The following is a 56,741-nucleotide window of genomic DNA, read 5'->3' on the forward strand; positions in this document are numbered from 1 at the left end:
CTGTCGGCGATAGCTACGATAACGCCCTCGCTGAGACGATCAACGGGCTGTATAAAACCGAGCTGATCAAACCGGGCAAGCCCTGGCGAAACCTCGAAGAGATCGAGATCGCGACGGCTGAATGGGTTGATTGGTACAACCACCATCGCCTCTACGAGCACTGCGGAGACATCCCACCGGCAGAACTCGAAGCAGACCCCTACGCTAAAACCACAGCCCAACAACCCGTTGAGCTGACCGTTTGAGAAACCCTCCGGACACACCGGGGCGATTCATGAAGCTCACACGGTTTTCGTTGGGCATCGTCAAAGGAGTGCTGGTAGGAGTGTCTGCAGAACTGTGGGCCGGTGTGTTCATACGAGCATTTGCCGCCAGGCTAACACCAAGGGTCAGCGCCGCTGCCACTCCAACAACAATCGCCCCCACTTCGATTTCTTCACTCTTGTATTTTACCAAGCAGTTCGGCCTGATCTGGATGCCGCTGAGTGCCCCTTGCTGCCAGGGGTTCTTCAGACCCCAGTCGCAGGAACCGTTGGTTCCCGGTGAGGAGACGCATCAGCTTTACGGGCACGAAGCGCGGGGGTAGATTGAGATCATGATGATGTTACTCGCTAGTAACATCGCCCGGAACTCAAGATCAACCCAAGATAAGAGGTCATGATGGCCGCGACGGTCGATGCGAATAACCTTCCTTATGCGGATGGCGATTTCTACGCCTTCGAGCAGTTGCTCAGCGATGCTGAGCGCGAACGGTTGCAAGAGGTGCGGGATTTCCTGGCGAAGGAAGTCAAGCCGATCGCCGCGGATTACTGGAACCGGGCGGAGTTCCCGATGGAGCTCATTCCGAAGATCGCCGAGCTGGACGTGATGAGCCCGGTCCGCAGGCAGGGTCACAGCAATCTTTTCGCGGGGCTCCTGCACGCTGAGTTCACCCGTGCAGACACTTCTTTCGCCACTTTCATGGGCGTCCACGACGGGCTTTTCACCGGCTCGCTCGAGCTGTTGGCCTCCGACGAGCAGAAAGAGCGCTGGCTTCCGGATGTCTATGCGATGAAGAAGATCGGAGCTTTCGGGCTCACCGAGCCCCTGGGTGGCTCGGACGTTGCCGGCGGCACTCGTACGACGGCGACCCGCGATGGCGACCACTGGGTGCTCAACGGTGCCAAGCGCTGGATCGGCAATGCGACGTTCTCCGACTGGGTAGTGATTTACGCCCGGGATGTCGCCGATAACCAGGTGAAGGCCTTCCTCGTGGATACCGCGACGGAGGGTTATCGGGCCAGCAAGATCGAGAATAAGATTTCCCTGCGCTCGGTCCAGAATGCGGATATCACTCTGGAGAACGTGATGGTTCCCGACGAGTTCAAGCTGGCGCATGGAAACAGTTTCAAGGACACGAACCGGGTGCTCAAGGTCACTCGCCTCGCGGTCGCCTGGCAGGCTGTGGGTCAGCAGCTGGCAGCTTTCGACATTGCTCGCCGCTATGCTGTGGAGCGCATGCAGTTCGGCCGCCCGCTGGCCTCTTTCCAGCTGGTTCAAGAGCAGCTCACCCAGATCCTGGGCAACGCTGTCGCGTCAACCGGAATGATGGTTCGGCTCGCCCAGCTCGAAGATGCAGGGCAGGCCAAGGACGAGCAGTCCGCCTTGGCCAAAGCCTTCACCACAGCACGGATGCGCGAATCGGTGGCCATCGGCAGGAGCCTGCTGGGCGGTAACGGCATCGTCACCGACTATGAGATGGCCAAGGTCTTTGCCGATGCGGAAGCGATCTACTCGTATGAAGGCACCTACGAGATCAACGCACTCGTCACGGGCAGGTCGATCACGGGAATCTCCGCGATCGTCTGAGCGGCGGATGCGAAGAGGTCGGGGCGGCTAGCGGTAAGAGCACCGAACGCCTGAGCTCACCGAGCAAGCCGAGAGGGTCGCGGTAATCTCCGTTGTCTCGCACGCCCCAGTGCAAACAGCTCCGCGGCGAGCAGTGCCCGAACTCGCTGATCCCGATATCGGCGATCCGCTCTTCCTCTCGAACGGAGGTGCCTGCGGGAACCGCCGCGGCGACTGGTTCGAAGCTGCTTAATAGACCATCCTGATGCTCAACCGTGATCACTCCCCGATTCACCACCCAGCCGGAGAAGATCACGAGCCCGTTAGCGGGGGAGCGGATGGTGCTGCCTGGTGCCCCGGCTAAATCGACGCCGCGATGCCCTGGCAACCAGGGTTGGGCCGGTTGTTTAAAGCTCTCGAGCACTTCCGGGCGAGGGCGGAGCGGCCAGCTCCAGCCGGCTCGTGACGTAACAGCAGCGCCATCAGCCCGCCCAGAAGTGTCAGAGCCGGAGGAGATCGAGTAGCTGAGGCCAGCCGCGATCTCGCCATAAGTCGGCCAGGCTAACAGTCCGCTCAGCACCATTGCCGTGAGCGCCAGTACCGGCTGTAAGGAGACTGGCGGTAAGGAGAAAGGCATAGAAGCATCTTGCTATCGGGTTGCCCGCAACGGACCCTTTCTGCCCGCCGATGTGGACAGTGCCCGGCTAGTGCCCGGCTGAGCTCCGAAGCGGCGCCGGGAACTGCGCCGTAGCCGAGGTGAACTAGTTCCTCCGAGCAAGGTATGATGATCTCAGCGACATTATGCGCACATTGCAGTAGGAGCATTGCATTACAGAGCACGGCTCCGGTGCAGAGTGGGCTACGTCGACTACGCGCACTCGTCTCCAGGATCGCAATGCCTGACGCGATGCTGGGCCGAGCCCCTTCGGTGTCCTGACCGATTGCTGAATCCGCACGGAGACAGTCGTCAGCAGGGAGTAAGGGCAAGGCCGGGTGCCAGGAATAACCGTAAACTACAGACACTAAGGAGCGTCGGCATGCCCGTCGTCACCATGCGCCAGCTGCTAGACAGCGGCGTTCATTTCGGTCACCAGACCCGTCGTTGGAACCCGAAGATGAAGCGTTTCATCTTTACCGAGCGCAACGGTATCTACATCATCGATCTGCAGCAGTCGCTGTCCTACATCGACCGCGCTTTCGAGTTCATCAAGGCCACCGTAGCCCACGGCGGAACGGTGCTCTTCGTCGGCACCAAGAAGCAGGCGCAGGAAGCCATCGCGGAGCAGGCCACTCGGGTCGGCCAGCCCTACGTCAACCACCGCTGGCTCGGTGGCATGTTGACGAACTTCCAGACCGTCTCCAAGCGGATCCAGCGCATGAAAGAGCTCGAGGAGATCGACTTTGACGATGTCGCTGGCTCCGGCCACACCAAGAAGGAACTGCTTCTACTCAAGCGCGAGCTCACCAAGCTGGAAGGCAACCTCGGCGGTATCCGGAACTTGAACAAGGTTCCCTCGGCGATCTGGATCGTCGACACCAAGAAAGAGCACCTGGCCATCGATGAGGCCAAGAAGCTCAACATCCCTGTTGTGGCGATCCTGGACACCAACTGCGATCCCGATGAGGTCGATTTCCCGATCCCCGGCAATGACGACGCGATCCGCTCCGTCAACCTGCTGACCCGGGTGATCGCTGATGCCGTGGCAGAAGGCCTGATCGCCCGCAACACCAAGTCCTCAGGTGAGGGCGACGGCGCTGCTGCCGAGCCGATGGCCGAATGGGAGCGAGAGCTGCTCGAAGGCTCCGCCGCCGCAACAGAGGAGAACGCTGCCGAGGCTGCCACTGAAGCCGCTGCTGCTGATGCAACTGCTGAAGCCGCTAGCGAAGTCGCCTCGGAAGAAACTCCGGAAAAAGACAGCTGATTCTGGCCGCGGGCCGGCTCCAGTCTGAGTGCTGGAGCCGGCTCCGGTGACTGGGTTCAGGACGAGATATCCGTGGGCCCGCTGCTATGAGACATAACGATCCGACTAACCCGCGATCTCAATTTACGATCTGAATTCACGATCCGAATCCGATAGGAGTTCACTCATATGGCGAACTACACCGCCGCTGATATCAAGGCTCTGCGCGAGCGCACCGGCGCTGGCATGATGGATGTCAAGAAGGCACTGGACGAGGCTAATGGGGATGCCGAGAAAGCCCTCGAGCTGATCCGCATCAAAGGACTCAAGGGTGCTACCAAGCGCGAAGGCCGCTCCACCGCTGAAGGCCTCGTTGCGGCATCGGTGGAGACCGTCGAAACCGGCCAGGTAGGCGTGATGGTCGAGGTCAACTGTGAGACCGACTTCGTTGCCAAATCCGCTCCGTTCATTGAGTTCGCTCAGGATGTGCTCGATGCCGCAGCGGCTTCTGGCGCTGAGGACACCGAGGCCCTGCTGGCTTACGAGGTTGAGGGCAAGCCGCTCTCCGAGCGCGTTGTCGAAGCCGGTGCGCGACTGGGCGAGAAAGTCATGGTACGGCGCCTGGCCCGGGTCACCGGCCCTGTGGTGGATGCTTACCTGCACAAGACCTCCAAGGATCTGCCCGCTCAGGTGGGCGTGCTGTTCGCGGTAGAGGGCGCTGGGGAGTCGGATGCTGTAGCAGCTGCCGCTCACGATGTAGCCGTCCACATCGCGGCGCTTTCGCCGAACTACCTCAGCCGGGACGAGATCCCCTCCGATGTGGTCGACAGCGAGCGTCGCATCGCCGACGAGACCGCCCGGGCCGAGGGTAAGCCGGAGGCCGCTCTGCCGAAGATCATCGAAGGCCGCCTGACCGGCTTCTTCAAGGAGAACGCGCTGCTGGATCAGCCGTTCGCCAAGGATTCCAAGCAGAGCGTCGCCCAGGTTCTTGAAGCCGCAGGCGCTCAGGGCGTTGCCTTCGCTCGGTTCCGCGTTGGAGCCTGAAACGCATCGCGAGTGAATTGACGTTCCAATAGTGGGGCTGGTACCGGATTGGGTACCAGCCCCACTGTCATCTCACCGCAGCGCGCGTTCAGCCGACGGTATTTCCATCGATCTGCGGACGCGCGATACGCTGGCTCAAGCACCTGCTGCGCCGAGGTACGGTAAGCCGCTCCGGTCACCGGGCCGGGGCCCCGGTGTCATTGGGCAAGCAACCTATCGGGTCATCAACAGAGTGCCCGTCAGAGACAGGATCATTGATGGAGCAGAGCCTCACCAACCCCACCGCCTTCGAGACCGCCATACCAGCGGCTTCTGAGACATCCGGTAAGCGCCGGGTGCTGCTCAAGCTCTCCGGCGAGGTCTTCGGCGGCGGGAAGCTGGGCGTCGACCCCGCGACCGTCCGGGGCATCGCCGAGCAGATCGCGGTCACCGTCGGTGAGGTCGAAGTGGCTATCGTCGTCGGCGGCGGGAACTTCTTCCGGGGAGCGGAGCTCAGCCAGTCTGGTATGGACCGCTCCCGGGCCGATTACATGGGCATGCTCGGCACGGTGATGAACTGCCTGGCCCTCCAGGATTTCCTGGAACAGGCCGGCGTGGACACCCGGGTGCAGAGCGCGATCACCATGGGCCAGGTGGCCGAGGCCTATATTCCACGCCGGGCGATCCGCCACCTGGAGAAGGACCGGGTCGTGATCTTCGGCGCTGGCGTGGGCCTGCCTTATTTCTCCACTGACACGGTGGCCGCACAGCGCGCCCTGGAAGTGCATGCGGATATCGTGCTCATGGCCAAGAGCGGCGTCGATGGCGTTTACACCGCTGATCCGCGGAAAGACGCTCAGGCTGTCAAGCTCGATCACCTCAGCTACGATGAGGCGCTGCAGCGCGATATCCGGGTGCTGGATCAGACTGCTTTCAGTCTCTGCAAGGACAACAAGCTCGACATGTTGGTCTTCGGTATGGAGGGCGAAGGCAATGTCACCGGCGCTATCCGGGGTGAGAATCTTGGCACCATGGTGACCCCGTAAGATTGACTTATACGGTGGTTGCCCGATGGTTGTCCGGCAGCTGCTGAGCGATAGCCGACCAGCATAGACTTGCACCGCAGGTTCAGGAGATAAAAGTGATCGAAGAGACCTTGCTCGAGGCCGAAGAGAAGATGGACAAGGCCGTAGAGGTGGCGAAAGAAGATTTCGGTGCGGTACGCACTGGCCGGGCAAACCCAGGGCTGTTCGCAAAAGTCATGGTGGACTATTACGGCACTCCCACCCCCTTGCAGCAGTTGGCTTCTTTCTCCGTTCCGGAGGCCCGGACCCTGATCATCAGCCCTTACGACAAGAGCGCGATGAGCGATATCGAGAAGGCTCTGAGCAACTCGGAGGTGGGGGCGAATCCTTCGAACGACGGGCAGGTCATCCGGATCGTGATGCCCGAGCTCACTGAGGAACGCCGCCGGGATTACGTCAAGATCGTTCGCGGTAAAGCGGAGGAGGCCAAGGTTTCGGTGCGCAGCGTGCGCCGTAAAGCCAAGGAGACCCTGGATCGGTTGGTCAAAGACGGCGAGGTCAGCGAAGACGAAGGCGCTCGCGCCGAAAAAGAACTCGACGGGCAGACCAAAGCGCATACCGAGACCATCGACGAACTGCTCAAGCGTAAAGAAGCAGAGCTGCTCGAAGTCTGATGAATCTCACCCCCGGCTCGGACCCTTCCGCTGCGCAGACCGGGCCAGCTGACACTGCTACTGGCCCGGAGGGCACGTCTATCCCTAGCCGTAGGGCATTACGGGCTGCTGAGCGGGCCGCGGAGCAGCAAGAAGCCCGGCGCGGTTCGCATCGTGCCGTGGTCAGCCCGTCCCAGGCCTCGCCTGAGGGGCGGCGCGTGCCATCGCCCGGCCCATCCACGATTGCCGCTGAGTCGGCACCGGTTCCGGTAAAGACGGTGCTGGCTTCTACAGCGCCGGCAGATATTCCAGTTTCCTATACTGCTGTTTCTGCAGCTGAGGTTTCAGCCCGTCATATGCTCGCCTCCCCGGCGCCGTCCAAAAAGCGGGTGTCCCGGGCTGGGCGCAACCTGCCCGCCGCCATCGGGGTAGGCCTGGGGTTGCTCGCGATAGTACTCGTCGGGTTACTGGTCTATCCGCCGGCGTTCATGCTCATCGTGATCGCGGCTTCGGCTCTGGGCACCTGGGAAGTGCTGCGAGGATTCGCTCAGTACCGCATCACTGTGCCGGTGGCGCCGGTGGCGGTGGCCGTCCTGGGCATGCCGGTAGTGGCGTACTACGTCGGAGCCGAGGGGTTGGTTTTCGCTTTCATGGCCTGCTGCTTGGCTCTCTTCCTCTGGCGTCTGCTGGATGGCCGGCCGGGTGCCGCCCAGGGGGTTATGGCCGGAGTCTTCGTGGTGGCGTGGATTCCTTTTATGATCTGCTTCGTGCTGCTCATGCTGCGCGAGCAAAGCGGGCCCGCAACGTTCTTCTCCTTCAGCTCGGTATGGCCCAGCGAAGGTGCTCTGCGGGTGGTCACGGTGTTGCTCCTGGTGGTCGCGAACGACACCTTCGGGTACCTCATCGGAGTTCTTTTCGGTAAGCACCCCATGGCCCCCAAGGTCAGCCCCAAGAAGTCCTGGGAAGGCTTTGCCGGCTCAGTTGTCGGTGCCATGCTGGTGGGGACGCTCGTGGCGATATTCCTGCTTGATGAACCTTTCTGGTTCGGTATACTGCTCGCGTTCGTCGTCGTCGCCGCCGCGACTGCGGGAGACCTGGCTGAATCCATGGTCAAACGGGAACTGAAGATCAAGGATATGTCCAGCATCCTGCCGGGCCACGGCGGACTAATGGACCGCCTGGATTCCATTCTCTTCGCGGCGCCGGCCTCATATCTGGCTTTCGAGCTCCTGGACCTGCTGCGCCAGGTAGGAGGCATCGGGTAAATCCGCAGCATGTGGCCGGGACTGCCAGCTGAGGCGGGATCCGGCTTAGGATAGATCAAGAAGAAGTGTCCGTCAGCGTGTTCTGGTTCGTTCCAGGCCGAGGCGTACGAGTAATCAGAGAGAATAACCGAGTGACAGATCTGACAGAAACCACCACGCGGCGGTCCCAGGGATCGCCTTTCACCAGGGTGGATCGAAAGACCTACGGGTACAACATCAAGCAGGTGGATCACTTCCTGACGCAGGCCAGGGCTGTCTATACCTCTGGTGACTCGGAGCAGAAGTCGCTCAGCAGTCGGGACGTGCGGGGGACGACCTTTGATGCGGTGCGCGGTGGGTACGATCCGCAGGCCGTCGATGCAGCCCTGGACCGCTTGGAGGATGTCTTCGCTCGCCGCGAGCGGGATCTGTTGATTGCGGAGCGCGGCGAAGAAGCCTGGCTCGCGCAGATCGGCCGTCTTTCCAGTGTGCTTAGGGCGCGTCTGCACCGCCCAGATGGGGATCGGTTTCGGCGGCCGACGAGCAAGAGCGCACGCAGCTATGCCGTCGCTGATGTGGATATGCTCTGCCATGAGCTGCTTGAGTACTTCGAACACGATCAGCCACTCAGCGTTGGCTCCGTGCGCCGCGCCGCATTCGGCGCGGCCAAGGGCGCGGAAGGGTACGAAGAACAGCAGGTAGACGGCTTCCTGGACCGGATCATCGAACTCATGGCCGCGATCGACTGACCGGCTCAGCGCTGGCCTGGTCGGACCTGTGCAAGCCCTCCGGTGTGTGCAACCGGGCCATGATGGCGGATGTTTGTGGGCTGACCCGGTGGCGGCTCAGCCAGGAGACCACGATCATCGTGCCGAAAGCGAACGGCACAGTCAACAGTGCTGGCTGCTCCACCAGATCCGGCAGAGGCGAAGGCAGTAGGGCACCCCAGGGACGCAGGGTGAAAGCCATTGCGCAGAGCCCAGCGCCGGCTGCCATCCCGAAGATCGCGCCGATATCGGTCAACCCGCGCCACCAGATGCCCAGCAGCAGTAAAGGGCAGAGTGTCGAGGCGGTAAAAGCGAAAACCGCGCCGATGCTGCCGGCCAGAGCGAGGGAATCGCTGGAGAGCGCCACCGCCATCGGAACGCTCACGCCGAGAAGCGCTGCCAATCGGAAGCCTCGGATGCTCCCACCGAAGAGATCCTGAGAGACCACGCCGGCGAAAGAAACCACCAGGCCGGAGGAGCTGGAGAGAAAAGCCGCGAAGGCTCCGGCGAGAATCAGCGTTGAAAGCAGCTGACCGGCCGGCCCTGGGAGTACCAGGGCCGGCAGCTCTAAGAGCACGGCGTCAGCTGGTGCTTTCCCGGCCGCTTCCGGCAGAGTGCGGGCGATCACACCGAGCAGGGTGGGGAACAGGTAGAATACGCTGACCAGGACCAGTACGATCAGCGTGGTCCGGCGGGCTGAGCCGCCATCCGGATTGGTGTAGAAGCGCACCAGGACGTGGGGCAGGCCCAGGGTGCCCAGCAATAAACCGATGATGAGAGATACCGTCTGCCAGGGGTTGCCGGAAGGGGCGGCGGAAAGCGCCTGGGCGGTGAGCTGGCTGTAGTCCGGACGCCCGGCGAGGACGATGAGCAGGACAATCGCCGGCACTGCCAGAGCCGTGAATTTGAGCCAGAACTGGAAAGCCTGGACGAAAGTGATGGAGCGCATGCCGCCGGTGATCACCACCGTTCCGACGACCCCCGCCACCAGAAGCGGGCCTATCCAGCCAGGTAACCCGGCGGCAGCGGAAACCGCGAGCGATGCGCCATGGAGCTGCGGCACGATGTAGAGCCAGCAGATCAGGATCACGCAGACTGAAGTGACCCGCCGGACCAACCTGGACTGGAGCCGAAACTCCGCGAAGTCCGGGATCGTATAAGCCCCGGAGCGGCGCAGTGGGGCGGCGACGAAAAGCAGCAGCATCAGATACCCGGCGGTGTAACCCAACGGGAACCAGAGCGCATTGGCCCCGGAGATGAGGATCAGCCCGACGATCCCAAGATAGCTTGCCGCGGAGAGGTACTCACCGCCGATCGCTGAGGCATTCCACCATGGGCTCACGGTGCGAGATGCGACGTAGAAGTCGCTCGTGGTGCGGGAGAACCTTAGCCCGAAGACACCGATCACTACGGTGGCCAGGCACACTGCGAGGATCGTCACCCCGCCCGCGGTGAAGTTCATTTCCCGGAGACCAGATCCCGGAACGTGGCCTCATTGCGTTCTGCTGTGCGCTGGTAGAGCCAGGCCGAGATCCAGGCGAGTGGGTAGAGCCCCGCGCCCAGAACCAGCCAGAGCAAGGGGATTCCACCGAAGCTGATCTGGTTCAGCGCTGGTATGAGCGCGAAGGTCAACGGTACCGCGCAAAGTAGGACGAGGAAGCCGCCACCAACTGTCAGTGCCAGGCGCAGCTGACTGCGGAGCAAGGAGCGCAGCAGCATCCGGCCCAAGGGGCTCTGCTCAGCCAGTTCGGCACTGGCTGGATAGGGGGCGGCAGCAGCTGCTTTGGCCCGTTGCGCGGTGATCCGGCTCCGCCCCGGTGCTGGTTCTGGCAGGTGCTCAGCTGCCGGTTCGGTCATACCTGCCGCGCTCCGCTGAGCCCAGGTCGTTCCTGTTGGGCGCGGGAGACCTGGATAGCCTTGAGTCGTTCTCGCACTGCGGGTAGATATCGCCGGCTCACGGGCAATTCGGCCCCGTCGATCAGCACGGATGCTGCCCCTCGGCCCCAGCGCATCTGGCCGATATGCCGTAAGGAGATCAAAGAGGAACGATGTATACGCAGGAAACCGTGCTCCCGCCACTGCTCCTCCAGCTCGCTCAGCGGGATCCGGACGAGGTAGCTGGCATCCTGTGTATGTAGCCGTGCATAATCGCCTTGGGCCTGCACATAGGAGACATCGGAGCGGCGGATCAGCCGGCTGACGCCGCCTTGTTCCACGGAGATCAGCTCCTCGACGGCACCGGGTGCCGCTCCAGGGCTACCCGGTTTTCCGGCATCGGCGGTGCGCTGTTCGGTGGCTCGGCGCACCGCTTCGCTCAAGCGCTGCAGACGCACCGGCTTGAGCAAATAATCCACCGCAGCGACGTCGAAAGCCTCTAAGGCCCGGTCTTCGTCCGCGGTGACGAAAATGACTGTCGGTTGCCGCTGCCCGCGGCCCGGCGCGCCCTTCTCTTGGGCGCTGAGGAGCCTGGCCAGCTCGATGCCGTTCAGGCCGGGCATATGGATATCGAGAAAAACCGCGTCGATAGCATGCTGCTGCAAGAGATGCAGGGTCTGCGCCGCATTCTGCGCGGTGTGAATCTGGCCGATCCGAGGATCTTTCGCGAGCAGATAGGAGAGTTCGGCCACCGCCGGAGCCTCATCATCAGCCACGGCGACCTGAAGCGGTGCCTGGTTGCTTCCGTCTGCACTGAACATATCTGACAGCATAGCTTCAGCTGTCTGATAACCGAGTCGACAGACACTCAGCTCACTTGATGAGATGCTCAGGTTGATATTTGGGCACCCGCAGAGTGATCAGGGTTCCGGCGCCCGGGCCGGTATCGATGATGAGCCCGTGTTCGTCACCGTAGACCTGACGCAGTCGCGCGTCCACATTCCGCAGCCCGACGTGGTCCCCTTCCGCCTGCCCCGCCAGAACGTCCGCGATCAGTGCCGGATCCATGCCGATGCCGTCGTCTTCGACGGTGATCTGGGCATAGGGCCCCGCGTCATGGGCAGTAACCCTCAGTAGCCCGGGGCTGTTCTTGGCTTCGATCCCATGCCGTACAGCATTTTCCACGAGCGGTTGCAGACTTAGGAAGGGGATCGCAGTGCTGAGTACTTCGGGCCCGATTTCCAGGCTGACGTTAAGGCGCTCGCCGAACCGGGCGCGTTCGAGCAGTAAGTAGCGGTCGATCGATCGCAGCTCCTCGGCGAGCGTGGTGAAGTCTCCATGCTGGCGGAATGAGTATCTGGTGAAGTCCGCGAACTCCACCAGGAGCTCACGCGCCCGTTCGGGGTCGCTGATTACATAGGCGGAGATGGCGTTGAGCGAGTTGTAGATAAAGTGTGGGCTGATCTGGGCTCTCAATGAACGGAGCTCGGCTTCCATGAGCAGGGTGCGGGAATCGGAGAGTTCGGCCAGCAGCAATTGCCCCGCGATCCATTCAGCCGTTTCCTCAACCGCTCTCAGGAAAGCCGCTGAGGGGTGGTTCTTCGTCTCGTCCTGGAATGCTGCGAAGCTGCCGACGATCCTGGCGTCCACTCGGATAGGTGCGATCACTGCGGTCTTGAGTCGGGATGCGGAGGCCTGCTCTCTGCCCTGAAGCCGGAGAACCTGGAGCCGTCCGCTGTCGAGGGTCTTCCGGCAGATCGAGAGCAAGGCCCCGGCGTCGATGCTCTCGGCTCCCGAGCCCCCGGGTTCTTCCCAGGCGAGCACCTGGTCGACATTCGTGATGGCGACCGCCTGGCAGCCCAGCATTGTGCGCAGGTGTTTCGCCGCCCGTGGCGCGCCGGGGGAGCGCAGACCATCACGGAGCTGGCTTCCGGCTAGGGTCGCAGCGTGCAGAGCTCGATAGGCGCCATGCTCGGAGCCGTCACCCAGCTCGCGGTGCGGCCGGGATAGCCGGAAGCCGATGAAGGACCCCGCCCCGATGAACCCTGCCAGGGCGATGACACCCAGGGCGCTGAGCAGCATTGCGGCGAGAGGAGACAGGGGCTCCGATGGCATCTCCGGCATGTTCAACAGCGTAGCGCTGGTCAGGGGCAGCTGCCGCTGGGCGCAGATCCGTCACCGTTCAGCGCTCCATCGTGGCATAGCTATCGCGCTGTCCCTCCGATCGGTCGACAGTGATAGAAGTCACATCGAATCTGGGTGTGTACTGAAGTTTCGAGGTCGAAGGAGACACGATGCCCCAGTCCATTCCGCCAACTCCGGCTCCGGAGGCGGAGCCCGATTTCCTCGCGCTTCAAGGTGATGAGCGTTTCGTGCGGTTGCGCAGGCGGCATCGGCGGTTCGTCTTCTCCCTTTCCGCGGCATTCCTGCTGTGGTACCTCATCTACGTGGTGCTCGCGGACTACGCCCATGAATTCATGTCGATCAAGGTGCTCGGTTCGATCAACCTCGGCCTGGTCCTGGGGCTGCTGCAGTTCGTCACGACCTTCGCCATCACCACGTGGTACGTCAGCTATGCCAATCGCAAGCTCGACCCGATCGGCACGGAGATCCGCGAAGAGATCGAATCCGGTACAGATCCAGCAGCCTCCGCGCAGGCGCAGAACGGAGCCTCAGCATGATCGAGTCGATGCAATCCACCGCCTGGGTCAATATCCTGATCTTCGCCCTCTTCGTCACGGTGACGATGATCATCGTCTTCCGAGCCAGCCGCAACAACCGCACAGCCTCTGATTACTACGCCGCGGGGCGCTCATTCAGCGGGAGCCAGAACGGCACGGCCATCGCGGGGGACTATCTCTCAGCGGCGTCTTTCCTCGGCATCACCGGCGCCATCGCCATCAACGGCTACGACGGCTTCCTCTACTCCATCGGATTCCTGGTCGCCTGGCTCGTCGCCCTGTTGCTGGTCGCGGAGCTGCTGCGCAACACCGGTAAATTCACGATGGCCGATGTGCTCTCCTTCCGGCTGCGGCAGCGCCCGGTGCGGATCGCTGCCGCGATCTCCACGCTCGCCGTGTGCTTCTTCTACCTGCTGGCCCAAATGAACGGTGCGGGCACGCTCGTCTCCCTGCTGCTCGGCATCGGGGATCGGGCCGGGCAGTCCGTGGTGATCGCGGTGGTCGGTTTGCTCATGATTTTCTACGTGCTCATCGGTGGAATGAAGGGCACCACCTGGGTGCAGATCATCAAAGCCGTGCTGCTGATCGCCGGTGCCGGCCTGATGACCATCTGGGTGCTCTCGCTCTACGGCTTCAACCTCTCCGGACTGCTCGACGCCGCGGTGCTCAAAGCAGGGCCCGGCGGTGAGGCGCTGCTCAACCCGGGTAAGCAGTACGGCGCTACCGCGGCGAGTCGCTTGGACTTCATCTCCCTCGGCCTGGCCCTGGTGCTCGGCACCGCGGCGCTACCGCATGTGCTGATGCGCTTCTACACCGTGCCCACGGCGAAAGAAGCCCGCCGCTCGGTGGTCTGGGCGATCTGGCTCATCGGCATCTTCTACCTGTTCACGCTGGTGCTGGGCTACGGTGCGGGTGCGCTGATCGGCCCGGAGGAAATCACCGCCGCCCCCGGCGGGGTGAATTCCGCGGCGCCTCTGCTGGCCTTCGCGCTGGGCGGCCCGGTGCTGTTGGGTCTTATCGCCGCGGTGGCTTTCGCGACCATCCTGGCGGTGGTGGCAGGGTTGACGATCACCGCGGCGGCTTCGTTCTCGCACGATATCTACTCCTCGGTGCTCAAGAAGGGGAAGCCCGCACCCGGTAGCGAGGTCAAAGTCGCCAGGATCACCGTGGTGGTGGTCGGGGTGGTTGCGATCATCGGCGGAATCGGAACCAATGGGCAGAACGTCGCCTTCCTTGTGGCCCTGGCGTTCGCTGTGGCGGCCTCGGCGAATCTGCCGACCATCCTGTATTCGCTGTTCTGGCGGCGCTTCACGACGCAGGGGGCGCTGTGGAGCATCTACGGAGGCCTGGCCTCGGCGATCCTGCTCATCGTGTTCTCGCCGGTGGTCTCCGGCAGTGCTACGGCGATGTTCCCGGATGCCGCGTTCAACTGGTTCCCGCTCTCCAACCCCGGCATCGTCTCGATTCCGGTAGCTTTCCTGCTTGGCTGGCTCGGCACGGTACTGGATCGTGGTTCGGAGGATCCAGTCAAGCAGGCGGAGATGGAAGTGCGCTCGCTGACCGGCCTGGGGGCTGAGAAAGCGACGCCGCACTGAGCGCATTGGTCAGCCGGCTCGGTTCAGGCCGGTTCGGCGCTGCTGCCTTCTAGGAGCGGTTCGATGCGGAACGGAATGAGCTCGTGCATGGCCAGGGAGGTATCGGTCCGTTCCACGCCGGTGCGGGCCAGGATCTTCCCGTTGATGCGGAAGAGATCTTCGGCATCGCGGGAGACGACGCGGGCCAGGAGGTCGGCTTGGCCTGCGAGGCCGTAGGCCTCCAGGACTTCGGGAATGCGGCTCAACTCAGCGGTGACCTCTTGAAGCCGCTGCTGCTGGACGTGGATCGAGATGAAAGCGGTGAGCGGATATCCCAGTGCGACGGGATCGATGCGCTGCCCGAAAGACTTGAAGGCTCCTTTGCGCTCCAGGACCGTCATCCTCGCCTGAACTGTGTTGCGGGATAACCCCAATTCTTGTGCCAGGGCGACGACGGTGGCCCGCGGTTGGCGGGAGAGCGCGGAGAGGATCCGCCGGTCAGTGTTATCCAGAACTGCCATAATGCGCAAGATTAGCACGATGGATTCTGAGAAGTATGAGCACTCTGCTTAGTTTTGAACTGATTGCTTGTGCTTACTGGGTAATGTGAGTATCGTCACGTTTAGCCGGCGAAGATGCCGGAAAGCAGCTTTTCCGGCTGATCCCGGGCAGCTGCTAGCTCGCCGAGACTGGGCCGGCTCCACCGTGCCGCCCTGGGAAGAGGGATCATGAGCGTCACTGCTCCCGGCCCCGTGCAATCAACGCTTGCTGGTTCCACGGAGGCTACGAGTCATCCGGATGAGCAGATCATCCGGCTTCTTACACCGCAGGGGGAGCGGGTCGCATCACCGGAGTTGGAGCCGTGGCTCGGTGGGATCTCAGCCGAGGAGCTTCTGGGCTTCTACCGCGATATGCAGATCATCCGTCGCATCGATATCGAAGCGACAGCTCTGCAGCGGCAAGGAGAGCTCGGCCTCTGGCCGCCGCTGCTCGGGCAAGAAGCGGCGCAGGTGGGCAGCATGCGGGCTCTGCGCGATGACGACTTCATCTTCTCCTCGTACCGGGAGAACGGGGTGGCTCATCTGCGCGGCGTAGCTTTCGATGATCTCCTGAGCGTCTGGCGGGGCAATGCCCACGGCGGCTGGGATCCGTACCAGGTCAATATGGCGACCACTCAGGTCATCATCGGCGCGCAGGCCCTGCATGCCACGGGCTATGCCATGGGCATCCGGAACGACGGTGCGGACTCGGTGGCTATCAGCTACTTCGGGGATGGGGCCACGAGTCAGGGGGATGTCAACAAAGCGATGGTCTTCGCGGCGTCCTTCGGGGCGCCGGTGATCTTCTTCTGCCAGAACAATCACTGGGCCATCTCCGAACCCGTGGGGCTGCAGGCGAGCCGGCCCCTTTCAGAGCGTTCGCCGGGCTTCGGCATCCCCTCGCTGCGCGTGGACGGCAATGACGTGCTCGCGGTGCTCGCTGCTACTCGGCTCGCGGCGGATCGGGCCCGCAAGGGCGCCGGCCCGACGTTCATCGAAGCCGTCACTTACCGGACGGGTCCGCATACCACCGCAGACGATCCGATGCGTTACCGGGATGCCCGGGAACTTGAAGCATGGGCTGAACAGGATCCGATTCTGCGCTTGGAGCGGTATCTGACATCCGCCGGGTTGCTCGATGACACCGTGGAGGCCGATCATCAGCGTGCAGCTGATGACGTGACTCAGGGGCTGCGCCAGGCCTGCCTGGGGATGGTCGAACCGGCGCCGGAAACGCTTTTCGAGCATGTCTACAGTACGCCGCACAGCGCGCTCGCCCGTCAACAGGAGCAATACCGGAGCTACCTCGCGGGCTTCGGGTCGGAGGGGGAGCGATGACCCAGATGACCTTCGGTAAGGCGATCAACGCCGGCCTGCGCAGAGCGCTCGAACAGGATCCCAAGGTTCTGCTGATGGGCGAGGACATCGGCAAGCTCGGCGGTGTCTTCCGGATCACCGACGGACTGCAGCAGGACTTCGGCCCACACCGGGTGATCGACACCCCGCTCGCCGAATCAGGCATCATCGGCACCGCCGTAGGGTTGGCGGTCCGCGGCTACCGGCCGGTCTGCGAGATCCAGTTCGATGGATTCATCTACCCGGCTTTCAATCAGATCGTCTCCCAGGTGGCCAAACTGCATTACCGCACGCGGGGTGCGGTCCGGATGCCGTTGACCATCAGGGTTCCCTTCGGCGGTGGAATCGGCTCCCCGGAGCATCATTCAGAATCTCCCGAGGCGTACTTCACGCACACCTCCGGTCTGCGAGTGATCAGCGTGTCCAATCCGCAGGATGCCTACCTCATGATTCAGCAGGCCATCGCCTGCGATGACCCGGTGCTCTATTTCGAACCCAAGCGCCGGTATCACAGCAAGGGTGATGTCGATGAAGGCCTGGACCCTTTTGACACGAGGGGAAGCGGGACTCAGGAGGTACTGCCGATGGCTCGGGCGCAGGTCATCGCACCCGGCGGGGATGTGACTCTGGTGGCTTACGGCCCGATGGTCGGCCTCGCCCGGGATGCGGCGCTCGCAGCAGCCGACGAGGGGATCTCCGTGGAAGTCATCGATCTGCGCAGTCTCGCGCCGATCGACTTCGGCCCTATCGAGGCTTCAGTGCGCAAAACCGGCCGGTTGGTGGTAGCGCATGAGGCCGGGCAATCTGGCGGCCTCGGCGCGGAGCTGTCCGCCTCGATCACGGAGCGCTGCTTCCATTATCTGGAGGCCGCCCCCGTTCGGGTTACGGGCTTCGATAACCCTTATCCGCCGGCCAAGCTGGAAAAACATCATGTGCCGGATCTGGATCGGATTCTCGATGGTGTGGACCGGGCGATGGGCCGGAGCAGTTCTTTCGACTCAGTGCTGGGAGCGTGATTGAGCCGATGATCAGGATTTTCATGCTGCCGGATCTCGGCGAGGGGCTGACCGAATCCGAGATCCTCTCCTGGAAAGTCGCCGAAGGCGATCATGTGGTGCTCAACCAGGTGATCGCCGAGGTGGAAACCGCTAAGGCCGTGGTCGAACTGCCTTCGCCTTACTCCGGGGTGGTGTCGAAGCTGCACGAACTGCCGGGCACTGTGGCCGAGGTGGGCAAGCCCATTGTGAGCTTCGATGTCGCCGATGGTGTTGCTGGGGAGCAGGCTGCGGAACCGGTGGCTTCGGCGGCACCGGGTGCCGAAGCCGCTCCGCGGCGCGTACCCACTCTGGTCGGCTATGGTGCCGAGCCGGACCAGGAGGGCAGGCCCGCGCGCAGACGAAAGGCCGGTGCTGCCGGGCCCGCGGCAGCTGAAGCGCCTACCTCTGAGGCGGCGCCGCGTCAGCCGGCGGAGCGGCCCCGATCCACTCCGCCGGTGCGCAAACTGGCCCGGGATGCGGGCGTGGATCTGGCGATGGTGCACGGAACCGGCCCGGGCGGGTTGATCACCCGGGACGATGTGCAGCAGGTCGCCCGGATCGCCGACTCTGCCCCGGCTTCTCCTCAGCCGGTGCGCGCCGGGAGGGACGCGCGCGAGGAACGCGTCCCGATCAAAGGCGTCCGCAAGCATACGGCTACGGCTATGGTGACGAGCGCTTTCACAGCCCCTCATGTCACGGAGTTCCTGACTGTCGATATCACTGCCACGATGGAGCTGCTCGCCGGCTTGCGACGGCGAAGGGAGTTCGCGGATCTGAAGCTGACGCCCTTGACGATTCTCGCCAAGGCACTGTGCCTGGCGCTGCGGCGGAATCCTTCGCTCAATTCCCGGTGGGATGAGCAGGCCCAGGAGATCGTGACGATGTCCTATATCCACCTCGGGATCGCCGCGGCCACCCCGAGGGGGCTGCTGGTACCCAACATCAAGGAAGCCCAGTCGATGTCCTTGGCGGAGCTGGCGCAGGCGCTCAGCGAGCTGGCGCAGACCGCTCGTGCGGGGAAGACCGCGCCGGAGCAGCTGAGCGGCGGGACGATCTCGATCACCAATATCGGGGTTTTCGGCATCGATGCGGGCACCCCGATTCTCAATCCGGGTGAGGCGGCTATCGTGGCTATGGGTGCGGTCCGCAAGCAGCCTTGGGAGTATCAGGGCCAGGTGGCGCTTCGGGATGTGGTGACCTTGAGCCTCTCCTTCGATCACCGCTTGGTCGATGGCGAGCAGGGCTCGCGATTCCTCGGCGACATCGGTGCCATCCTGGCGGATCCGGCGTATACGCTCGCCGTGGTCTGAGGTCCGGGCTCTGAGGTTCAGACCGGTACGAGCATTAGGCCAGCACTGCGGCTGCTGTCATCCGCTCCAGAACAGACCGGGCCGATGCCGCAGTCGTATGATCTGATCCGCGAACGGCGCCGCGCGAACCGAGTGAGTGTGAGGTCGAATTGATGAGGCCGAAAGCGGCGTGGACGCGGAGCCTGAGTTCAGCAGGTTCCGAGCCCGGCTGCAGCTCGCCCAGGGCTGTGACCCAGAGCCGCATATAGTCGCGTTGCAGCGCCCGGACTGTCTCGCGGTGTTCCGGGTGCAGATGAGCGAGATCGCGGTCCTGGACCCGGATGATATCCGGATGGCCTAGTGCGAAATTCACGTGGAACCCGATCAGGCTCGTCAGGCCGGAGGCGGCGTCCGGAGCGGCGCTGAGGACTTCGCGGCCGTCCGTGAGCAGCGCTTCGCTGACTTCGGTCAGCAATGCTGCGAGCACCGCGTGTTTGCCTTCGAAGTGCCGGTAGACGGCGGGGCCACTGACTCCTGCTGCGGCACCGAGCTCTTCGATGGACACTCCGTTGAAGCCGCGTTGCGCGAAGAGTTCTGCGGCAGCGTCCAGCAGAGCCTGGCGGCGGTTGGCTTTGGCCACGCTGCGGGCCGTCGGCGCTATTTCACCACGGTCGGCATCAGTCATGGATTCTGCTCCTCGTGACGACCTAGACATCTCAGTTAATAAAGACTAACCTGAATTCCAGTTAACGAAGACTAACCCGAGTGCCTGCGTCGAAGACCCGTCGCAGCGCCGGAACGGCGGGGCGCAGCGGGCCGGAAGGCGAGGCTAATGGAGACTCTGACTACTTCGGTGGTGCCCGGGAGCGATAGCTATGAGGCCGCCGCCGCAGGCCATCGCGAGCTGGTCGCCGAATTGCGGCAGAAACTGGCCACGGCAGCTCTGGGCGGCTCGGAGCGATCCCGGGAACGGCATGTGTCCCGCGGTAAATTATTGCCCCGGGATCGGGTGGAGAAGCTGCTCGATACGGGCAGCCCCTTCCTGGAGATTTCTCCGCTCGCCGCCGACGGCATGGACGGCGGAGCATCCCCTGGAGCCGGTGTCATTGCGGGTATAGGCCTGGTCTGCGGCCGGCAGGTGCTCGTAGTCTGCAACGATGCGACGGTCAAGGGGGAACCTATTCTCCGCTGACCGTCAAGAAGCACCTCCGAGGGCAGGAGGTCGCCTTGGAGAATCACCTGCCGTGCATCTACCTGGTGGATTCTGGCGGAGCCTTCCTGCCCAAGCAAGATGAGGTCTTCCCAGATAAAGACCATTTCGGCCGGATTTTCTACAATCAGGCGCGGCTCTCCGCGGCGAGAATCCCGCAGATTGCTGCGGTGATGGGCTCGTGCACCGCTGGGGGTGCCTACGTTCCGGCGATGAGCGATGAGACCGTCATCGTCCGCAATCAGGGCACGATCTTCCTGGGTGGCCCGCCCCTGGTGAAAGCCGCTATCGGCGAGGTGGTGAGCGCCGAGGAGCTGGGCGGTGGGGAAGTGCACGCCGGGACTTCCGGGGTCGCCGACCATCTGGCGGAGAACGACGAGCATGCGCTGCAGATCATCCGGGATATCGTCAGCACACTGCCCCGCCCGCCCTACACGACGAGCGGAGATCCGGCCTGGGAGATCCTGCCCAGCAGGTCCCCTGCCGTGGACCCGGCCGAACTCTACGGTGCGGTACCGGTCGATGTGCAGGAGCGCTACGACTGCCGAGAGATCATCGCCCGGATCGTCGACGGCAGCGAATTCTCAGAGTTCAAAAAAGAGTACGGGCAGACTCTGGTCACCGGATTCGCCCGGATCCACGGTCATCCGGTGGGGATCGTCGCCAATAACGGCGTGCTCTTCAGTGAATCAGCGCTCAAAGGGGCGCATTTCATCGAGCTCTGCGATCAGCGCGGCATCCCCCTGGTCTTCCTGCAGAACATCAACGGCTTCATGGTCGGCAAGGACTATGAAGCCGGTGGCATTGCGAAGAACGGCGCCAAAATGGTGACCGCAGTAGCCAGCTGCCGGGTGCCCAAGCTCACGGTGGTGGTGGGCGGCTCCTTCGGCGCGGGTAACTATTCGATGTGCGGGCGGGCCTACAGCCCGCGGTTCCTGTGGATGTGGCCCAATGCTCGGATCTCCGTGATGGGCGGCGCGCAGGCGGCTTCAGTGCTGGCCACGGTGCGCCGGGAACAGCTCGAATCCAGCGGTGAGAGCTGGTCCGAAGAAGCCGAGGAGGCCTTCCGGGAGCCGATCCGGCAGCAGTACGAGGAGCAGGGCAGCCCTTACTACTCCACGGCTCGGCTCTGGGATGACGGGATCATCGACCCCGCGGATACCCGTAAGGTCCTCGGCTTAGCGCTGCAGATATGTGCACAGACCCCGTTGCCGGAGCAGACGTCTTTCGGCCTATTCCGGATGTGAGGGAAATGAAGGAAGCGAAGGGAGCGAGCATGGCTGCAACTACCCCCGGTGCGCTTTTCGACACCGTTCTCGTCGCCAACCGCGGTGAGATCGCGTGCCGCGTGATCCGCACCCTGCGCCGCTTGGGAATCCGTTCTGTCGCGGTGTACTCCGAGGCGGATGCCGACGCCCGGCACGTTCGGGAAGCCGATCTCGCCGTATACCTCGGCCCGGCACCGGCGGCGCAGAGCTATCTGGACATATCGGCGGTCATTGAGGCCTGCCGGATCTCCGGGGCGCAGGCCGTGCACCCGGGCTACGGCTTCCTGAGCGAGAACCCGGCCTTCGGCCAGGCTCTCGAAGAAGCCGGGATCATCTTCATCGGCCCCGGGGCGCTGGCGCTGGAAGTCATGGGCGACAAGATCAGGGCCAAGAATCACGTCGCCGCTCATGGTGTGCCGGTGACTCCCGGTATTGCTGAACTCGGCACGGACGGCAAGGGGCTCGACGACGCTGCGCTCATCGCCGCAGCGGAAGACATCGGATTCCCGCTGCTCATCAAACCGTCAGCCGGCGGCGGCGGTAAGGGGATGCAGGCGGTGCACTCCGCGGCCGAGCTGCCGGAAACCCTGCTGACAGCCCGCAGAGTGGCGCGTTCCGCTTTCGGCGACGACACCTTGTTTCTGGAGCGGCTGATCGCCGACCCCCGGCATATCGAAGTGCAGATCCTCGCGGATCAGCACGGAAACGTCGTGCATCTGGGCGAGCGGGAATGCTCTTTGCAGCGCCGGCATCAGAAAGTCATCGAAGAAGCGCCGTCGGCGCTGCTCAACGCGCAGACCAAGGAGAACCAGCGGATCCGGGCCGAACTCGGCCAGGCCGCCTGCGATGCCGCGCGGAGTGTCGGCTACCGCGGCGCGGGAACCATCGAGTTCCTGGTTTCAGACGCGGCTCCCGGGGAGTTCTTCTTCATGGAGATGAACACCCGGCTCCAGGTGGAGCACCCGGTGACCGAGATGGTGACCGGGGTGGACCTGGTGGAATGGCAGATCCGGATCGCCGCCGGAGAACCCCTGACCATGAGCCAGGAAGACATCCGCCTAGACGGCCATGCCGTCGAAGCCAGGGTCTACGCGGAAGATCCGCAACGCGGCTTCATCCCGCAGACCGGCACCGTCCGCGGTCTCAGAGAGCCCTTGGCCGGCCGTCACCCCCAGACCGCAGGCCGAGTCCGGGTGGATTCAGCGCTCATTCCCGGTTTGGAAGTCAGCGGCCATTACGACCCCATGCTCGCCAAAGTCATCGCCTGGGGAACGGATCGCCAGCACGCACTGGATACGCTCGAGGCGGCGCTCGCCGAGACGGTGGTCCTCGGTGTCGGCACCAATATCGAATATCTGCGCCTGCTCTTGGTGGACCCGGAAGTTCAGGAGGGGCGCTTGGATACCTCGCTGATCGAGCGCAAGCTCCCGGATCTCCGATTCGCTGCTCCGGCTGCCCAGGATCTGCGCGCTGCCACCTGGTACCTCACCAGACTCGAGGAGCAGCGACGCACTGCTGTGCTAGCCGGTCAGCGAGCTGACGCCGAATCCCCCTGGGCCCGGGTGGACGGCTGGCGCCTCGGGCAGCCGAGCGCTGTCGCGTTCTCACTGGGCACCGGCGCTGAAGCGCTCTGCGCCTATGCCCAGGAAGGTTCTGCGGCGACGGAAGAGTTCCGTTGGGAAGGCGAATACCTGGTCGCCGAAGGCCAAGGACGCGGGCACCGTACTCGGCAGAGCTGGCTCATCGCCGATGACCTCGAGGCCGCTGCCAGCGCCCTAGGAGAGTCGGCAGCAGAGAGCGACAGCCGGCCGCAACCGACGCTCTGGCTGGCCCCCGCGGTAGCGGGACGCCACGCAGGCGTGGTGTTCACCGTGCATCAGCTCAGCCGGGCGGAAGCCGTCGCCGAACAGGTGGCACGATCCCGGGCTGACCGAAAGGGTGTCACCGCCGATCCAGCCGTGCGCTCGCCGATGCCCGGCACCGTGGTCTCGGTCTCCGTAGCCGATGGCGAACCGGTCCAGGCTGGCCAGAATCTACTAGCCGTTGAAGCCATGAAGATGGAGCACCAGCTGCAGGCCGCCGTGGACGGCGTGGCAAAATTCGCTGTCCGCACCGGTGATCTGGTCAAAGCCGGCCAGATTGTCGCCACTATCGAACCGGCTGACACTATCGAAGAACAGGCCACAGAAGAGCAGGAGAGACCATGACCGATTACGGGTTGACCGAGGAATACCAGGACCTGAGCGACACGGTCCGGGAATTCGCTGACGAAGTGGTCGCTCCGGCCTCTGCGCAACACGACGAGGAGCACAGCTTCCCCTACGAGATCGTTGCGCAGATGGGGGAGCTCGGGCTTTTCGGCTTGCCTTTCCCGGAAGAGTACGGGGGGATGGGCGGCGACTATTTCGCGCTGGCCCTTGCTCTGGAACAGCTGGGCCGGGTGGATCAGTCCGTGGCGATCACGCTGGAAGCCGGGGTCTCCCTCGGGGCGATGCCGGTCTTCCGTTTCGGCACGGAAGCCCAGAAGCAGGAATGGTTGCCGATGTTGGTCTCGGGGCAGGCACTCGCCGGTTTCGGGTTGACCGAACCTGAGGCCGGATCCGATGCCGGGGGAACGAAGACCAAGGCCGCGCTGGTCGACGGACACTGGGTGATCGACGGCCGCAAGGAGTTCATCACGAACTCCGGCACCGAGCTCAGCAAGCTCGTCACGGTCACCGCAGTCACGGGGGAGCAGACCACCCAGGATGGCCGTACCCGGAAAGAGATCTCCACCATCCTGGTTCCACGGATACGCCCGGGTTCACCGCCGAGAAGGCCTATAACAAGGTGGGGTGGAACGCTTCGGACACCCATCCGCTCTCACTCCAGGGCGTGCGCGTGCCCGAGGAGAATCTGTTGGGAGAGCGAGGTCGCGGCTACGCCAACTTCCTCTCGATCCTCGATGAAGGCCGGATCGCCATCGCGGCGCTCTCCACGGGTGCTGCCCAGGGCTGCGTTGATGCTTCGGTGCGCTATGCCAAAGAACGCCAGGCCTTCGGCAGCGCCATCGGAACCTATCAGGCGATTCAGTTCAAGATCGCCAGGATGGCTGCCAGGGCGCATACCGCCCGGCTGGCCTATTACGATGCTGCGGCGCGGATGCTGGCCGGTAAGCCCTTCAAGACTCAGGCAGCGATGGCCAAGCTCATCGCGGGCGAGGCCGCTATGGACAACGCGCGGGACGCCACCCAGGTCTTTGGAGGCTATGGCTTCATCAACGAGTTCGTCGTCGCCCGGCACTATCGGGATTCCAAGATTCTGGAGATCGGTGAAGGCACCACTGAGGTGCAGCTCATGCTGATCGCGCGGGAACTGGGTCTCTAGTAGTCTCGAGCCGTAATAAGGATTGTGAAGGTGAGGATCAACGGTGATCGATAAGACAGTGGCCACCGCGGCTGAAGCCGTCGCCGATATCCCCGATGGCGCGTCCATGGCGGTAGGAGGGTTCGGGCTATGCGGTATTCCGGTGGCTCTGATCGCCGCCCTGCATCGGCAGGGAACCACGGAGCTGGAGACCATCAGCAATAACTGCGGGGTCGATGACTGGGGCCTGGGGATCCTGCTGAGAGATGACCGGATCCGGAAGACCGTCTCCTCCTATGTCGGCGAGAACAAAGAATTCGCCCAGCAGTACTTGGCCGGTGAACTCGAAGTCGTGCTGACGCCCCAAGGCACTCTGGCGGAGAAACTGCGCGCCGGGGGTGCTGGCATTCCGGCCTTCTACACGCCCGCGGGGGTGGGTACACAGATCTCCGAGGGCGGCTTGCCGCAGAAGTACGGCCCTGATGGCGATGTAATCATTGCCTCCGAGGCCAAGGAAGTGCGTGCTTTCGGCGGGGCGGACTATGTTCTGGAAGAGTCGCTGACCCCGGATTTCGCTCTCGTCCACGCGGCGAAGGGGGACCGGCAGGGCAATCTGGTCTTCCACGCCACCGCGATGAACTTCAATCCGCTCTGCGCTATGGCGGGTAAGGTCACCATCGCCGAGGTCGAAGAACTCGTCGAGCCAGGCGAGCTGGATCCAGGAGAAATTCATCTACCGGGGATTTTCGTGCAGCGGGTGGTGCATGTCCCGGCAGGCAGCCCGGATGCCGAGAAACGCATCGAGAAGCGCACGGTCACAGCAATTTCTAGCAGCGAAGCCAGCGGCCGGGAAGGAAGTGCCTGAGATGGGGCTGACACGCGAAGAGCTCGCCGCCAGGGTGGCCCAGGAGCTCCAGAACGGGCAGTACGTCAATCTCGGCATCGGCATGCCGACGCTCATCCCGAATTACATTCCCGCCGACGTCCAGGTGATCCTGCACTCGGAGAACGGGATCCTGGGCACCGGCCCCTACCCGGCGGAGGATGAGGTCGATCCGGATCTGATCAATGCGGGGAAGGAGACTGTCACCGTGAACCCCGGGGCGGCTTTCTTCGATTCCGCGGCGTCCTTCGGCATGGTTCGCGGCGGCCATGTCGATGTCGCTATCCTGGGCGCGATGGAGGTCGCCGCGAACGGAGACCTGGCGAACTGGATGATCCCCGGGAAGATGGTCAAAGGCATGGGCGGGGCGATGGACCTCGTCTTCGGTGCCAAGCAGCTCATCGTCATGATGGAGCATGTGGACCGGCAGGGCCGGCCCAAGATCGTGCAGGAGTGCAGCCTGCCGTTGACCGGCCGGGGCTGTGTGGATCTGATCGTTACGGATCTGGCGGTGATCGAGGTGCTTCCGGACGCTGGAGGGTTGGTGCTCCGGGAAACGGCCCCCGGGGTCAGTACGGAGGAGGTGCTTGCGGCCACAGCGGCGCCTTTGCGGCTGGGCAGCGAGCTCGGGAACAGTATCGGGGACAGTGAGGAGACATCGTGAATGAGCCGGCTGAGGTCATCGAGCAGCGAGGCCTCTACCTCGATGAACTGCGCACCGACGCCGTCTATCAGCACCGCCCCGGCCGGACCATCACCGAAGCAGATAACGTGCTATTCACCACGCTGACCATGAATACTCAGGCGCTGCACCTGGATGCCGCCTGGAGCGCCGGGCAGACCTTCGGTCAGCGGCTGGTCAATTCGATGCTGACCTTGTCGACGATGGTGGGTCAGTCGGTGGCCCAGTTGACGCAGAGAACCATCATCGGCCAGCTGGGTCTGGATCAGGTCCGCTTCCCGCACCCGCTCTTCCACGGCGATACCCTCTATACCGAAACCGTGGTTGTGCAGAAGCGCTATTCCGAATCCCGCCCTGGGCAGGGCGTTGCGACGATGAAACTCACCGGGCGGAATCAGAACGGCGAGATCGTGGGCGAGGCAGTGCGCAGCTGCCTGATGTGGAACAACGCGCAGGCTGTAGCAGAGGCAGGAAGAGAAAGAGTATGAGCGTCGAGACGTTTACAATGGGCCCGGCGCTCCTTTTTTGCCCGGCGGATCGCCCGGAACGCTTCATCAAAGCCGCCGAACGTGCTGTTGCCGTGATCCTGGACCTGGAAGACGCTGTTGCCCCGGAGAGTAAAGATCAGGCCCGGCGGGAACTCGTGCAGAGCGCTTTGGATCCGGAGCGGATCATCGTGCGGATCAACCCGGCTGGTAGTGACGACGCGGTCCTTGATCTGGAGGCCCTCGCGGAGACGGAGTACCGCACTGTGATGCTGGCCAAGGCCGAATCCGGCGCGCAGATCCGTGAACTGATAGCCGATGCCTCCGAGGCCCTTGACGGCTTGCGGGTCATCGCGCTCTGCGAGACCGCCCTGGGCGTGGTGAACGCCGTCGAGATCGCAAAGGAGCCTGAGGTCATCGCCCTGATGTGGGGCGCGGAGGACCTCATTGCCTCCTTGGGCGGGAGTTCATCACGCGATCACCAGGGGCAGTATCGGTCAGTAGCCAGCCAGGCCCGTGCACAGGTGCTCTTAGCGGCGGGAGCCTATGGAAAGTCCGCTATCGACGCGGTCTATCTGGATATCCCGGATACCGAAGGGCTCGGCCGGGAAGTGGCCGACGCCGTGGCCTCCGGCTTTACCGCCACAGCCTGCATTCATCCCAGCCAGGTTGCGGTGATCCGGGCGGGCTATGCTCCGGACGACGCCGAAGTCGCCGAGGCCAGAGCCTTGCTCCAGGCTGCGGCAGAGGCTGATTCAGGAGTCTTCCAGTACCAGGCAAGATGGTCGACGGCCCGGTGCTCCGGCATGCTGAGCGGGTTCTGCAGCGGGTCGGAACTAGATAAGCATTTGAATTTCAAGACGGTGAACATGCTGTAACTGCCACCGAATCGGCCTAGATGCAGGATAGTGACTGGACTCTTGAGCCCTAGCTTTTCTCTGCACATGGAAAACCTGCCGAACGCGTTCAGGTGATTCAAGCTATGATATCAGTATCTTTCGGCATACCTCTGAAGGGTGTGCTCAGGATTACAAGCCGGATATTTGGTGCATGATCTTCATATGTTTTCGCAGTGCAAGATCTCCGGCTTTAGTAGCAGCGAGCCAAACTCGTCCCGGGGCGAGCGCACGCCTCCTTGAACTCTTCGCAAACCCGGCGCGCTCCAGTACCGTAACTGCTTGCGAAAGCGTCGAATCACTGACGCCCAGTACGTCGCGCGCGCTTCCAAACTCTATTTCGTCAACTGAGCACAGCAAGGAGAGCAGCGAGAACCGAACAGGTGAATGGATGCGCTGATCGAGCTCAAGGCGTGGGTGCGGATTCATCTCAGCCTATGGAAGTAAAGAGCCGCTAGAAAGATCAGCGGCGAGACAGTGAGCAGCGCGGCAAAAACCGATACCAGCGCTGACGCTATGAAAGAAGAGGCAAGCGCTCCAACCAGCGTCCGCAAGACGATGACGGTGAAAACGGCCACGGAGAGATAAGTTCCTGCGCGTCGAGGGGTAACTGAGGCTCGAAGAGCCCAGATCGTCAACGCCAGGAGCAGAATAAACGGTGCTCCAACCGCAATGGGCCAGCCTACGAGTTGTAGGTCTAAATGAACGTACCCACTGGCCATGACGATTGCCGCGACCAGTGTCATCCAAGTAAACCAGCGTTGGCGTTGCTTGAGCGTCTCTTGGTCGATGGTAGTCATATTCCAACTTTAGCATTCATAAAGTAGGTATTGTAGGGTACTCCAAGCGCAGTATGAGTAGGTGCCATCTCGCAATGATGCTTCGCTGAGCCATACTGGAGGTATGTCTTTACCATCCGATGCTGACGTGCGCCGTGTTGTCATCCTGGGCTCCACCGGTTCAGTGGGCAGCCAGGCGCTTGAAGTCATCGAAGGTGCCGCTGCGCGCGGGGAGGCCCTGCGGCTCGAAGTCGTCGGGCTCAGCGCCGGTGGCACACAGCTCGAGACTCTGGCCAAGCAGGCGGTGGCCACTCAGGTCCCGGTACTCGGTATTGCCGAGGGCGACCCCGCCGAGTTGCAACGGCTGATCCATGACCTCGATCCGCAGTACTCGCCGGAAATCCTGAGCGGCCCCGAAGCCGCTGAGAAGGTCGCCGCGCTCAGCGCAGATGTGGTGCTCAATGCCATCACCGGCTCCATCGGGCTGGGCCCGACGCTTGCGGCCTTGCACGCAGGCAGCACGGTGGCCCTGGCCAATAAAGAGTCTTTGATCGTCGGCGGCCAGCTGGTCAAGGACGCCGCCGCTGAAGGGCAGCTCGTCCCGGTCGACTCAGAGCACTCGGCGATCGCGCAATGCCTGCGAGCCGGCCGGGCGCAGGACGTCGACCGTCTGGTTCTGACGGCTTCGGGCGGGCCGTTCCGCGGACTATCCCGAGCCGAACTGGCCGCGAAGACACCCGCTGAGGCCCTGGCGCACCCCACCTGGGATATGGGGCTCATGGTGACGACTAACTCGGCGACCATGGTCAACAAGGCTCTTGAGGTGATCGAAGCGCACCTGCTCTTCGACGTCCCGCTGGATCGTATCGACGTCGTGGTGCACCCCCAATCGGTGGTGCACTCCATGGTCCAGTTCGCGGACGGATCGACGATCGCCCAGGCTTCCCCGCCGGATATGCGCCTGCCCATCGCGCTCGGCCTGGGGTGGCCGGAACGCATTCCCGGGGCCGCGGCTCCCTGCGACTGGACTCGGGCGGCGCAGTGGACTTTCGAACCCCTCGACGACGAAGCTTTCCCGGCGATCAAGATCGCCAAAGACGCAGCCGGCCGAGGCGGGACGTGCCCTGCGGTGTTCAACGCGGCCAATGAAGAAGCGGTCTACGCGTTCCACGCCGGGACGATCGGCTTCCTGGATATCGTCGACACCGTGCAGCAAGTACTCAGTGAGCACATAGCCCGGCTTGATATCCCTGAGGAGAGCAGCTTGACCTTGCCGGCGGTGCTGGCAGCCGAGGTCTGGGCCCGGGGACGCACCCGGGACCGCTTGGCAGCTTTGGAGACGGAGAAGAACTCATGATGACTGTCCTGCTTTTCAGCCTGGGCATATTGTTCATGGTGATCGGCGTAGCAGCGTCGATCGCCCTGCATGAGATCGGCCACCTGGTTCCCGCGAAGCTCTTCAAAGTACGCGTCACGAAATACATGATCGGCTTCGGCCCCACACTGTGGTCCCGGAAGCGCGGCGAGACCGAATACGGCGTGAAAGCTCTGCCAATGGGCGGATACGTCTCAATGATCGGCATGTATCCGCCCAATAAAAAGGACGGCAGTCTGCGGCCCTCCAGCACCGGTATGTTCCAGAATCTTGCGGAGAACTCCAAGGAGAGCCGGGCCGCCCATCGCGCGAGCACCCGCGGCCCGGGGCGGTTCGAGCGCCTTGCCACCGAAGCCCGGAATGTCGCCCATGAGGAAGTGGGCCCCGAGGACGGGAACCGGGTCTTCTACAAGCTCCCGGTGTGGAAGAAAATCATCATCATGCTCGGCGGCCCGGCGATGAACATCGTCATCGGTATCGTCTTGCTGGGCGTCGTCCTCGTCGGCTTCGGAGCTCCGCAGGCGAGCACGACCCTCTCCGTGGTCAATGCGTGCCAGGTGCCCTACGGGCAGAGCGCGCAGGAGGATCCGGCTAATTGCACGCCCACCCCGGCCGCGGCGGCAGGGCTCCAGCCGGGGGATACGATCACTTCTTTCAACGGCCAGGAGGTCACCAGCTGGGATCAGCTCTCCGGTTGGATCAGAGAGTCTGCGGGCAGCAACGTCCCGCTCACCGTTGAGCGTTCGGGACAGAGTCTGGAGCTGAACATCACTCCTGTGCTCACCGCGATTCCGGTGCTCAATGAGCTGGGTAGGCCGGAGATCGACTCCAGCGGTGCCACGGTGACCAGGGAAGCAGGCTTCGCCGGCATCTCGCCCACGATGCCCGTCGTCTCGCAGCCGGTGACCGAAGTCCTGCCCGCTGCGGGCCAGCAGATGTCCGTGATGGCCGGGGTGATCCTGAACCTCCCGCAGCGGATGGTGGCGGTGGCTCAAGCCGCCTTCTCAGATTCCCCGCGCGACCCCAATGGGCCCATATCTGTGGTCGGTGTGGGCAGGGTCGCCGGTGAAGTCACCGCGATGGAGCAGGCACCCTGGCAGGCCAGATTAGCCACCTTGATCTCGTTGCTGGCTGGTCTGAACTTCGCGCTCGCGGTATTCAACCTCGTACCGCTGCTGCCGCTTGACGGCGGCCATGTCGCCGGGGCGCTCTATGAGGGTGCCCGCCGCCGGCTCGCTAAGCTTTTCAAGCGCCCGGACCCGGGGCCCTTCGATATCGCCAAGTTGTTACCGGTCACTTATGTGGTCGCCGGGCTGCTCCTGGTCATGGGTGCGCTGCTGATCTACGCCGATATCGTCAAACCGGTGAACCTCTTCGGATAACGACCAACCTGCTGTCATCAACTGAATATGATTGACTCATGTTCGTTATGGTCACGCTGGCAGGCTCGGTGGTTCCGGACTCTGCCCAGGATGCGGTGTCTTTGCTTCTCGAGGAGCTGCGCCAGCGGACCGGGCCGGTGGCTTTGGGGATCGCAGCCCTGGACGCCCGGGAAGCTGCTGAACGGATTGCCGAACGGACTCTGGTCCGGGCCGGTAAAGCCGGCCAACGAATACCACTTGCGGTGGCCGGAGTGCTGCCCACTCAGCAGGCCGCTGCGGCTGAAGCGGTGTTGCACCTGCTGGGCCATATCGTCATGGGCCGCAGTGAGTCCGAATGGCGAGTTCTGGACCGTCTCACTCCAGGGGTGAGGGGAGAGCAGCGCCGCGTGGCCGACGAGCTGGGTATCACGATTCAGGCGGTAAGTGCTGCGGTGCGCCGCTCGCAGTGGCAGGAAGAGCACGCCGGGCGCGCCGCTGCCGCACTGCTGCTGCAGACTGCGGAGGCCACTATCGCTGAGTGGAGCTGACTGGGAAGCGCTAGCGGAATCGGTGTTACCAAGAGATGCTTAGCCATGGAATTGTTGACTGAGATCGACCGAGAGCCATTCCAAGAGTTTGGTTATCCGCTGCTGGTCTTGAAGGGACAGGAAAGCTTCAAGTTCTACGCTATTAACTGGCTGCGATCTTCCAGAAGGCTCTCGAACCTTGATGCAGCGCGCTCTGAGGCAGAGTTTTTCTTGTGGATCGTGTGGAGGTGAAATACTTCGCCAGGGGGAAGGTTTTGGCGGAGGCCGAAACTACTGTCACTACGACTCTGATCCCCGATTCCTTCGGGGGAAGAAGTCAATTCTGAGTTGGTTGTGCAGATAAGATCTCAAGCTGCTCTGCTGCTCAATCGGGGGAGGGCAGCCGGTGCACCATTGGGGCGATCTGAACTTGAAGCGCTAGATGGGGAAGTTGCGAATCTTCCTCTGGTTTCCGGTGTTGTGCGGGTAGATTCGACTCCTGTGCCATGTCAAGTAATGCACATAGGTGAAGACATTGTGGCTGGCTTGAGTTTTGAGGGTCGCAGCGTAGTGCTTCGCGGGCCGCGTGAACTGCTTGACGAGGAGTATTTGAGCCGTCCTGAACTACCGTAAATAATAATCAACCCAAAAACCTTGCAGAATATGTTTGCAACCTCATAGGCTTGCAAGATGTTCGCGGTGACGATTGACCAGAAGCGCAGCCGCTCCGGTTCGGATCTCGTGCCGGAGCTACTGGACGCTTTCGCCGACCTTTCAGTTGTCCTGGATTTCGAGCGGACTGCGGGGGATGAGCTACAGGGGCTGCTTGAGGATCCCGTTGCGGTAGTGGCGGCTGTTCTCGCCGCTATGCGCCAAGGCGGTTGGTCCATCGGCGTCGGCATCGGGGAGGTCCGCCTACCGCTTCCGGCGAGCACCAGAGCAGCGGCAGGCCCGGCTTTCATCGCGGCCAGAGCGGCGCTCAACAACGCAAAGCGAAGCGGCAGTAATGCGACGGTCTCCATCGTTGCGGCAGAGCAGAACAGGCAGCCCTGGGCGGACCAAGCCGAAGGGGTGCTGGGGCTCCTCGGCCAGTTGGTCCTGCAGCGCACCGAAGCTGAATGGCGAGTTGTCGATGCCTTCGCGGAGAGCCCCCAAGCCACGATGTCGGAGGTTGCTGCCACACTGGGTATCAGCCATCAGGCAGTGAGCCAGACACTCAGCCGGACCAGCTGGCGGCAGCAGCAGGCTGCGGAGCCCGCAGCGGCCACACTGCTGACCCTGGTGGAGCAAGGCACCCTGACCGTTGCGGATGAACCCACGCAGAACTGAAGGAGGCGAGGGCCATCACCATACTGATCATCGTCCTCACCCTTGCGGTAGCCGCGGGGCTCGGCTGGCCGATCACCGTGGGTGTGCTCCGCCTGGCCCGGATGACGGAAGAGTCAGGATCCGAACAGGCCGCGCAACCCGCCGGGGTGCTCCGGGGCGGCTTGCTCATCGGCACACTGGAGCGTCTCGGCGTGGCGCTGTGCCTGCTCTTCGATCAGTCCTTCGCGATCGCCTTCATCGTCGCGATCAAGGGCTTGGGCCGGTACCCGGAACTCAAATCGGCGCAGGCTCCCGCTGTGAGTGAGCGTTTCATCATAGGAACCCTTGCTTCAATGCTCTGGGCTGCGGCCGTCGGTATCACCGGACGCTGGTTGCTGACTCTGCTCTGAGCCGCGTCTCGCGCTCACCAGGAGTAGGCTGGAACTTGTGAGCTTCTACGCTGTCGAATGCAGCTACTCCCCGAGCACTGCCGAACCCCGTGCCAACCAGCGCCCAGAACACCTCGCGTGGCTACAAGAGCATGAAAAAGCGGGCAACCTGCTGGCCTCCGGTCGTTACGCCACGGACTCGGGTGCCCTGCTGATTTGGAAAGCTCAGGACGAGTCGGCGCTGCGTGGGCTCCTGGATCAAGATCCCTATGCGCACAGTCAGTTGATTCATGCCCTCCGAATCGAGGAATGGCTGCCCACCCTCGGGCCCTTTGACAGCTCAGGTTCCGCCTGAAGAGGAAGCGCCGCTTAGCAGCGATCTCGCTTGGGCTCAATCACCGAGACGCCCGAAGGCAACGTAGAATGATTATCAGGTCAGTGACAAGGAGAACGACATCGTGACTTCGGTCAGTCTCGGGATGCCCACGGCACCCCCTCCAGTACTTGCTCCGCGCCGGAAGACCCGGCAGATCAAAGTGGGGTCGGTGGGAGTAGGTTCGGATTCGCCGATCAGCGTTCAATCGATGACGACTACGCCGACAACGGATATCAATGCCACGCTGCAGCAGATCGCCGAGCTGACAGCCACCGGCTGCGATATCGTCCGGGTAGCCTGCCCCACTTCTGACGACGCCGAGGCTCTGCCGATCATCGCAAAGAAATCCCAGATCCCCGTGATCGCGGATATTCATTTCCAGCCGAAATACGTTTTCGCGGCGATCGAAGCCGGTTGCGCCGCAGTACGGGTGAACCCGGGGAACATCCGGAAGTTCGACGACCAGGTCAAAGAGATCGCGCAAGCTGCCAAAGACCACGGGGTTTCCATCCGAATCGGCGTCAACGCTGGCTCCCTCGACCCCCGTTTGCTCAAGAAATACGGTAAAGCCACGCCCGAGGCGCTGGTCGAATCTGCGGTATGGGAAGCCTCCCTTTTCGAAGAGCACGATTTCCACGACTTCAAGATCTCCGTCAAGCACAATGACCCGGTGGTCATGGTGCGCGCCTATGAACTGCTCGCGGAGCAGGGGGACTGGCCGCTGCACCTGGGTGTTACCGAGGCCGGCCCGGCGTTCCAGGGAACCATCAAATCCGCAACCGCTTTCGGTGCGCTGCTCTCCAAGGGCATCGGCGACACCATCCGGGTTTCGCTCTCCGCGCCCCCGGTGGAGGAGATCAAGGTGGGGACTCAGATCCTGCAGTCGCTCAACCTCAGGCCGCGCAAGCTGGAGATCGTCTCTTGCCCCTCCTGCGGCCGAGCCCAGGTGGACGTCTACAAGCTCGCCGATGAAGTCACCGCCGGTCTGGAGGGCATGGAAGTGCCCCTGCGTGTGGCGGTGATGGGCTGCGTGGTCAACGGCCCCGGGGAAGCCCGCGAAGCAGACCTGGGCGTCGCCTCCGGAAACGGCAAAGGGAAGATCTTCGTCAAGGGCGAAGTCATCAAAACCGTGCCGGAAGATCAGATCGTGGAGACACTGATCGACGAGGCGATGCGGATCGCTGAAGAGATGGAGCAGTCCGAGGACGGCGACGGAGATCTTACCACGAGAAGCCCCGTTGTCAGTGTCTCCTGAGCCTGAGAGCACGGCGCCCCGCCAGCCTCTGCAGCTGCTTGAGCACACCGAATAACCGGCCATGCCACGGCTGCGCCGCTTAGAGGACGCTGACACCTGTGCGCTTTCGGCACTGCTGAAAAAGGACCCGGTGGCGAATGTGTTCCTCAGCTCACAACTGGAACGGCTCGGTAGTGCAGGGGCCGTCGGCCCGGACGTTTTGTTGCTCGGCGGCTTCGAGGCAGCGGATCAGCTCGCCTCGGCATGCTGGATCGGATCGAACATCGTGCCGACAGAACTTGCGGAACCCTACGCTCAGATCTTCGCCAGTCACATTGCGCGCCTGCAGCGAAGGCACGCCAGCATTTACGGCCCGGCCGGTGGCGTGCTCGCCTTGGCTCGGGCTCTGCACGGCTTGGGGATCAAGGCTTCTGGGGTCCGTGCGGAGCAGCCGCTGCTGGCCATCGAAACAGAGCCTGCGATCGAGCCTCCGGGGCTGGTCGCGCCCAGCCAAATAGATCATTACGGGAAGATTCTGCCTGCCTCGGTGGCGATGTTCGAAGAAGAAGTTGGGTACTCTCCATATTCCGGGAGCGGGGAGTTCTACCGGCGCAGAGTGGCTTCGCTGATTCGTTCGGGGCATTCTTTCAGTTATCTGGATGCCGACGGAGAAGTTGTCTTCAAAGCCGATCTCGGTGTTCTTTCCCGCCGGGTGGCTCAGATCCAGGGGGTCTGGCTGCGGCCCGAGGACCGCGGGCAAGGACACAGCGCGGGCTATATGGCTGATGTGGTGCACTTGGCCCGTGCTTTTGCCCCTGTGGTGAGTCTCTACGTCAACGGATACAACTCCAGGGCGCGGGCCAGTTACGCGCGGGTGGGGTTTACCCAGGTGGGCACCTTCGCGACGGTACTGTTCTGAATCTGAAGAGGGCTGTGGATTACTAGGGCCTCAACCCTGGCTGTCTCCCCAGACAGGATTATCAGCCGGTGGGCTCCAGAGCGGCGGGTCCCCTGCGAAAGAATACGCGCCCTTCTGGATTCGCTCGATAGCAGATTCGATCCACCGCTGATGCGAGGCCAGGACTTCAGCTCCGAAGTAGAAGTGCTCTGCCACATGCGGCGGAGCCAGTTCCGTATGCTCTGCGAAGTGCTCTTGCTGTTTCCGGAGCTTGTTCAGCTGGTCTTCGAGCAGGCGCTGACGCTGCCCCAGCAGCTCCAGGGCTTCACCCCGGGGTAGGAAGGGCAGAAAAGAGATGGCAGCCATGACAGTGGCAACCGTCGGGGAGGTCACATCGAAGATCGCCTGACGCAGGAGCCGGTCGAACTCGGCGAGCCCCAGATCGGTGATCTGATAGATGGCCTTCGGTTCGAGTTCGGCATGGTCCTGCGGCAGGATCTCTACCAGATCTTCTTTCTGCAGGGTGCGCAGGGAGGAGTAGATCGACCCCGGTTTCACATTGGCCCAGCGGTCCACCTGCCATGAGTTGAGTTCCTGCAGCAGCAGGTAGCCGTGCGCCGGGCCGAAGATACGCACTACGCCGAGCACGATGAGTCGTGTGGTGTAGGGGGCCATAATCAGATTCTAGGCCAGTATCGGATCCCTTAGTTCAGAGTTACGGTTGTCGTCCGCACTCATGCTCTGTGATGCTTCTGCCTGCCGCAGGGCTGTAGATTAGGACGAGTTCGCTTTGTGCCTGTGCAAAGCATATTCGCCGATCCGCCAGAAGGGAGCCACACCGGTGGTTCTTCGTCTTTCCACCCTGTTCCTCCGCACTTTGCGGGAAGATCCTGCTGATGCGGAGGTCGCCAGCCACCGGCTGCTGGTCCGCGCAGGCTACATCCGCCGTGCCGCACCGGGTATCTACACCTGGCTGCCTCTGGGTATCAAGGTGCTGGCCAAGGTAGAGGCCATCGTTCGTGAGGAAATGGCTGCTATCGGGTCCCAGGAGGTCCACTTCCCGGCACTGCTGCCCAGGGAGCCTTATGAGGCGTCCAATCGCTGGACAGAGTACGGTGAGGGGCTCTTCCGCCTTAAAGACCGCAAGCAGAATGATTACCTGCTGGCACCGACGCATGAAGAAGTCTTCACGCTCCTGGTCAAGGATCTGTACTCCTCGTATAAGGATCTTCCGCTCAGCCTGTACCAGATCCAGACAAAATACCGCGATGAAGCCCGACCCAGGGCTGGGCTCATGCGTGGCCGTGAGTTCATCATGAAGGATGCTTACTCCTTCGACATCGATGATGCCGGGTTGGAAGAAAGCTACCAGGCGCATCGCGGAGCGTACTTCCGGATTTTCGAGCGGCTGGGTCTGGAAGTCATCGCGGTCCAGGCCACCGCCGGTGCGATGGGCGGATCCAAGAGCGAGGAGTTCCTGCATCCGAGCCCGGTCGGTGAAGACACCTTCGTGCGCTCGGCGGGCGGCTACGCCGCCAATGTCGAGGCCGTTTCCACCGTGGTTCCCCAGGACATCGACTTCAGCGGCTTCCCATCGGCTGAAGTCCGGGACACTCCCAATAGCCCGACCATCGAGACTCTGGTCGCGGTGGCGAACGACCTCGCGCCGCGTGATGCGGACAGAGGCGAGTGGACTGCGGCGGATACCCTCAAGAACGTCGTCCTCGCGGTGCAGCTGCCCACCGGTGAGCGGGAACTGGTGATCATCGGGGTGCCGGGGGACAGGACCGTGGACCTCAAGCGCCTGGAGGCCACGCTTCCGGAGCATCTGGAAGTCAGTGGTGAGATCAGCGTAGAGGCAGCCAATGATGAAGACCTCCGCAAGCACCCGCTCCTGGTGAAGGGGTACATTGGCCCGGGTCTGACTCTTGAAGACACGCTACTTGGCATTGGAGGTCGTAGTCGCTTGCGCTATCTGGTGGATCCCCGGGTGGTCTCCGGAAGCCAGTGGATCACCGGTGCGAATGCTGCGGGCCAGCACGTCTTCGGCCTGGTAGCAGGCCGGGACTTCGGCTGGGACGGCGTGGTCGAGTCGGTGGAAGTCCGTTCCGGAGATCAGGCGCCCGATGGTTCAGGAGAGCTGGAGATCGCCCGCGGCGTGGAAATGGGGCATGTTTTCCAGCTAGGCCGCCGCTACGCCGAAGTCCTGGACCTGAAAGTCCTGGACCAGAACGGCAAGCAAGTCGTGGTCACCATGGGCTCTTACGGAGTCGGGGTCACCCGTGCCATCGCCGCTATCGCCGAGAAGAACAATGATGACCGCGGCCTGATCTGGCCGCTCGCCGTGGCACCGGCCGAAGTCCATGTAGTGGCCGTGGGCAAGGACGAGGCTGTTTTCGAGGCCGCTGAGAAGATCACGGCTGATCTTGAAGCAGCGGGTGCAGAGGTCATGTTCGATGATCGCCTCAAAGTCTCACCCGGGGTGAAGTTCGGCGATGCCGAACTCATCGGCGTGCCGATCATCGTGGCTGTCGGCCGCGGTCTCGCCGAGGGCGTCGTCGAGCTTAAGGACCGCCGCAGCGGGGAGGCTCAGAACGTTCCCGTGGATGAGGCAGTGGCCCGGATCCTCAAACTGCGCGAACAGCTGAGCTGATGAACCGCTGAAGCCCGACCATGATCACCGGCATCGAGGACCTCTCCACGCTCACACTGTCCCTAGTGCTCGTGGCAGGTTTCGCGGCGGGTTGGATCGATGCGGTGGTGGGCGGCGGGGGTTTGCTGCAGCTGCCGGTGCTGCTCATGGTGCCCGGTATCACCCCGGTGCAAGCTCTGGCCACTAATAAACTCGGTTCGATCTTCGGTACTGCGACGAGCTCGCTCACCTACTACCGGCGGGTCCGACCGGATCTGCGGACAGCACTGCCCATGGCGGCTATCGCCCTATTGGGAAGCGTGGCCGGTGCCATGCTCGCGGTCAGCCTGCCGCAGAGCGTGTTCAAACCGGTCATCGTTCTGGCTTTGCTCGGAGTGGCTTTGTTCACCGCTTTCAGCAGGAATCTCGGGCAGACGACGGTGCTCCGGTTCCAGGGCAGGCGGCACTACCTTTCGGCCTGTGGAATAGGGGCGGTGATCGGTGCTTATGACGGGCTGCTCGGCCCGGGGACCGGATCGTTTCTGGTCATCGCGCTGGTCGCGCTTATGGGTTACCGCTTCCTGGAAGCCAGCGCCCAAGCCAAGATCGTCAACCTGGCCACCAACTTCGGCGCCCTGCTGTTCTTCTCGTTTCAGGGCTCGGTGCTCTGGACGCTGGGGATTCTGCTGGGGCTGGCGAATATGGCCGGCGGCTACTTGGGCGCACGGACTGCCGTGGCTCGGGGCAGCCGTTTCATCCGGATCATCTTCCTGATCGTGGTCACTGCCCTGATCCTGAAGCTGAGCTGGGATATCGCGGGAGATCTTCTTCCACGCTAGTCTGGCCGAGGCTGATATCGAGCAGATGCGGATGCGCCAGCTCCGGGATCGGTGTGCCGGCCAGGGTGCTGGCGACCCAGAGCGAGCGGCCCAGGTCCCGTTCATGCCCCGGCGCGGCCGCGTACCAGAGCGCGTTATCCACCTCGCGGACGATGCTCCAGCGGCGTGCACTGGACTCGTCGAGACCGGCCGCTGCGCACAGTGACTCGAAACGATCCAGGAGCCCCTCCTCGGGGGAATCCGCGGGCAGGTCTCGGAGCCGATTCCAGAGGGCCGGGGCCACCGCGAATTCGGGGACGCCGACGACCGCTTGCGGGTCGATGGCCAGGAAGTCCTCAACGGCCTGGCCGGAGCGCCCCGGAATCGCCAGGATGTTCTCATAGTGCAGATCGGCATGAACCAGCACGTGCTCTGCCTGCGGAAGAGTCTTGAGCTCTGTCTGACAGGCATCGACCGCGGCCTTCAGCAACCAGAAAGGGAAGTCAGAGGCCCCCGGTACTCCTGGCTGCTTCCGCAGCTGCCGCCACTCCTGCTCGAAACTGGCAGCCCAGCGTTCAGCGCGTTCCAGCAGCCGGGGTATCAGCTGCCACTGACTGCGCTGAGCCGCGTTGCGGGAGAGGTTCCTGAGCACTGAGCCCCAGGCCGATACCGCTTGGTGCATCGGCAGTTCTGCGAGGGAGAGGCTGTCGTTGAGACGGTCCAGGAGCAGCACCCGGCGCAGCGGATCCTGGTCGATCAGGGGCACTGCTCCCTGACCGCCCCACAGCTGGAGAGCAGCTGCCTCCTCCGCGGTCTCCGGTTCAGGGAAGCTCGCTTTCAGCACCGCATCGCGTCCGTTTTCCTGCCGTACCGGCAGGGCTAAGGCGGTGTGTCCACTCCATGCGCTACCGCCCGTCGGTAGATCCAGGGTGAGCCGCCAGTGATCCACTGCGGAGGCGACAGTCCCAGGCAGTTCGCTCAGCCAGGCCCGGCGTTGCGGAGTGTTCCGGAAACGCTCTGCCAGGTTCTCCGGAATCAGTGTCCGGATGGTGGCTTCACTGACGCCGGCCATGCTCTGACTACTGGTTTTGCTGGTTCTGGCGAGCGGTTTCGGCTAAGCCCGGAAGCGCACGATCCGGTGTGCCCCATAACAACTGGCTCTGCACGGTGCTCAGCAGCCTGCCGAGAGCCCAGCTGCGGGCCTCGCCTTCGCTCAAACCGATCAGGTCCCCGTAGACCAGGGAGATCTGATCCTCCAGACGGCCCAGGCCGGGGCCCGGCTGATTCAGGAAATCGGTATCCAAAGCGAAACCGGGTTCTCGGGGCGGGACTTGGCCGCAGGCTTCCCGGATCAGCCGTTCGGCGCTTGTCAGAGCATTCTGATGAGTGCCGAGGCTCTGCTGCGCAGAAGCCACTAGCGGCCCTGAGGCGAGCCGGGGCAGAGCCACCTGATAGCTGTAGACGGCCCGTTGCTCCGCCAGGGAAACTGCTGATAACGCCGCTTGCAGGCCTGGCCCCTCTTGCTGCCCGGTATTACCCTGTCCGGTGCAGCTCGTGGCCTGCGGGGTCGGCATAGGGGCGGGCTGGCTGAGCGCGAGAGGTTCGCGCTGCTGCTGGGCGAGCTGCCCCAGATACTGAGCGGCTCCTGCTTGCCCGCTGCCGGCGGCCGCGAGCAGCCTTGCCATACCGGAATCCACCGCGGGATCCGCTGCGCTATCAATAGTGCGCTGCGCAGAAGCGCGGAGTCCATCGATTAACTCCGGAACTGATGAGGCTCTGGGCGCTTCTTTATCTGCTGCAGAGGGCACGCTTACCGATGCTGGATCCTCGGCTAGTGCCGCAGCGGTACCGCTGGGACGCAGAGCCTCAGCGGCCGCCGTGAGAGTTTTCACGCTGTAGTCCAGCCCGGGGACGGTTGCTCCTGGCGCGGCCTGTTGGAGGGATGTCGCTGCGGTCAAAAGCCGCTGTGCGGAGCTGAGTGCTTCTTCCCGTGCCGTTTCGGCTGGGTTCGGAGTCTCGCCGAGCTGATTGCGCTCGGTGATGACCGAGCCGGTGACAAGCACTAAGGCCAGGACGAGGATCAGCAGCAGTACCCGCCTGACCCAGCGCGCAATGCTCCGGTTAGTGCTGGGGGCCGCTGATCCAGTTGTGCTGCGTTGTTTCGGTTGTTCCAGATCCTGCGGCTGGTCCAGAGAATCACTCGCAGGGTTGGCCTGGTGGGCGGCGAGCGCATCACGGCGCTCTCTGCCGCGAGGCCGTAATGTCTGGGCTCCGGCCAATGCGGTGGCTCCAGCAGCTGCTGAGGTCCCTGCCCCGGCGATGGCGATCTCGGTGCCTTGATCTTCTTCCGGGTTTACTGCTTCGTCTTCTGTTTTTTCTGCTTTTGCGCTTTCGGCAGTTGCACTGGTTTCGTGCCCTGGACTGGGTGTGTCTCCAACACTGGTTTCATCGTCAGGGCCGGGCTCATCGTCGCCGGGCACGGTCTCCAGCGGTGCATTGATGTCATTGACTGTGGTGGATTCCGTCACTTGCGGTGCGTCTGGTTCAGCGCTGGTATCAGCCTTGCCAGCTGAATCCTCGGTATCCTCGGCGGCAAACGGCAAGGAATCTTCCTGGGCGGCCGGGCTCAGCGGCTCGGACTCTGAGCGCTCCAGCGCCGGCTCTGCTTCTTGTTCTGTCGCCGGCTCTGCCTCTACCTCAGGCGAGCTGATCTGGGCAGCTGAAGCACTGCCGATTACCTGCTCGGTTCGCTCTGTTCCGGGCTGCGCGGTTTCAGCTGCGCCGAGGACAGCTGTCTGGGAATCCTCCTCGGATTCTTCCGCCCCGGAGTCTTCCGCTTCCGACCCCTCCGCCGCCTGTTCTGATGCCGGGAGCTCGTCGGTTTCCAGAGGAGCGGCTTCGGCTTCTTGCGTCTCTGGCTCCTGTGGGTCCGGCTCCGGTGCTTCCACTTCCTCGAGCTGCTCTGCTTCTGGCTGCTGCGCTTCCAGGACCTCAGCGACGGCCTCAGCTGCAGTAGATTCTTCCGACCGTGCTTCTTCTTGCTCCTCCTGCTCTTCTTCGCTCTCATCGTCAGCATCGGGTGCAGACCGCTCCGAATCTTCCGCAGGCAGGGGGGCCTCAGCCGGTTCTTCGGCGGTCTCAGGGGCTTCAGCTGTGGATGTTTCAGTAACGGATTCAGTTTCGCTGACCGTCGCGGCCGAACGAGTCGAGTGATCGGAGTTGTCTTCGTTGTCTTCGGAGGCATCCCCAAGCTCATCAAGAGCAGGTTCAGCCCAGGCCTGGGCGGTCGGCGGAGCCGCTGTGCTGGACTCTGCGGTTTCGGCTTCCACCTCGGAATCCGTAGTTTCTGATTCGGCCGTTTCGGCAGCAGGGACGGCATCGGCTGGGGGTGCAGGATCCGGCGCCGAGGCAGGTGCCGACGGGATCATCAGGACGGCATCGGGCTGTGCCGCTTGCTTCGGCTTTTCCGGTGCTACCGGCTTTCCCGGGGCACCGGCAGGAGCGCTTGCTCGCCGCGACTTTCCTCGTTTCTTACGGGTGACGCTGACTTGCTGCGCTGCCTGCTGCGACGTGGTAGCCCCCTGCTCCGCAGCTGGGGTATCCGGCGCAGAGGGACGCGGTGCATCATCGGATTCGCCGCTGGGACTCGGGTCATCGGGGCGCGCATCTCCGGTTAGCTTATTCACAAACTATAATTTTGCCACGCCCGGGGCCAATGAAGCACCTCTTCGCGCTTCGTGCCGGTTCCATGACATGTAAGGGTAAGAGGTCGTCGCGAAACCCTGCCGTGAATAGGTAGGCTAGGGGAACAACAGCATCAGTGTTGGTGCTGGCATATGGCTTCAGGAGGGCTGTGATCATGTCCATTTCAGATCGATCGCACGACCCCGTTCCGGAGCCCAGCGCGGACGCAGCCGGCCCGGATTCGGAAATCGTCTCAGATTCCAAGACAGTGCTGGCGGAACGCCTCTTCTCCTTATTGCAGCCAGTGGTTCAGGAGCGTCGCCTGTATCTTGAGGATGTTCAGGTCAAGATCGCCGGAACACGTCGTATCGTGCATGTGATCGTGGACTTGCCGAACGGCGAAGAGGGCAGTGTCAGTTTGGATGTGATTGCTGACCTCTCCCACGCGCTATCGGCTGCTCTGGATGCCGATCCGGAAGATGATGATCGCCCCTATGAGCTCGAAGTCAGCTCACCGGGAGTGGGCAGGCCGCTCAGTGAGTTACGGCATTGGCGCCGCGCCCTGGGTCGGATCGTGACGGTGACGCCCGTCAAGCAAGAGCACACAGGTTCGCAGACTGGCCGGTTGGTCGAGGTGACCGAAGCAGGGGTAACCCTGCAACCCGAAGTTCAAGTGAAGAAGGGGATGAAACCTAAGGTCGGTGAGCCGGTGAGTTTCTCTTTCGATAAGATCCGGCAGGCCAAAGTAGAGGTGGAATTCCACCGCGCTGAGGAAAGCCGCGAAGCGAATCAGGAAGGCCGAGGCTGAGATGGATATCGATATGAGTGCGTTGCGTTTACTGGAACGCGAACGCGAAGTCCCGCTTGATAAGCTCATTCCCGCAATCGAGCAGGCGCTGCTCGTCGCTTACCACAAGACTCCCGGCGCTATCGAGCAATCGCGAGCTGAACTGGACCGCAAGACTGGTCGTGTCACCATCTGGGCCATGGAACTGGGCGCTGAGGGCGAATCCCTCGGCGAGTACGATGACACCCCCGAAGGCTTCGGCCGAATCGCGGCCAGTACCGCTCGGCAGATCATCCTGCAGCGGCTTCGTGACGTTGAGGATGACAACGTCCTTGGGGAGTTCCGGGGTAAAGAAGGCGAGCTGATCTCGGGGCAGATCCAGCAGGGCCGCAACCCGAATATGATCCAGGTGAACTTGGGTTCGGTGGAAGCCCTGCTGCCGCCTACGGAGCAGGTTCCCGGTGAAAGCTATCGGCACGGGAATAGAATCCGTGCTTTCGTTATTGACGTAAGACGTGGGGCTAAAGGCCCTTCGATCACTTTGTCCCGTTCTCACCCCGGGCTGGTACGCAAGCTCTTCGAGCTGGAAGTCCCAGAAATCGCGGACAAGGCGGTGGAAATCGTCGCGCTAGCTCGTGAAGCCGGGCACCGCACCAAGATAGCGGTCAAGGCGCATCAGCCGGGCATCAACGCCAAGGGCGCATGCATCGGTGAGATGGGCTCTCGGGTCCGTGCCGTGATGACAGAGCTGAACGACGAGAAGATCGACATCGTCGACTATCACGAAGACCCCGTTGTTTTCATCGCGAATGCGCTTTCCCCCTCCAGGGTGAAGTCGGTGCAGATTCTCGATGAAGCGACTCGTTCAGCGCGTGTCGTGGTGCCCGATTACCAGCTCTCACTGGCGATCGGAAAAGAAGGCCAGAATGCGAGGCTGGCGGCGAAGCTGACCGGCTGGCGCATCGATATCGTCTCCGATGCGGCTCCCGAGCAGGTGGAGGCACCCGGTCAGAGCAAGGAGCCCGCTGCGGATTAGCCCTATGGGATTCCGGAACGGCCGAAGGGGCGGGTGCCATGATTCGGGCCTGAAATTGGGATACGGCGGAGTGGGAGAGCTAGACTAGAAGACGGTCGGGACGATCGGCCGGTGTTCGATACGAAGGATCTGCGGTGACCTCAGCACGTACGCGTGTTCCTGCAGTACCAATGCGTACTTGTGTCGGGTGCCGCCGTCGGGACTCCCAGTCGAATCTGCTGCGAGTGGTCAGAACATCTTCTGGCCGGCTTCAAGCGGATGTTCGGCATTGTATGCCCGGCAGGGGAGCCTGGCTGCATCCTGATCGTGCCTGCCTGGCTTCGGCACTTCGCCGTGGTGGTTTCAGTCGCTCCTTCCGGGGAGAAGCGGATGCCTCCGGGCTGGAAGATCAGATCATGTTCGACGCCCCAGCTGTTAGCGTGGGAAATAACGCAAGAGAACAACCTGAAAGCAGGTCAGATACCTGATGGAAAACCGATGAGCATCCAGCGATGAGTGCCCGGAAATGAGTAAGAGAAACTGCTCAACAGCCGGCCATTCGCCCTTGTTCACCAGAAAGAACCGGCGAAAGCTATAAACGGTTCGTGCCTGCTCGGTGCGAACCGAGACAGGAGAGAGCGTGGCTAAGGCCCGTGTGCATGAGCTCGCAAAAGAGCTCGGTATTAGTTCTAAAGAAGCGGTCGCGAAGCTTCAGGAGATGGGCGAATTCGTCAAATCCCCTTCGTCGACCATTGAGGCTCCGGTAGCGAAGAAGCTCCGCCAGGCCTTCCCGGATGCCAAGCCTGCTGCACAGGAAGCTGCACCGCAGAAGCCTAAGCAAGCAGCGAAGCCCGGCCCCAAGCCCCCTGCTGCGGCGGAGAGCCCCGTGGAGCCGGTCCCTGCCGAGCCGCAGGCTGAAGCGAAGTCTGAAGTGAAGGCTGAGGCCAAGCCCGCCGAAAGCGGCGAGAGCGCAGCCCGTCCGGGTGCTCCGCGCCCCGGCGGCCCGCGGCCCGGCAATAATCCTTTTGCTTCTTCGCAGGGTATGCCCCGTGGTGGTCAGGGTGGGGCAGGCCGTGATGGTGAGCGCTCCGGTGGTCCCCGTCCGGGTGCTCCGCGCCCCGGCGGCGCCTCGCGTCCGGGTGGTGCGCCGAGGCCCGGTGGCCAGCGTCCCACTCCAGGCATGATGCCCAATCGCACCGAGCGTCCTGCCCCGGCCGGCCGCGGTGCGGGCGGCCCCGGTGGCGGTGGTGGTGCCGGCGGGCCGGGTCGTGGCCGTCCCGGTGGCGGCGCCCCCGCCGGCGGAGGCTTCGGCAAGGGCGGTCGTGGTCGCGGTGGCACCCAGGGTGCTTTCGGCAAAGGCGGCGCCGGTCGTGGCAAGCAGCGCAAGTCGAAGCGGGCCAAGCGGCAAGAGCTGGAGCAGATGAGTGCTCCGTCCCTGGGCGGCGTCAGCGTTCCCCGTGGTGACGGCAGCACTGTGGTCCGGCTCCGCCGGGGCTCCTCGGTGACGGATTTCGCGGAGAAGATCAACGCGAACCCGGCATCGCTGGTCACGGTACTCCTCCATCTGGGCGAGATGGCCACGGCGACTCAGTCGCTCGATGAGGACACCTTCGGTGTGCTCGGCGAAGAGCTCGGCTACAAGATCCAGGTGGTCTCGCCCGAGGATGAAGAGCGGGAGCTGCTGGAGTCCTTCGACATCGACCTTGACGCCGAAGCCGAAGCCGAGAGCGATGATGTGCTCGAACCTCGGCCGCCGGTCGTGACGGTCATGGGCCACGTCGATCACGGTAAGACCCGTTTGCTGGATGCGATCCGGAACTCGGATGTCGTCGCCGGCGAGCACGGCGGTATCACGCAGCACATCGGCGCCTACCAGATCAGCCATGAGCACGAGGGCCAGATGCGGCAGATCACCTTCATCGATACCCCGGGTCACGAGGCGTTCACCGCTATGCGTGCCCGTGGTGCCAAGGTCACCGATATCGCGATCCTGGTGGTCGCTGCCGATGACGGCGTGATGCCGCAGACGGTGGAAGCGCTCAACCACGCTCAGGCGGCAGAGGTGCCGATCGTGGTGGCGATCAACAAGATCGATAAAGAAGGCGCGAACCCGGACAAGGTGAAGGGTCAGCTGACCGAATACGGTCTGGTACCCGAGGAGTACGGTGGCGAAGCGATGTTCGTCGAGGTCTCGGCCCGGCAGAACATGAACATCGACGGGCTAGTCGAGGCGGTGCTGCTTACCGCGGACGCCGCCTTGGATCTGCGTGCGAACCCGGATAAGGACGCGCGCGGTGTGGCCATCGAAGCCAACCTGGATAAGGGCCGCGGCGCGGTTGCTACCGTCCTGGTGCAGTCCGGTACCTTGGCGGTGGGCGATACCATCGTCGCCGGCACGGCGCACGGCAGGGTCCGGGCGATGTTCGACGAAGACGGCGAAGCACTCGATGTCGCGCTGCCTTCCCGTCCGGTTCAGGTACTGGGCCTTTCCAGTGTTCCGGGCGCTGGCGACACCTTCCTGGTCACCTCGGACGAGCGCACGGCTCGTCAGATCGCGGAGAAGCGCGAGGCCGCCGAGCGCAATGCTCAGCTGGCCAAGCGCCGCAAGCGGATCAGCCTGGAAGACTTCGACCAGGCAGTGGCCGAGGGCAAGATTGACACCCTCAACCTCATCCTCAAGGGCGACGTCTCCGGTGCTGTCGAAGCACTCGAGGACGCACTGCTCAAGATCGATGTGGGCGAAGGCGTTCAGCTGCGGGTTATCCACCGCGGTGTGGGTGCTATTACCCAGAACGACGTCAACCTGGCGACCGTGGACAACGCGATCATCATCGGCTTCAACGTCAAGCCGGCCGAGCGCGTCGCCGAACTTGCTGACCGCGAGGGCGTGGACATGCGCTTCTACTCGGTCATCTACGCGGCGATCGATGATATCGAACTCGCGCTCAAGGGCATGCTCAAGCCGGAATATGAAGAAGTCCAGCTGGGCACCGCCGAGATCCGCGAGATTTTCCGCTCCTCGAAATTCGGAAACATCGCCGGTTCCCTGGTGCGCAGCGGGATCATCCGCCGTAACGCCAAGGCCCGAGTGCTCCGCGCCGGTGTCGTGGTCGGGGACAACCTTACGGTCGAATCGCTCAAGCGGTTCAAGGATGATGCCACTGAAGTCCGTGACGGGTTCGAGTGCGGTATCGGCCTCGGGTCGTTCAACGATCTCCAGGTGGAAGACGTCATCGAAACATTCGAAATGCAAGAGAAGCCAAGGGTCTAACCCCCGCGCTTTTGCCTGAAGGCGTGTGCGGTCAGATGATGACCGCACACGCCTTCAGGCAATCAAGGTTCTAGGAAAGTTCTAGGAGGAAAATCATGGCAGATCCGGCACGGGCGGCACGGCTCGCGCAGCGCATCAAGGTGCTTGTCGCTGAAGCTCTGCGGCAGAGTGTCAAAGAACCCGGGGTGGAGAACATCACCATCACCGAGACCCGGGTGACCAATGACCTGCAGCACGCCACGGTCTACTACACGATCATGGGCGATGCCGAGGCCAAAGCCGAAGCCACCGCGTCACTGGAACGCTCTCGCGGCATCTTGCGGCGCGAGGTGGGGCATAACCTCAACATCCGGCTGACCCCGACCCTGGAGTTCATCGCCGATGAGCTCCCGGAGTCGGCGAGCCAGCTGGAGGAGCTCATCCGGCAGACCAAAGAACGCGATCAGCAGCTCGCCGAAGCAGCTGAAGGCGCACAGTTCGCTGGTGGAGAAGATCCGTATAAGAAGCCTGAGGAAGCGGCTGAAGAGCAACAGTAAGGCATGTGCTGCTTCCCGCACATATACTGGAGAGTGTGCTTTCCGGACTGGTGATCGTCGACAAACCCAAGGGTTGGACTAGCCATGATGTGGTGGCCAAGCTGCGCAGGCTGCTGGGAACCCGCAAGGTGGGCCATGCCGGGACTCTTGATCCCATGGCCACCGGGGTTCTAGTGATCGGTGTGAACAAGGCGACTAGACTGCTGACCTACATCGTCGGCACGCAGAAGACCTACACCGCGACGATCCGCTTGGGGCAGACCACGGTAACCGATGATGCCGAGGGCGAGATTCTGGAATCTCGCTCTGCCCGAGACTGCTATGGTTCAGCCGAAGCAGACGCCCGGGTGGACGCCGCGATCGCCGCGCTCACCGGGGATATCGAACAGATCCCTAGTAGCGTCAGTGCGATCAAGGTCAATGGCCAGCGGTCTTATGCTCGGGTGCGCGCCGGTGAGGACGTCGAGTTATCAGCCAGGCCGGTCACCGTCAGCCGCTTCGAGGTACAGCACCGGAATCTCGCGGGTCCGGAAGGTGAATTCCTTGACCTGCAGGTGACCGTGGAATGCTCCTCGGGAACCTACATCCGCGCCCTGGCCCGGGATCTTGGCAGAGCCCTGGGCGTTGGTGGTCATTTGACTGCCCTGCGGCGCACTGTGGTGGGGCCGTATTCGGTGACCGGGGCGAGTAGTCTCGATGAGCTCGCGAGCGCCGAACCCGCTGATGCCGTGGTTCCGATGGCGGAGGCAGCCCGGATGCTCCTACCGGTCCGGGAAGTGACTGCGGCGCAGGCGCGGGAGCTCTCCTTCGGGCGCAAGATCCCGGTGCTGCCGTCGGAGCAAGCGTCCGAAGCGCGCGATGAGCCGCAGCCTACGGCGGCTTTCGCCCCGGACGGTTCATTGATCGCCTTGCTTCAGCCGATAGGGCCCAAGGCCGGTAATGCCCGGGCCCTGATGGTCTTCGCCGAGCAAGCTGAACTGAAGCAGGGCGAATCCGGGAGGGTACAGGGTGCCTGATCTCTGGTTCTGGGCGGGGCTGATTATCGCCCTGGTTTCTACGCTGATCTGCCTCATCGCCGGGCTAGCCAAGAAACCGCCCAATGATGTCACTTTGCTTGCGGTCGCGGCTGTGGAGCTCTTCTTGCTGGTCTACCTGGTAGCTAGTATCGTCCGCGTAGCGGCGGGAGAGCCTATTGTGGGTGCCGCATGGGAATTCTGGGGGTACATGGTTACCGCTTTGGTGATCCCGTTGGGGGCGGCTTACTGGTCGATTCTGGAGCGAAGCAGATGGAGCAACTTCGTGTTGGCCTCAGTAGGCTTGATCATTATCGTCATGATGTTCCGGATGCAGCAGATCTGGTATGGCTTTGCTGGATCCGGAGCCGTCGGCTGAACCGGAGGCAGAGTTCGTGAAAGACGTGAAAGACACCGGAACCAAGGCAGAGCGCGGCACCGGCGCATCTTTGCGCGGCGGACCCCGGGCCACCGGCCCGGGGCGCTTGTTGGTGCTCGTCTACGCAGTTTTCGCTCTTTCCGCCAGCGCCCGGGCTGGGTTCCAGATCGCGACAAAATTCGATGAAGCACCGGTTGCATACTTGCTTTCCGCTTTTGCCGCCGCGGTCTACGTCGTTGCAACGATTTCTCTCGCCCAGCGCGGCCGCCGCTGGTACTGGATCTCGCTGGTGGCCGTCCTGGTGGAACTAGTGGGCGTACTGGTGATCGGAGTGGCGGGTATCCTCGACCCGGCCGCTTTCCCGCATGACACGGTATGGACCGGTTTCGGCCGGGGGTATGGTTTCGTGCCGTTGCTGCTGCCGATCCTGGGGCTGATCTGGCTGTACCGGACCAGGCCCTTGACGGTCCGCTCCGCAGAGTCTTCAGATCACGCCGGATCCTGAGATCTGGGAGGGGCTTGAGATGCCGAAAGTTAGCGAAGTTCCCCGGCTTGATGATGGCACAGTTTTGCTGCGTCAGCCTCGATTGGAGGACTTGCCCGCAGTCTTGCAGCTGGGTCAGGATCCGCAGAGTCAGCAGTGGATCTCCCTGCCTTCGCCCTATACCGAGGAGGACGGGCGGAATTTCCTCACCGGGATGATCGCCGAGGGCTGGAGCCGCGGTGACCGGCACACTTTCGCGGTGACGAGGTCGGCGGCGGAGCAGCAGCTGCTGGGTACTATCGACCTGCATCAGTTCCGCGCCGGGACGGCTGAGCTCGGAATCAGCATGGGTTCTGCAGCTCGGGGGAGCGGTGTCTCGCTCAGGGCGGTCCGGCTCTTGGTCGGATATGCCTTCGAGCAGCTCGAGCTGGAATTTCTTTACTGGTTCTGTTCGGCGCTCAACTGGGCCAGCCGGAAGCTCGCCTGGAAAGCCGGGTTCCGCTTCGAGGCGTTGTTGCGCGGTTACGGCGATTACCACGGCATGAGCACCGATATGTGGCTGCTCTCTTTGCGTCGTGGTGAAAGCACGGGGAGCTGCGAGCCGTGGCTGGGCCCGGACTCTATGGGCAAACAGAAGCTGAAAGAACAGTGAATTTCCACCATTTTTTCAGGTTTCACAGCTTTATTAGCTCTGTGCCCGAAATCCGGACACAGTCACAGGGCCGCGGTCAGGGGGTGGCGAGGCAGCCCTATGAGTGAAAGGTACTGCACGTGATAATTCATGACCTGCCTGTGCGGCGTCGCGCTTTTCGCCTGCTGACCAGCGGAGCTGTAGCCCTCTTGGGCATCACCGGCGTTGCCGGACCGCTGGTGATGGGTATTTTCCTGGCACCCGCAGCTAATGCTGCACTCACGGACACCGATGGCGATGGCCTGCCGGACGTCTGGGAAACCCAAGGTTACGACGCTGATGGAAACGGCGTGATCGATGTCGACCTGCCGGCGATGGGCGCTGACCCCCGGCGTAAGGACCTCTTCGTGGAAATGGAATATATGCAGGGCAGACTTCCTTCTGCTGCTGCACTGGACCGGATGCGGAAAGTCTTCGCCCCCGCTCCCGTGAGCAACCCCGATGGCACATCCGGGATCACCCTCCACCTCGATGCCGGCTCGGCCAGCGGCACAACCTATGACCTCGGTGGTGGCAACCAGGTCCCTTACGATGACGATCTCAACCCGTCTCAAAGCGAGGTCAACGCGATCAAGCGGACCAACTTCGACAGCGACCGGGCGAAGATCTTCCGTTATATGCTCTGGGGGGACTCCTACGACGGCGGCTGCTCCAGTGGGGTGGCTTTCGGTATTCCCGGTGATACTTTCATCGCAACGGTAGGCCCGAAGTGTAATTGGCGAGCCACCGACAACGTGCAAGTAGGCACCTTTGTGCACGAGCTCGGGCACACCCTCGGTCTACGCCATGGCGGTACCGACAACGCCAACTACAAGCCGAACTACCTGAGCGTGATGAATTATTCTTTCCAGCTCGGCGGTGTGCCCAAGGCGGATGGTTCGCTTTATTTCGGTTATTCGAATATCGCTCCGGCTGCTCTGAATGAGTCATCGCTGCGGGAATCCAACGGCTTGGGCAGTATTGCAGCAGCCTGGCGGACCAGTTATTTCTGCCCTGATCGGACGAAGCGGACCACGAGCGCATCGGCGGACCGGCCGATCGATTGGAACTGCGACGGCTCGATCAGCAGCGGCTCGATCAGCGCGGACATCAACAATGACAATAATCGCAGTACTCAGACGGCTCAGAACAACTGGGCTTCGCTGAGTTTCTCCGGAGGCTCGGTAGGCGCTGGGGCCAGCAGCAACAGCTCCTTGCCTGCGCCGGAGCTCGCTCCGGAACCGGAGCTGACCAAGGCTCAATGGGATCTTCTCCAACGGGATATCCGCCCCTGAGCAGTACTGAATGCCCCGAGGGGTGCGCTGTTGACCGTTATCGGGTGCAGCGCGCCTCTCGGGCTATTCCGGGTTCTTCAGGCGCTGCTCCTCGGGTCGTTTCGGCGGGAAGTGCAGAGCGTGAGAACATAGCAAGGTCAGAGTACCTGGTACCCGGAAGGACATGAGAATGACCGAGAGCCGCGATTCGCAGCGGGATCCGCTGGCGGCTGCTGCCGAAACCGCACCTGATGCAGGTGCGCTCGAGGCGCCTGCGCAGACTGAAGCCGAGCAGAAAGTCGCCGACTGGAAGGTCTTCCGCATCGTCGTCGGGGCCATTGGTGTGCTGCTTGCAGGATTCGGCGTCTACGGTGTCGCCTTGGGCACCCAGGCTCTGCCGGACGCCATCGAGGCGGTCAACCCCACCCTGGAGAGCGGTTACCGCTTCCTCGCTGCGCTGCTCATCGGCGTGGGCGCGGCTTTCGTGGCCATTGCGATCAAATTCGAATGGGCCAACATCCTGGTCTTCGTGTGCTCCACGGTTTTCCTCGGGGGACTTGCACGGGTACTCTCTTGGGCACTGAGCGGGCTGCCGAACGTTCTCATGATCCTGATGATGATTGTCGAGCTGGTAGTCCCTCCGGTTATCGTTGTCTGGTATCTCTGGATCAACCGGACTCAGCAACTGCGCCGCAGTTATCAGGGGACCGCCGCAGCCCGGGGTTGATCCGGACTGCGGTGAAGACTGTGGCAGACCAACAACAACACAGTATGTCCGGCGATAGGCGCTGGCTCAGAGGGCTGGCTGAAATTCCCGCGGATCTGGGGCCTACCGCAGTAACCCTGGGCAACTTCGATGGTGTGCACCGTGGCCACCAGCAGGTACTCGCAGGGCTGGTCACTGCGGCAACCGCTGCTGGGCTGACTTCGATGGTGATTACTTTCGATCCTCACCCGGCCCAGGTGCATCGTCCGGAGCACGCGCCGGAGCAGATCATGGAGCTCGCCGACCGGGTGCAGCAGATTCTCGGCATCGGCGTCGATGCGGTGCTCGTCATTCCTTACACCCTGGAGTTCGCGCAGCAGAGTCCCGAGGAATTCGTGGAGTCCGTTTTCGTGAATGCCTTATCAGCCCAGCTGGTGGTGATCGGCCAGGATGTTCGCTTCGGTCGTGATAATTCCGGAGATCTGGGCACGATGCGCAATCTTGGTGGGGTCTATGGCTTCGACGTTCAGGTAGTGGATGAATTCGGCGCAGATCGGCGCTGCTCTTCCACCTGGGTCCGCGAGGCGCTGGAGCGCGGTGATGTCGCCACCGCCGCCGAAGTGCTAGGCCGGTATCACCATGTGCGCGGCGAAGTGGTTCATGGCGCAGCCCGCGGCCGTGAGCTGGGGTTCCCCACCGCGAATCTGGCTCCGGAATCCTCGGGTTTATTGCCCGCAGACGGCATCTACGCGGGCTGGCTCGTGGATGCAGATGGCACGCGATGGCCGGCGGTGATTTCTGTGGGGTCCAACCCGACGTTCACTGGTGTTCGTCGCCAGGTTGAGGCCCATGTCATCGATCGGCCGGTGGAAGCCGTCGAGGATTTCGACCTCTACGGGCAGACAGTGCAGGTAGAGTTCGTGCGCCGATTGCGGGGTATGGTCGCCTATGCCGGGGTGCCCGCCTTGATCGAGCAGATGCGCGCCGATGTAGAACAAGCTCATGACGTCTTGGGGATAACAGACAAAGCTGAATGATTTCTTCCTTGCGGGTCGATAGTTCTCTTGTGGAAGTCTCTTTTGTAGGCGCTTCTCGAGAATGGTTCTAGGGCAAGCTATGAGTGTGGCCAGAATCGTCGCCCATATAGAACGCATGACCTGGAATTTTTGTGGTGATGTCCATGGCCGGAGTGTTCATCGCAGACTGACGGCTCGACCAACGATCTCTGTCCCTGGACTGCTTCGGTTCTACTGGACATTCCGCAGAACGCGAAGATTGCGGTGGCACGGATCTATGTCATGAACACTGTGCACGAGGAGCGTCCCGTAACTGAGGTTCGCCTTGCCACTTCGGATCAGGTTTTTATCTACCATATGGTGAATGAGTAGGATCCCGGCGCGTCCAGGTTCCCCGAGCCTGCCGTCACTGCCGGAGCGCGTACCGGGCTGACTCTTCCAACGCAGGCTGAACGCGGGGTACGAATTAGGTGCTTACTCACTGCCCTGAGTAAACTGGGAAGTTGAATTCGGCTGTGGTCCGTGGCGGCTGGATTCCGAAGTTCACTCAACATGAGAGAAATTCGATCTCGATGGTGCAAAAACTATCGGGCCGCACGGCACTAACCAAGGAGTTATCGTGGCACTAGACGCCGCTGTCAAGCAGGAAATCATCAGCACTTACGCAACCTCTGAGGGCGACACCGGTTCGCCTGAGGTTCAGATCGCGCTTCTTTCTCGGCGCATCTCCGACCTGACCGAGCACCTCAAGACCCATAAGCATGACCATCACACCCGTCGCGGTCTGATGGGCCTAGTGGGTCGTCGCCGTCGGCTGCTGACTTACCTGCACGACACTGACATCGAGCGCTACCGTTCGCTCATCGAGCGGATCGGCCTGCGCCGCTAAGACCGCTGCTCACGGGGCCGCATTCCACTCGGAATGCGGCCCCGTTCGGAGCAGGCGGAAAGACAAATGAAAACACTCAGGGCAGATACCCGCTGAGCGCGGTACATCGTGGTCCTCGGTAGTGGCTGCCGGGCAGGATGAAGGAAAGTCCTGGCCGTAAGCCTCGATCGAAGACCAGATAGGCCAGGTTGAGCTGCTTCTGTCGCAAGAGAAGACAAGATAAGAAACGGAGGTGACTCTCAGATGGAGGGTCCCGAAATTCAATTTACTGAGGCTGTGATCGACAACGGCCGGTTCGGCAAGCGGGTCATCCGCTTCGAAACGGGTCGCCTGGCCCTGCAAGCCGCTGGCGCTGCCATGGTGTACATCGACGATGACACCGCCCTGCTTTCCGCTACGACAGCGGGCAAGCACCCCCGTGAGGGCTTCGACTTCTTCCCGTTGACGGTGGATGTCGAGGAGCGGATGTACGCTGCCGGCCGCATTCCCGGCTCTTTCTTCCGGCGTGAGGGTCGGCCGTCCACGGAAGCCATTCTGGCCTGCCGTCTCATGGACCGGCCGCTGCGCCCGGCGTTCGTCAAGGGCCTGCGCAACGAGGTCCAGATCGTCGTGACCGTGCTCGCGATCAATCCCGATGAGCTCTACGACGTCGTGGCGATCAATGCCTCGTCGATGTCCACGCAGCTTTCCGGGCTGCCGTTCTCCGGCCCCATCGGCGGTGTGCGCGTCGCCCTCATCGACGGCCAGTGGGTCGCCTTCCCGCGTCAATCCGAGCTGGAGAACGCGGTCTTCGATATGGTCGTCGCCGGTCGGGTGACCGGTGATGACGTGGCGATCATGATGGTGGAAGCCGAAGCCACGGATCACTCCTGGAAGCTCGTCAAGGAAGAGGGCGGCACAGCCCCGACCGAGGAGGTCGTCGCAGAAGGTCTGGAGGCCGCCAAGCCGTTTATCCGCGCGCTCTGCGAAGCTCAGTCCGAGCTGGCCGCACGTGCTGCCAAGCCCACGGTCGACTTCCCAGTCTTCCTGGATTACGAAGAAGACGCTTATGAGGTTGTTGCGGCTTCCGCTGAAGCCAAGCTCACCGAGGTCTTCCAGATCGCTGATAAGCAGGAGCGCGAAGCTGCTGCGGACGCGCTCAAAGAAGAAGTCCTGGCACAGCTGGCTGCTGCGGGAAGCCAGTTCGAAGGCCGGGAGAAAGAGCTCTCCGCAGCCTTTCGCTCGGTGACCAAGAACGTGATCCGGCAGCGCATCCTGCGGGATCAGGTTCGCATCGACGGCCGCGGCCTGACGGATATCCGCCAGCTCACCGCTGAAGTCGAAGTCCTGCCCCGGGTGCACGGCTCCGCGATCTTCGAGCGCGGCGAGACCCAGATCATGGGTATCACCACGCTGAACATGCTCAAGATGGAGCAGCAGATCGATTCGCTCTCTCCGGAGAAGACCAAGCGGTACATGCACAACTACAACTTCCCGCCGTACTCCACCGGTGAGACCGGCCGGGTGGGTTCGCCCAAGCGCCGGGAGATCGGCCACGGCGCCCTGGCCGAGCGGGCGCTCGTGCCGGTTCTGCCGAGCCGCGAGGAGTTCCCTTACGCGATCCGCCAGGTTTCCGAGGCGCTGAGCTCCAACGGATCCACCTCGATGGGCTCGGTCTGCGCCTCGACCCTGTCGCTGCTCAACGCCGGTGTGCCGCTCAAGGCTCCCGTCGCCGGCATCGCCATGGGTCTGGTATCCGATGAGGTTGACGGCCAGAAGCG

At 62.7% G+C, this 56,741-nt stretch carries 53 protein-coding genes and 3 pseudogenes (1 of these 56 running past the window's edge); 44 read left to right on the forward strand and 12 right to left on the reverse strand.

The features are described 5' to 3' along the window. A partial coding sequence (locus C501_RS13175) for an integrase core domain-containing protein (RefSeq protein ID WP_018134147.1) occupies positions 1–245 on the forward strand: 245 nt, incomplete at its 5' end. A 412-nt stretch (positions 246–657) separates the two neighbouring features. Next, positions 658–1,848, forward strand: a complete 1,191-nt coding sequence (locus C501_RS0109980; protein WP_018135480.1) for an acyl-CoA dehydrogenase family protein — start codon at positions 658–660, stop codon at positions 1,846–1,848. On the opposite strand, the gene C501_RS13180 is transcribed toward C501_RS0109980, so the two are convergent. After that, positions 1,823–2,464: a M23 family metallopeptidase gene (locus C501_RS13180; protein ID WP_018135481.1), complete on the reverse strand. Its 642-nt coding sequence runs from the start codon at positions 2,462–2,464 to the stop codon at positions 1,823–1,825. The genes C501_RS0109980 and C501_RS13180 overlap by 26 nt on opposite strands. Positions 2,465–2,864: 400 nt before the next feature. Between C501_RS13180 and rpsB the strand changes: the two genes are divergently transcribed. The 6 genes from rpsB (at position 2,865) to C501_RS0110015 (ending at position 8,422) form a co-directional block, all read left to right on the forward strand. Next, complete coding sequence (gene rpsB, locus C501_RS0109990; protein WP_018135482.1) at positions 2,865–3,749, forward strand: 30S ribosomal protein S2; 885 nt, start codon at positions 2,865–2,867, stop codon at positions 3,747–3,749. 168 nt (positions 3,750–3,917) lie between these two features. After that, complete coding sequence (tsf, locus tag C501_RS0109995) at positions 3,918–4,772, forward strand: translation elongation factor Ts (RefSeq protein WP_018135483.1); 855 nt, start codon at positions 3,918–3,920, stop codon at positions 4,770–4,772. 257 nt (positions 4,773–5,029) lie between these two features. Further along, positions 5,030–5,797, forward strand: coding sequence for a UMP kinase (pyrH, locus tag C501_RS0110000; protein ID WP_018135484.1), 768 nt, complete (start codon positions 5,030–5,032; stop codon positions 5,795–5,797). Positions 5,798–5,892: 95 nt separating this feature from the next. Then, a complete protein-coding gene (gene frr / locus C501_RS0110005) occupies positions 5,893–6,450 on the forward strand; it encodes a ribosome recycling factor (RefSeq protein ID WP_018135485.1) in 558 nt (185 codons plus the stop codon). Continuing rightward, the gene (locus C501_RS0110010; RefSeq protein WP_026174811.1) at positions 6,450–7,694 is read left to right on the forward strand and encodes a phosphatidate cytidylyltransferase; all 1,245 of its coding nucleotides are present in this window, start codon (positions 6,450–6,452) and stop codon (positions 7,692–7,694) included. Before frr ends, C501_RS0110010 begins: the two co-directional genes overlap by 1 nt. A 131-nt stretch (positions 7,695–7,825) precedes the next feature. After that, positions 7,826–8,422: a DivIVA domain-containing protein gene (locus C501_RS0110015; protein WP_018135487.1), complete on the forward strand. Its 597-nt coding sequence runs from the start codon at positions 7,826–7,828 to the stop codon at positions 8,420–8,422. On the opposite strand, the gene C501_RS0110020 is transcribed toward C501_RS0110015, so the two are convergent. From C501_RS0110020 to C501_RS0110035, 4 genes are read right to left on the reverse strand one after another with little or no spacing between them, the layout of a single operon-like run. Continuing rightward, positions 8,403–9,902, reverse strand: a complete 1,500-nt coding sequence (locus C501_RS0110020; protein WP_018135488.1) for a sodium/solute symporter — start codon at positions 9,900–9,902, stop codon at positions 8,403–8,405. The genes C501_RS0110015 and C501_RS0110020 overlap by 20 nt on opposite strands. Continuing rightward, complete coding sequence (locus C501_RS0110025; protein WP_018135489.1) at positions 9,899–10,297, reverse strand: hypothetical protein; 399 nt, start codon at positions 10,295–10,297, stop codon at positions 9,899–9,901. The genes C501_RS0110020 and C501_RS0110025 overlap by 4 nt, the downstream gene beginning before the upstream one ends. Continuing rightward, positions 10,294–11,136, reverse strand: coding sequence for a LytR/AlgR family response regulator transcription factor (locus C501_RS0110030; protein ID WP_051064530.1), 843 nt, complete (start codon positions 11,134–11,136; stop codon positions 10,294–10,296). The genes C501_RS0110025 and C501_RS0110030 overlap by 4 nt, the downstream gene beginning before the upstream one ends. Positions 11,137–11,188: 52 nt before the next feature. Beyond that, a complete protein-coding gene (locus tag C501_RS0110035; protein WP_026174814.1) occupies positions 11,189–12,430 on the reverse strand; it encodes a histidine kinase in 1,242 nt (413 codons plus the stop codon). A 179-nt stretch (positions 12,431–12,609) separates the two neighbouring features. On the opposite strand from C501_RS0110035, the gene C501_RS13185 reads away from it, so the two are divergent. Both C501_RS13185 and C501_RS0110045 read left to right on the forward strand, forming a co-directional pair. Beyond that, entirely contained in the window at positions 12,610–12,996 is a 387-nt protein-coding gene (locus C501_RS13185) for a DUF485 domain-containing protein (protein ID WP_018135492.1), read from the forward strand. Further along, positions 12,993–14,591 carry a solute symporter family protein gene (locus C501_RS0110045; RefSeq protein ID WP_018135493.1) on the forward strand — a complete coding sequence of 533 codons (1,599 nt, stop codon included), beginning with the start codon at positions 12,993–12,995 and terminating at the stop codon, positions 14,589–14,591. Before C501_RS13185 ends, C501_RS0110045 begins: the two co-directional genes overlap by 4 nt. A 23-nt stretch (positions 14,592–14,614) precedes the next feature. On the opposite strand, the gene C501_RS0110050 is transcribed toward C501_RS0110045, so the two are convergent. Beyond that, on the reverse strand, positions 14,615–15,091 hold the full coding sequence (locus C501_RS0110050; RefSeq protein WP_018135494.1) for an Lrp/AsnC family transcriptional regulator: 477 nt from the start codon (positions 15,089–15,091) through the stop codon (positions 14,615–14,617). 207 nt (positions 15,092–15,298) lie between these two features. Between C501_RS0110050 and pdhA the strand changes: the two genes are divergently transcribed. From pdhA to C501_RS0110070, 3 genes are read left to right on the forward strand one after another with little or no spacing between them, the layout of a single operon-like run. Further along, positions 15,299–16,447 carry a pyruvate dehydrogenase (acetyl-transferring) E1 component subunit alpha gene (pdhA, locus tag C501_RS0110060; protein WP_018135496.1) on the forward strand — a complete coding sequence of 383 codons (1,149 nt, stop codon included), beginning with the start codon at positions 15,299–15,301 and terminating at the stop codon, positions 16,445–16,447. Then, positions 16,444–17,481 (forward strand): alpha-ketoacid dehydrogenase subunit beta, encoded by a 1,038-nt coding sequence (locus tag C501_RS0110065; RefSeq protein ID WP_018135497.1) that lies wholly within the window; start codon positions 16,444–16,446, stop codon positions 17,479–17,481. The genes pdhA and C501_RS0110065 overlap by 4 nt, the downstream gene beginning before the upstream one ends. Positions 17,482–17,489: 8 nt before the next feature. Beyond that, positions 17,490–18,812 carry a dihydrolipoamide acetyltransferase family protein gene (locus C501_RS0110070; RefSeq protein WP_026174815.1) on the forward strand — a complete coding sequence of 441 codons (1,323 nt, stop codon included), beginning with the start codon at positions 17,490–17,492 and terminating at the stop codon, positions 18,810–18,812. 34 nt (positions 18,813–18,846) lie between these two features. Here the strand turns inward: C501_RS0110070 and C501_RS0110075 are convergent, their stop codons facing one another. Further along, positions 18,847–19,476, reverse strand: coding sequence for a TetR/AcrR family transcriptional regulator (locus C501_RS0110075; protein WP_018135499.1), 630 nt, complete (start codon positions 19,474–19,476; stop codon positions 18,847–18,849). A gap of 147 nt (positions 19,477–19,623) precedes the next feature. Here C501_RS0110075 and C501_RS13190 point away from each other — a divergent pair. The 7 genes and pseudogenes from C501_RS13190 (at position 19,624) to C501_RS13205 (ending at position 27,508) form a co-directional block, all read left to right on the forward strand. After that, a pseudogene (locus tag C501_RS13190) lies at positions 19,624–21,248 on the forward strand (carboxyl transferase domain-containing protein). Positions 21,249–21,277: 29 nt separating this feature from the next. Continuing rightward, positions 21,278–23,476 carry an ATP-binding protein gene (locus tag C501_RS0110085; protein ID WP_043568883.1) on the forward strand — a complete coding sequence of 733 codons (2,199 nt, stop codon included), beginning with the start codon at positions 21,278–21,280 and terminating at the stop codon, positions 23,474–23,476. Next, positions 23,473–24,635, forward strand: a pseudogene (locus C501_RS13195) (acyl-CoA dehydrogenase family protein). Before C501_RS0110085 ends, C501_RS13195 begins: the two are co-directional and overlap by 4 nt. A 43-nt stretch (positions 24,636–24,678) precedes the next feature. Beyond that, entirely contained in the window at positions 24,679–25,479 is an 801-nt protein-coding gene (locus C501_RS13200) for a CoA transferase subunit A (RefSeq protein WP_018135503.1), read from the forward strand. Between the two features lies 1 nt (position 25,480). Further along, positions 25,481–26,161, forward strand: a complete 681-nt coding sequence (locus C501_RS0110100; RefSeq protein WP_043568862.1) for a CoA transferase subunit B — start codon at positions 25,481–25,483, stop codon at positions 26,159–26,161. Beyond that, positions 26,158–26,667, forward strand: coding sequence for a MaoC family dehydratase (locus C501_RS0110105; protein ID WP_018135505.1), 510 nt, complete (start codon positions 26,158–26,160; stop codon positions 26,665–26,667). Before C501_RS0110100 ends, C501_RS0110105 begins: the two co-directional genes overlap by 4 nt. Continuing rightward, a pseudogene (locus C501_RS13205) lies at positions 26,664–27,508 on the forward strand (HpcH/HpaI aldolase/citrate lyase family protein). Before C501_RS0110105 ends, C501_RS13205 begins: the two are co-directional and overlap by 4 nt. A 184-nt stretch (positions 27,509–27,692) precedes the next feature. On the opposite strand, the gene C501_RS14035 reads toward C501_RS13205, so the two are convergent. Beyond that, positions 27,693–27,989, reverse strand: coding sequence for a transcriptional regulator (locus tag C501_RS14035; RefSeq protein WP_083906610.1), 297 nt, complete (start codon positions 27,987–27,989; stop codon positions 27,693–27,695). After that, on the reverse strand, positions 27,986–28,360 hold the full coding sequence (locus C501_RS0110115) for a hypothetical protein (protein ID WP_018135506.1): 375 nt from the start codon (positions 28,358–28,360) through the stop codon (positions 27,986–27,988). Before C501_RS0110115 ends, C501_RS14035 begins: the two co-directional genes overlap by 4 nt. A gap of 103 nt (positions 28,361–28,463) precedes the next feature. On the opposite strand from C501_RS0110115, the gene dxr reads away from it, so the two are divergent. The 8 genes from dxr to C501_RS0110160 all read left to right on the forward strand — a co-directional run bounded on the left by dxr (position 28,464) and on the right by C501_RS0110160 (position 35,828). Then, on the forward strand, positions 28,464–29,696 hold the full coding sequence (gene dxr / locus C501_RS0110120; RefSeq protein WP_018135507.1) for a 1-deoxy-D-xylulose-5-phosphate reductoisomerase: 1,233 nt from the start codon (positions 28,464–28,466) through the stop codon (positions 29,694–29,696). Then, a complete protein-coding gene (locus C501_RS0110125) occupies positions 29,693–31,096 on the forward strand; it encodes a M50 family metallopeptidase (protein WP_026174816.1) in 1,404 nt (467 codons plus the stop codon). Before dxr ends, C501_RS0110125 begins: the two co-directional genes overlap by 4 nt. 38 nt (positions 31,097–31,134) lie before the next feature. Further along, positions 31,135–31,623, forward strand: a complete 489-nt coding sequence (locus tag C501_RS13660; RefSeq protein ID WP_018135509.1) for a hypothetical protein — start codon at positions 31,135–31,137, stop codon at positions 31,621–31,623. Positions 31,624–32,292: 669 nt separating this feature from the next. Then, the gene (locus C501_RS13215) at positions 32,293–32,931 is read left to right on the forward strand and encodes a MarR family transcriptional regulator (protein WP_018135511.1); all 639 of its coding nucleotides are present in this window, start codon (positions 32,293–32,295) and stop codon (positions 32,929–32,931) included. 101 nt (positions 32,932–33,032) lie between these two features. Then, positions 33,033–33,320: a hypothetical protein gene (locus C501_RS0110145; protein WP_319640283.1), complete on the forward strand. Its 288-nt coding sequence runs from the start codon at positions 33,033–33,035 to the stop codon at positions 33,318–33,320. Positions 33,321–33,357: 37 nt separating this feature from the next. Next, a complete protein-coding gene (locus C501_RS0110150; RefSeq protein ID WP_018135513.1) occupies positions 33,358–33,654 on the forward strand; it encodes a YciI family protein in 297 nt (98 codons plus the stop codon). Between the two features lie 103 nt (positions 33,655–33,757). Beyond that, positions 33,758–34,930: a flavodoxin-dependent (E)-4-hydroxy-3-methylbut-2-enyl-diphosphate synthase gene (gene ispG / locus C501_RS0110155; RefSeq protein WP_026174818.1), complete on the forward strand. Its 1,173-nt coding sequence runs from the start codon at positions 33,758–33,760 to the stop codon at positions 34,928–34,930. A gap of 61 nt (positions 34,931–34,991) precedes the next feature. Beyond that, entirely contained in the window at positions 34,992–35,828 is an 837-nt protein-coding gene (locus C501_RS0110160; RefSeq protein ID WP_018135515.1) for a GNAT family N-acetyltransferase, read from the forward strand. Between the two features lie 30 nt (positions 35,829–35,858). Here C501_RS0110160 and C501_RS0110165 read toward each other — a convergent pair whose 3' ends face one another. Then, positions 35,859–36,482, reverse strand: coding sequence for a PadR family transcriptional regulator (locus C501_RS0110165; RefSeq protein WP_018135516.1), 624 nt, complete (start codon positions 36,480–36,482; stop codon positions 35,859–35,861). A 166-nt stretch (positions 36,483–36,648) separates the two neighbouring features. On the opposite strand from C501_RS0110165, the gene C501_RS0110170 reads away from it, so the two are divergent. Next, a complete protein-coding gene (locus C501_RS0110170; protein ID WP_018135517.1) occupies positions 36,649–38,460 on the forward strand; it encodes a proline--tRNA ligase in 1,812 nt (603 codons plus the stop codon). Positions 38,461–38,480: 20 nt separating this feature from the next. Continuing rightward, positions 38,481–39,278, forward strand: a complete 798-nt coding sequence (locus tag C501_RS0110175; protein ID WP_018135518.1) for a sulfite exporter TauE/SafE family protein — start codon at positions 38,481–38,483, stop codon at positions 39,276–39,278. On the opposite strand, the gene C501_RS13220 is transcribed toward C501_RS0110175, so the two are convergent. Continuing rightward, a complete protein-coding gene (locus C501_RS13220; RefSeq protein ID WP_018135519.1) occupies positions 39,220–40,329 on the reverse strand; it encodes an aminoglycoside phosphotransferase family protein in 1,110 nt (369 codons plus the stop codon). The two genes, C501_RS0110175 and C501_RS13220, sit on opposite strands and share 59 nt — an antisense overlap. 7 nt (positions 40,330–40,336) lie before the next feature. Continuing rightward, entirely contained in the window at positions 40,337–42,943 is a 2,607-nt protein-coding gene (locus tag C501_RS13665; protein ID WP_020404930.1) for a DUF4439 domain-containing protein, read from the reverse strand. Between the two features lie 173 nt (positions 42,944–43,116). On the opposite strand from C501_RS13665, the gene C501_RS0110195 reads away from it, so the two are divergent. The 14 genes from C501_RS0110195 to C501_RS0110265 all read left to right on the forward strand — a co-directional run. Further along, positions 43,117–43,749 (forward strand): ribosome maturation factor RimP, encoded by a 633-nt coding sequence (locus C501_RS0110195; RefSeq protein WP_018135521.1) that lies wholly within the window; start codon positions 43,117–43,119, stop codon positions 43,747–43,749. A gap of 1 nt (position 43,750) precedes the next feature. Beyond that, positions 43,751–44,764, forward strand: a complete 1,014-nt coding sequence (nusA, locus tag C501_RS0110200; RefSeq protein WP_018135522.1) for a transcription termination factor NusA — start codon at positions 43,751–43,753, stop codon at positions 44,762–44,764. 170 nt (positions 44,765–44,934) lie between these two features. Next, positions 44,935–45,231: a YlxR family protein gene (locus C501_RS0110205; protein ID WP_083906612.1), complete on the forward strand. Its 297-nt coding sequence runs from the start codon at positions 44,935–44,937 to the stop codon at positions 45,229–45,231. Positions 45,232–45,383: 152 nt separating this feature from the next. Then, complete coding sequence (gene infB / locus C501_RS0110210; RefSeq protein ID WP_018135524.1) at positions 45,384–48,014, forward strand: translation initiation factor IF-2; 2,631 nt, start codon at positions 45,384–45,386, stop codon at positions 48,012–48,014. A 95-nt stretch (positions 48,015–48,109) separates the two neighbouring features. Then, the gene (gene rbfA / locus C501_RS0110215) at positions 48,110–48,550 is read left to right on the forward strand and encodes a 30S ribosome-binding factor RbfA (RefSeq protein WP_018135525.1); all 441 of its coding nucleotides are present in this window, start codon (positions 48,110–48,112) and stop codon (positions 48,548–48,550) included. A 35-nt stretch (positions 48,551–48,585) separates the two neighbouring features. After that, positions 48,586–49,566, forward strand: coding sequence for a tRNA pseudouridine(55) synthase TruB (gene truB, locus C501_RS0110220; RefSeq protein ID WP_026174819.1), 981 nt, complete (start codon positions 48,586–48,588; stop codon positions 49,564–49,566). Beyond that, positions 49,559–49,942, forward strand: coding sequence for a hypothetical protein (locus C501_RS0110225; RefSeq protein WP_018135527.1), 384 nt, complete (start codon positions 49,559–49,561; stop codon positions 49,940–49,942). Before truB ends, C501_RS0110225 begins: the two co-directional genes overlap by 8 nt. Beyond that, positions 49,911–50,447, forward strand: coding sequence for a hypothetical protein (locus tag C501_RS0110230; RefSeq protein ID WP_018135528.1), 537 nt, complete (start codon positions 49,911–49,913; stop codon positions 50,445–50,447). Before C501_RS0110225 ends, C501_RS0110230 begins: the two co-directional genes overlap by 32 nt. A 19-nt stretch (positions 50,448–50,466) precedes the next feature. Continuing rightward, positions 50,467–51,078, forward strand: coding sequence for a GNAT family N-acetyltransferase (locus C501_RS13230; RefSeq protein ID WP_018135529.1), 612 nt, complete (start codon positions 50,467–50,469; stop codon positions 51,076–51,078). A gap of 119 nt (positions 51,079–51,197) precedes the next feature. Beyond that, complete coding sequence (locus C501_RS13235; protein WP_211206373.1) at positions 51,198–52,391, forward strand: zinc metalloprotease; 1,194 nt, start codon at positions 51,198–51,200, stop codon at positions 52,389–52,391. A gap of 169 nt (positions 52,392–52,560) precedes the next feature. After that, positions 52,561–53,097: a DUF4345 domain-containing protein gene (locus C501_RS0110245; RefSeq protein ID WP_018135531.1), complete on the forward strand. Its 537-nt coding sequence runs from the start codon at positions 52,561–52,563 to the stop codon at positions 53,095–53,097. A 44-nt stretch (positions 53,098–53,141) separates the two neighbouring features. Beyond that, positions 53,142–54,113, forward strand: coding sequence for a bifunctional riboflavin kinase/FAD synthetase (locus tag C501_RS0110250; protein WP_018135532.1), 972 nt, complete (start codon positions 53,142–53,144; stop codon positions 54,111–54,113). 598 nt (positions 54,114–54,711) lie between these two features. Continuing rightward, a complete protein-coding gene (rpsO, locus tag C501_RS0110260) occupies positions 54,712–54,981 on the forward strand; it encodes a 30S ribosomal protein S15 (protein ID WP_018135534.1) in 270 nt (89 codons plus the stop codon). 243 nt (positions 54,982–55,224) lie between these two features. After that, positions 55,225–56,741, forward strand: the 5' portion of a protein-coding gene (locus C501_RS0110265) for a polyribonucleotide nucleotidyltransferase (RefSeq protein WP_018135535.1). The gene runs 703 nt beyond the window's last position; the window shows 1,517 of its 2,220 coding nt (coding positions 1–1,517); its start codon is at positions 55,225–55,227; its stop codon lies off the right edge, out of view.

Source organism: Acaricomes phytoseiuli DSM 14247 (genome assembly GCF_000376245.1).
GTDB classification, from domain to species: Bacteria; Actinomycetota; Actinomycetes; order Actinomycetales; family Micrococcaceae; genus Renibacterium; species Renibacterium phytoseiuli.

Excerpts from the sequence above, each read along its gene's own strand:
- C501_RS0109980 (WP_018135480.1), top strand. The coding sequence starts at position 658 with ATGATGGCCGCGACGGTCGATGCGAATAACCTTCCTTATGCGGATGGC.
- C501_RS13180 (WP_018135481.1), bottom strand. The coding sequence starts at position 2,464 with ATGCCTTTCTCCTTACCGCCAGTCTCCTTACAGCCGGTACTGGCGCTC.
- rpsB (WP_018135482.1), top strand. The coding sequence starts at position 2,865 with ATGCCCGTCGTCACCATGCGCCAGCTGCTAGACAGCGGCGTTCATTTC.
- tsf (WP_018135483.1), top strand. The coding sequence starts at position 3,918 with ATGGCGAACTACACCGCCGCTGATATCAAGGCTCTGCGCGAGCGCACC.
- pyrH (WP_018135484.1), top strand. The coding sequence starts at position 5,030 with ATGGAGCAGAGCCTCACCAACCCCACCGCCTTCGAGACCGCCATACCA.
- C501_RS0110010 (WP_026174811.1), top strand. The coding sequence starts at position 6,450 with ATGAATCTCACCCCCGGCTCGGACCCTTCCGCTGCGCAGACCGGGCCA.
- C501_RS0110020 (WP_018135488.1), bottom strand. The coding sequence starts at position 9,902 with ATGAACTTCACCGCGGGCGGGGTGACGATCCTCGCAGTGTGCCTGGCC.
- C501_RS0110025 (WP_018135489.1), bottom strand. The coding sequence starts at position 10,297 with ATGACCGAACCGGCAGCTGAGCACCTGCCAGAACCAGCACCGGGGCGG.
- C501_RS0110030 (WP_051064530.1), bottom strand. The coding sequence starts at position 11,136 with ATGTTCAGTGCAGACGGAAGCAACCAGGCACCGCTTCAGGTCGCCGTG.
- C501_RS0110035 (WP_026174814.1), bottom strand. The coding sequence starts at position 12,430 with ATGCCATCGGAGCCCCTGTCTCCTCTCGCCGCAATGCTGCTCAGCGCC.
- C501_RS13185 (WP_018135492.1), top strand. The coding sequence starts at position 12,610 with ATGCCCCAGTCCATTCCGCCAACTCCGGCTCCGGAGGCGGAGCCCGAT.
- C501_RS0110045 (WP_018135493.1), top strand. The coding sequence starts at position 12,993 with ATGATCGAGTCGATGCAATCCACCGCCTGGGTCAATATCCTGATCTTC.
- C501_RS0110050 (WP_018135494.1), bottom strand. The coding sequence starts at position 15,091 with ATGGCAGTTCTGGATAACACTGACCGGCGGATCCTCTCCGCGCTCTCC.
- pdhA (WP_018135496.1), top strand. The coding sequence starts at position 15,299 with ATGAGCGTCACTGCTCCCGGCCCCGTGCAATCAACGCTTGCTGGTTCC.
- C501_RS0110065 (WP_018135497.1), top strand. The coding sequence starts at position 16,444 with ATGACCCAGATGACCTTCGGTAAGGCGATCAACGCCGGCCTGCGCAGA.
- C501_RS0110070 (WP_026174815.1), top strand. The coding sequence starts at position 17,490 with ATGATCAGGATTTTCATGCTGCCGGATCTCGGCGAGGGGCTGACCGAA.
- C501_RS0110075 (WP_018135499.1), bottom strand. The coding sequence starts at position 19,476 with ATGACTGATGCCGACCGTGGTGAAATAGCGCCGACGGCCCGCAGCGTG.
- C501_RS0110085 (WP_043568883.1), top strand. The coding sequence starts at position 21,278 with ATGGCTGCAACTACCCCCGGTGCGCTTTTCGACACCGTTCTCGTCGCC.
- C501_RS0110100 (WP_043568862.1), top strand. The coding sequence starts at position 25,481 with ATGGGGCTGACACGCGAAGAGCTCGCCGCCAGGGTGGCCCAGGAGCTC.
- C501_RS14035 (WP_083906610.1), bottom strand. The coding sequence starts at position 27,989 with ATGAATCCGCACCCACGCCTTGAGCTCGATCAGCGCATCCATTCACCT.
- C501_RS0110115 (WP_018135506.1), bottom strand. The coding sequence starts at position 28,360 with ATGACTACCATCGACCAAGAGACGCTCAAGCAACGCCAACGCTGGTTT.
- dxr (WP_018135507.1), top strand. The coding sequence starts at position 28,464 with ATGTCTTTACCATCCGATGCTGACGTGCGCCGTGTTGTCATCCTGGGC.
- C501_RS0110125 (WP_026174816.1), top strand. The coding sequence starts at position 29,693 with ATGATGACTGTCCTGCTTTTCAGCCTGGGCATATTGTTCATGGTGATC.
- C501_RS13660 (WP_018135509.1), top strand. The coding sequence starts at position 31,135 with ATGTTCGTTATGGTCACGCTGGCAGGCTCGGTGGTTCCGGACTCTGCC.
- C501_RS13215 (WP_018135511.1), top strand. The coding sequence starts at position 32,293 with ATGTTCGCGGTGACGATTGACCAGAAGCGCAGCCGCTCCGGTTCGGAT.
- C501_RS0110145 (WP_319640283.1), top strand. The coding sequence starts at position 33,033 with ATGACGGAAGAGTCAGGATCCGAACAGGCCGCGCAACCCGCCGGGGTG.
- C501_RS0110160 (WP_018135515.1), top strand. The coding sequence starts at position 34,992 with ATGCCACGGCTGCGCCGCTTAGAGGACGCTGACACCTGTGCGCTTTCG.
- C501_RS0110165 (WP_018135516.1), bottom strand. The coding sequence starts at position 36,482 with ATGGCCCCCTACACCACACGACTCATCGTGCTCGGCGTAGTGCGTATC.
- C501_RS0110175 (WP_018135518.1), top strand. The coding sequence starts at position 38,481 with ATGATCACCGGCATCGAGGACCTCTCCACGCTCACACTGTCCCTAGTG.
- C501_RS13220 (WP_018135519.1), bottom strand. The coding sequence starts at position 40,329 with ATGGCCGGCGTCAGTGAAGCCACCATCCGGACACTGATTCCGGAGAAC.
- C501_RS0110195 (WP_018135521.1), top strand. The coding sequence starts at position 43,117 with ATGTCCATTTCAGATCGATCGCACGACCCCGTTCCGGAGCCCAGCGCG.
- nusA (WP_018135522.1), top strand. The coding sequence starts at position 43,751 with ATGGATATCGATATGAGTGCGTTGCGTTTACTGGAACGCGAACGCGAA.
- C501_RS0110205 (WP_083906612.1), top strand. The coding sequence starts at position 44,935 with ATGCGTACTTGTGTCGGGTGCCGCCGTCGGGACTCCCAGTCGAATCTG.
- rbfA (WP_018135525.1), top strand. The coding sequence starts at position 48,110 with ATGGCAGATCCGGCACGGGCGGCACGGCTCGCGCAGCGCATCAAGGTG.
- C501_RS0110230 (WP_018135528.1), top strand. The coding sequence starts at position 49,911 with ATGGCTTTGCTGGATCCGGAGCCGTCGGCTGAACCGGAGGCAGAGTTC.
- C501_RS13230 (WP_018135529.1), top strand. The coding sequence starts at position 50,467 with ATGCCGAAAGTTAGCGAAGTTCCCCGGCTTGATGATGGCACAGTTTTG.
- C501_RS0110245 (WP_018135531.1), top strand. The coding sequence starts at position 52,561 with ATGACCGAGAGCCGCGATTCGCAGCGGGATCCGCTGGCGGCTGCTGCC.
- C501_RS0110250 (WP_018135532.1), top strand. The coding sequence starts at position 53,142 with ATGTCCGGCGATAGGCGCTGGCTCAGAGGGCTGGCTGAAATTCCCGCG.